The sequence below is a fragment of the Fructobacillus sp. EFB-N1 genome (assembly GCF_001038455.1).
GTDB classification, from domain to species: domain Bacteria; phylum Bacillota; class Bacilli; order Lactobacillales; family Lactobacillaceae; genus Fructobacillus; species Fructobacillus cardui.
On record NZ_LDUY01000022.1, the window covers coordinates 57,672 to 115,342 of the forward strand.

Sequence of the window (57,671 nt, forward strand, 5' to 3'; positions counted from 1 at the left end):
TTTTTAAGAATGAGATTGCTGAAGTAAAGCGAGTCAACAAGGTCACCGACCAGTAGTTTAGCAACGTAAAAATCACGATGAAACCAAAGACAACGAGCAAACCTGGTGTCGTGATTTGACCATTACTTAAGAAATGGTGCGTCCAGTTTGCCCACTTCCAAGGCCAAGTTGACATATATTGAACGGCCGCCACCGCTTCGATTGGAATCAAAGTAATCAGTGATACCCAGTTCGCCCATGAAGCAATAAAGCCTAAGAGTGAACCGTGGGTATACTGAGCAAATTTTGACATTCCACCCGACTGCGGAAACATCGTTCCCAATTCAATATAGGTGTAAGCAATCACGCCAATCACGGCCGCTCCAATCACCCATGAGATAATGGCGGCCGGCCCAGCAACACGAGTTGCCTCCCAAGAACCAAACAGCCAACCAGAACCAATCAATGATCCTAGTCCCAAAAGAACAAGTTGTAATAAACCAATTTTATGAGATTTCATAATATCCTTCCATCACATTTATCGAAGTGACCACTTACATGTGAATCACCAATGGTCACTATTGTACCAGAACGATTACAAATTGCAACTCTATTATACAAAAAAACTGTTGGTTGTTAATACCAACAGTTTTTTTTGCACTGATTTAAACAAAAAGTGCCGTAATAATTAAGATAACAATCAAACCAGTTACGGAAATAACTGTTTCCAAAACCGTCCAGATTTGGAAGGTTTGCTTAACCGTCAAATCGAAGTATTCCTTAAAGATCCAGAATCCAGCATCGTTAACGTGTGAAGCAATCAATGAACCTGCACCAATGGCCAAGGCAACCAAGACGAGTAACAAGTCACCGTGTGGGTTAGCAGCTAAGATACCGTTCACGACACCAACAGCCGTGATACCAGCAACCGTGGCTGAACCAACGGCAATTCGAAGCAATGAGGCCACTGCCCAAGCAAACAAAACAATCGTGATAGGAGACATTGAACCTGATGATTGGAACAAGTGAGCGATTTGGTTTGACATACCTGATGTCACCAAAACACCACGCAAGGCACCACCACCACCAACAATCAACAAGATGCCGGCCACAGAGTTCAAGCCTTCAGTCAATGAAGCTTCAACATCCTTCATTGAACGCTTTTGACCAGGTCCCATCGCGAAGACAGCAAAGATCAAAGAAATCGTCATCGCAACAGCTGGGTTAGCCAAGAAATCAATTACTCGGTAAACCATGTCGGGATTAGCTGGGGCCTTTCCACCTGAAACCACCAGCTTATAAACAGTGGCGATAATCATAAAGATCAATGGGAAGACAGAAGTCAAAACTGACAAAGCAAAGCTTGGTGACTTATCCAAGTCATATTCCTTCACTTCACCAACTGCTTCGATATGTTCCTTGAATTGGAAGGCATCAGGAGCAAACTTCTGTGCCAACTTTGTATAAACAGGACCGGCAACAACGGCCGTGATGATTGAAACAACCAAACCAACAATCAACATCAAACCAACGTTTGCGCCCAATTGTGAGGCAACAGCAGTTGGAGCTGGTTGTGGAGGCAAGAAACCTTGTGCAGATGACAAGGCAGCCGTCATTGAAATCCCCAAGTAAAGCAATGGGACACCCGCTTCAATGGCAACAGCAAAGACGATTGGAATCAACAAAACCATGCCGACTCCGAAAATCATTGAAATTCCAATGATAAAGGAAGCTAACAGAACGGCCCATTGCAAACGCTTCAAACCGAACCAAGCAATCAAGGTCTTAGCAATTCGATAAGAGCCACCAGCATCAGCAACCAAACGACCAATCATCCCACCAAAGATGAAGATAACGGCGTTTGAGCCCAAGATGTTTCCCATTCCTTGAGCGCCCAAAACGGCGTCCGGAATCTTTGACGGATTCATGCCCAACAAAAGGGCCAAAACGAAGGCCGTGATGACCAACGATACAAAGGTGTTCAACTTAAACTTGGTGATTAAAACCAGCAAGAGTAAGATGGACACGAATAACATAACAAATTCCATTTATCCATATGAAAGCCAGTTGGCTTTCTACTCCTATTATCTCTGCGCCTTACTTCATGTGCTTACGCTGGAAGTCGGCAATGTTATCATATTCAGTTTGCAATTGGCGTGACAAGCGAATAAAGATTGGTGCCAATTCCCGGTACGCTTCGAAGTTTTCTGGATCTGGTTGATAAGTGTTTGACTTACCAACATACTTCGAGATTTCATACAAATCATCAATTTGACCCAAGGCCTTTTGAGCAACAACAACAGCTGCCAACGCCCCTGATTCAAAGGCTTGTGGCACTGTTACAGGTTGTTCAAAGATATCAGCAAACATTTGTCGCCACAAAGGTGAGCGAGCAAAACCACCAGTTGCTTGGATGGACTTCAATGAACCAACAACTTCTTCCAAGGCCAAGGAAACCATATAGACGTTAAAGGTAATTCCTTCCAGAACGGCACGAATCATGTTTGCACGAGTATGTGAATGGTTCAAACCGAAAAATGAACCACGAGCGTTTGCATCCCAAATTGGTGCTCGTTCACCACCCAAATATGGATGGAAGAGCAGGCCATCTGAACCAGCAGGAATCTTCGATGCCACTTCAGTCATCAAGTCATAAGCATCTTGCCCAAGCAATGCAGCCGTTGACTTCTCGGCATCAAAGAGGTTGTCGCGGGCCCAACGGAAGACATCGCCACCGTTGTTCACTGGTCCACCAACAACCCAGTGATCCTTATCCAAGGCATAAGTAAATGTCCGGCCCTTTGGATCGATAACAGGCTTGTCAGAAACGACACGGATGGCACCAGAAGTTCCAATCGTAATCGCTGCGACACCAGGTTGAACGGCATCAACACCAAGGTTTGACAATGGGCCGTCACCAGCACCATAAACAAATGGTGTATCAGCAGGCAAACCAAGAACCGTTGCGTAGTCGCTCTTCATCTTGGTTTCATATTCATATGGTGAGACAGGTTCAGGCAACTGGTCCTTTGACAAACCAGTGACTGACAAAGCTTGTTCATCCCAATCCAAGTTAAAGATGTTGAACAAACCAGTTCCTGAGGCAATTGAAATATCCATCTTGTTTGCACCGAACAAACGGAAGAACAAATATTCCTTAATTCCCAAGTAATGAGCAGCGTTGTTGTAAATATCTGGCTGGTCATTCTTCAACCAAAGCAACTTTGACAAAGGTGCCATTGGATGAATTGGCGTTCCGGTCTTTTGGTAGATTTCCATCCCCTGACCAGATTCCTTCAATTCATCAGCATACTTAACCGCACGAGTGTCGGCCCAAGTAATCACACGTGTCAGTGGCTTCCAATCCTTATCAAAAGCAATCAATGAGTGCATTGCTGATGAAAAAGAAACAGCTGCAACCTTGTTTCCTTCGCTCAATTTGGCCTTACGAACGACGGCAGCTAAAGCATTGGTGAAAGCAACAAAGATTTCATCTAAGTCTTCTTCCGCCATATCTGTTTGGTCCCGGTATAAAGGATAACCAACGTTCGATTGGGCCACCACTTGGTTTTGATCATCGAACAAAACGGCCTTGGTCGAGGTCGTTCCTAAGTCGATACCAATCATATAATCCATGATTATTTCTCCATCACAATTCCAGAAAAAAGGCCACACGGCCTTTTTTCTGATAAATTAGCTTAATCTAGAATAGCAAAACGCTTGATAGAATAGGCTTTTCAAAGAAAAAGCCCCCAAGTAACGGGAGCAAGTTTCAAAACAAATCTTAAATTACTTAGCAGCGTCCATTGCGTGTCCACCAAAGCCGTTACGCAATGCTGAAACAACCTTTCCAGTGAACGTGTCTTCTTGCAATGAGCGGTAACGCATTGCAAGTGACAAGTAGATAACTGGGGCTGGAACTTCCAAGTCAAGTGATTCTTCAACTGTCCACTTTCCTTCACCAGATGAGTGCATCCGTCCAGAAATCTTTGACAACTTTGGATCCTTGGCAAATTGTTCTTCGGCTAATTCCATCAACCATGAACGAACAACTGAACCGTGGTTCCACAACTTTGCGACTGCTTCGTAGTCGTAATCGAATTGTGAAGCTTCCAATACTTCGAAACCTTCGGCGATGGCTTGCATCATACCGTATTCGATTCCGTTGTGAACCATCTTCAAGTAGTGACCTGATCCCAAACGACCAGTGTACAAGTAACCATCTTCCAAAGCGATTGAAGCAAACAATGGTTCGATTGTCTTCCATGCTTCGGCGTCATCGCCACCAATCATGAAGTTTCCACCATTACGAGCACCTGACATTCCACCAGAAGTACCAGCATCGAAGAACTTCAAACCAGCTGCAGTGGTGCGCTTGTTTTGTTCCAAGTTGTCCTTGTAGTTTGAGTTTCCACCATCAATGATGATGTCGCCCTTATCCATCTTTTCAATCAAAGTATCGATTGTTGAGTTTGTTGGAACACCAGCTGGTACCATTACCCAAACAACCTTTGGTGATGGCAACTTAGCCAACATGTCATCGATTGTGCTTGCGCCTTCAACCTTGTCTGAGTAGGCATCTGCTTCTGCAACAAAATCCTTGTTCAAGTCGAATGCAACAACTTCGTGACCATTGTCAACGGCGTTCTTAACCAAGTTAAGACCCATCTTACCAAGGCCGATCATGGCAAACTTCATGTGTATTACCTCTTTTTTGAATTCTTCTATTAAACTACAAATTCTATTATATGAAAATTATTTACATGATGCAAGCGATAATTGAAAATGAATTTCAATTTCGGTATAGTATTTATATTCTTAAGTTCTTCAATAATAAAGAGAGACAACTATGTCAAATTCAATTTTTGTTAAACTCGGACAAAATCCGGCCGGTTATAATCAGACCGAAAGTAAACTGATTACTTATATTAAGGCCAAACCCGCCGAAGCCGCAACCGGCACCATCCGTGAAATGGCTGAAGAAACTGGCGTATCGACCGCTTCCATCTCACGCTTTGTTAAAAAAATCGGTTTCGCCTCCTATCGCGACTTTTCGGTGGCCCTCGCCTCTTATAATCAACGAAAGCCGCCCGTTGACTTGTTTGGTGAAATTGAGGATGCTGATGACACCGCCGCCATTACAAAAAAAGTTTTTGCCGGTGCCCAAAACGCCCTTTCAATGACCATCGATAACCTATCCGCCGAAAAATTAGACCAAGCGGTGAAATGGCTGACTTCGGCGAAGCGAGTTGGATTCTTTGGAATTGGTGGTTCTTCGATTGCCGCCTTTGATGCCTACCATAAATTCTTACGTACCCCAATCGATGTCATTTCTCATCCCGATTACGATATCCAATTGATGCAAGCCGTCAAGTTAACGCCACAAGACACCGCCGTCGTGATTTCCCACTCCGGTCGCAACGAAGATACCCTCTTTGTTGCCCAAAAGTTAAAGGACAACCAAGTTCCCTTTATCGCGATTACTTCCTTCGCCGATTCTCCTTTGGCCAAGATGGCTGATTTAGTCTTCTTGTCCTTAGCTGAAGAAATTAACTTCCGGTCAGAATCGATGTCTTCTTTGGTCGCCCAGTTAACCATTATCGACACGCTCTTCACCCTTGCAGGCTCAAAGCTCCCAACACAAACGCAACACGTCGTCGATACCATGCGCGATGTGATTGAGAGCACCCGCCTCCATTAACCACTATTTCGGACCTTTGCTTAAAAATCAGCATTAGTCAACAAAAAAAACGCACTGTTAATCAACAGTGCGTTTTTACGTGCTATTCTTGTTCTTCTTTTTCAACCATGGCAATTGCCTGGTTCATCAACATATCGATGGCCACAAAGTTTTCTCCACCTTCTGGTACGATAATGTCTGCATAACGCTTTGTGGGTTCAACGAATTGATTGTGCATTGGCTTAACGGTTGCCAAATATTGCTCAATCACTCCTTCAACCGTCCGGCCACGCTCATGCGTGTCGCGTTGGAGACGACGGATAAAGCGAATATCATCGTCAGTGTCAACAAACACCTTCAAATCAAGCAAGTGGCGAACACGCGCATCGTTGAAAAGCAAAACCCCATCAACAATAATCACATCAGCCGGCTCAATATGAACCGTTTCGCTTGATCGTGTATGTTGTGCATAATCATAAACCGGAATATCAATTGCCTGGTAGTCAATCAACTTTTCCAAATCAGCGACGAATCGATCAGTTTCAATCGAATCCGGATGATCATAGTTCGTCTTAACCCGCTCAGACATTGGCTTGCCCGACTGGTCCTTATAGTAAACGTCTTGCTGCAACAAAACTGGCTGGTTTGCACTTAAACGAGTGATTAACGCCTTGGAAACGGTGGTCTTACCAGAACCAGACCCACCTGTAATACCAATTAGTAACGGTTTCTTTGCCAAAATTGCCTCCAAGGGGCTAAAAAGCCCACTCAATTATTTTTTCTTATCTAACCTATTTTACGTGATAACGGCCCTAAAAGCTAGTATCATTTTGTTTCAAAAAAGAAAATCGCGACATAAAAAGCCCGAAATTTGTCTGTCAAATTTCGAGCTTCAAATCAAAGCAATTTCCTTTGCTGATTTTTAATCTTGCTTTTGGACGCGAATTCGACTGGCCAATAAGTAACCAGATAACGGAATCAAGATAAACCAAGCAGCCGTGTGATTCAAAGCAGCCCCATAGGAGGTCGACTTGATAAACACACCAATCAAGATACTGGCAACCAAAATCGATGTCGCCCCAATCACCTGGCGCATAGTCGTAATGATGGCTGTACCGTGAGAAACCAAGTGTTTAGGCAAAGCATTGTTGGCAGCCGTAACTGCTGGCATCATGATGAAGGCATTCCCACCTTCCAGAAGCATGGCGCCAATGATGGCCAGCAACAGGTACTTTGTTCCAAAGACAGCTAAGTCTACATAACCCAAAACCATCATGGTTGAACCGAGCAAAACCAATGGGCGCAAGCCAATCTTCTCAAGCAGCCGACCAGCACGTGGGTTCATGGAAGACAAAAAGACGGCCGCCGGAATCATCAACAGACCTGAAATAACCGGTACCAAATGATAAACCTTTTGGAAGTACAATGGCATCAAAACTGTCGCGGTAATTAAGCCAGAATAAGACATTCCCGTTAATAGCATGGCGGGCAAATAACCCTGGTACTTGAAAACCCGCAAATCCAAAAATGGTGTCTCTTCCTTCAACTGGCGAACGACAAAGGTCAACAAGAAAATGACGGAAAACAGCAAAATCAGTCCCAGCGGCCAATTCCAACCAGTAGCGGGTAAGACTGAAATCGTATAAAGAATACCGGCAAAGCCAATCAGAAGAAAAGCAGACATAAAGTCAAAGTTACGTGGCTCTAATTTGTGCGTATTTTCAATCTTGGACTGCATGGTGATAATCAAGACGAGCAAGACGATAAAGAATAGGCCGAACAAAATCCGCCATGATCCCCATTGCAGAACAATCCCGGAAACGATTGGACCAACAGCCAATGCCGAACCCATTACCAGACCAACGGTCCCCATTGCCACACCACGGTCATCCTTTGGTGTATTTTCCAAAATTACCGCCTGGTAAGTTGGAAAGAGTGCCCCAACAGCCACTCCTTCTAACAAGCGGCCAATCACAACACCAAGAAAGTTTGGCGTGACCATCGCATACAACGTTCCAACAAGAAAGACACCGACAATCAAATTCAATAACTTTTTCAATGGAATGTTGTCTAACAGCCAGGGTGACAAAGGCATCACTAAGGTCATAGCGACCATAAAGCCAGAGGTCACCCACTGCACGTTAGCAGCATTAATTCCAAACTGCTTCATTAAAATTGGATAGGCTGTCGTCATCGTGGACTGAGAGATTGACATCGTAAAGGATGTCAATAACAAGACCAACGAAAATAGCGATAAGCGCTTCATATTTTTCAAGGAAATTTCCCCCTTTGTTGATTATCCCTTTATTCTATAGAAAAAATTCAAAAATGACAAGTTATTTATAATGATTCTAAATTAAAAAGAAGCCCTAGAATGAGTTTCCTGGTTTAATTATTTAGTTCGTGTCGATCCTCGAGCAATCAAGGTGTATGGTAACTTAATTTGTGTTTCCGTCAATTTTTCACCGTTCATCAACTTTGTTAACATCCGCATGGCAACGGCCCCAATATCGTACTTAGGCTGGTTAATTGATGAAAGCTCTGGTCGGGAAACAATCGAAAAATTCGTGTTGTTTGATGTCACAATTTCCAAGTCTTCCGGTACCTTGTACCCATGGTCCTGATAATAGTTCAAGATGGAAACGGCAATTTCATCATCGTAAGCAACAACGGCCGTCACATCCTGGGCCATTAAATCAGCAGCCTGTAGTTGGCCAGCCTCATAGGTCCGTGCTTTTGCAAAGACTAGCTGGTCAGCGTAATCGATGCCCGCTTCTTGCAAAGCACGTTGGTAACCAACTAAACGAAAATCCTGATCAATTGCCCGGTCTCTTGAACCAAGAACCAAAGCGATTCGTTGATGACCGCGGGCGAGCAACTTAGTGGTCACCGTTTCAAAGGCAGTCACATAATCGATATTGACGGATGGCAAAGCTTCATTCTCGGCCACCGATCCGGCCAAAACAATCGGAACGCCGGCAGATTGAATCATGGCCATCACTGGCTCCGAGAGCTTAGTCCCCATATAAATAATACCGTCGACCTGCTTCGTCAGCAGGTTTTTGATAGCCGTCACTGCCCGATCCTGTTCATCATCGGTATTGGTTAGCAAAGCATCGTATTGATACATTTGGGCGATGTCATCAACGCCGCGAGTCAATTCAGAATAAAAAATATTCGTCACATCCGGCATGACCACGCCAATGGTGGTAGTCTTCTTGGAGGCTAAGCCCCGGGCTACCGCATTGGGCTGATAGCCTAGCTCGTCAATTGCCTTCAATACTTTGTCTCTGGTTGACTGGCGCACATTATCATTGCCATTAACAACTCGGGAAACAGTGGCCAGTGAAACTCCGACCTTTTCGGCGACATCATAAATTGTTGCGTTTTTCTTTTGCTCTGCCATCGCCATAACTCCTTATATAAAGCCTATTCTAAAGTTCAATCATAGCAAAAAAAGGCCGTTTGTGCAAACGCTTACACGGCCTTTTCATTTTTATTTAAATTACAAGACATTTTCATCCTGGTGCGTGTCAAGCAATTCTTGTTGACGGTAACGCCAGTAAGCAATACCCATGAAACCGAAGCTACCAACAAGCATTAAGAAGAAAGCGGCAACAAGGGTTAACCAGGTTGGCCAGCCATGGTTGGCTGCCCATAAAAATACAATTGGGTAGGCTAGTAAAATTAGAAAACTCCAGCCAACTTTAAATAAGGTCATGATTCCTTTCCTTTAATTCATAAAAATAATTCATAAAAAATAATGGTTTACTTGGCCAAGAAATTTTTCAGGAACTACCGCATTTCCTCAACCAAGGTCAATTGTGTTCGACACTGACCACAGCGATATTTTTTCGTATCCACTCGTCGTTTTCGATAAAAGTCGTGCCCGTTTTGGCAACGATAATGCCATTTCACGCTCTGCTGCTTTCTTGGCTCTAAAGCCGGTGCATAGCGCGATCCACCGATTTGTTGCAAGAGTTTCTTAAAATCGGCATCCTTATGCTGGTAGCCTCGGTGCGCCAAATGGAGGTGATAATGGGTTAGTTCGTGCTTGACAATACCGATAAAATCAGCCCGATGGGCCATCTTCGGATTGAAGTCAATATGATGGTCAGCTAAGTGGTAGCGGCCACCCGTTGTTTGCAAGCGATTATTATAGATCGCTTGGTGCGTAAAAGGCCGGCCAAAGAACTCTAAAGAGACTTTTTCAACGAATGCCTGCAAATCAGCTTGTCTGAGTTCAGCCGATTCAAAGCCACGTCCAATTTCACTATGAGTAGTCGCTGCTGGTTTTTTATGCGTGGATGTCGTCCGTGGCGTTTTCACCTTCGGGCTAACATGCCGACGATCACGCCTGGTGAACATAGACGTAATCAACGACCTTTTGCAGAGTCGTTAAGGAATCCAACTCTTCGTCTGGAATTTCCATATTATACTCATCTTCAACTTCTAAAACCAACTCAACCACATCAATTGAATCGGCCGATGTATCCTTAGCAAAGTTCAGATCGGGGCTAACCTTCTCAGCCTTTAATGAAAACCGTTGTGCGGCTTCCTTTGCTAACCGGTCATAAATCTGTTCTTTTGTAAACGCCATTTGTTACTCCTTCAGCGACTAACGGCTCGTGAGCAATATCATTCACGACCGTCAGGCTGATTTTTATTTTTCAATTTTCTTTGCCTTCAAAGCGTCGGCATTTTCTTTAATAAAGGCCGTTGTCTTTTCGACCAAGTTTTCCTGAACCATCGTTTGAATCTGGCCCATCGTGTTGGCAACAGCATTGGCCTTAGCAGAACCGTGCGTCTTAACGACAGGTGCCTTCACACCCAAGACCACAGCACCACCCTGTTCATTAAAGTCCATCTTATGCTTCAAAGAGCGCAAGGCTGGCTTCATCAAGAGAGCACCCAACATGCCACGGAATCCAGCTGATTTGATCGAATCCTTCAACTGATCCATCATCGTCAAAGCCGTTCCTTCCATAGCCTTCAATGCGGCATTACCAGAAAAACCATCAGCAACGACGACGTCGGCAGTTCCTTCCAAGATTTCACGGGCCTCAACATTGCCTAAGAAATTAAAAGCAGTTGCCTGTTTCATCAATTGGTGGGCTGCCTTGTGAGTCTCATCCCCCTTGTCTTCTTCGCCTCCATTATTTAATAGACGAACACGAGGGTTTTGAATGCCCATAACAGACTGCGCATAGAAGCTACCCAAAATCCCATATTGGTAAAGATGCGCTGGCTTATTTTCGGCATTAGCTCCCAAGTCCATGAAAACAAATGAATCGTGAGGGCCACCAAATGATGGAATAGCAGATGCCAAAGCAGGGCGGTCAACACCCTTAATCCGACCAACGATAAAGATAGCAGAAGACAGGATGGCACCAGTATTACCGGCAGAGAACAACGCATCCGCTGTCCCTTCCTTCACGGCCGTTGCAGCGCGCACCAAAGAAGAGTCTGACTTATTTTTCATTGCCTTAACAGGTTCTTCGCCCATCTCGATTTCCTCTGTCGTTGGAATCAATGTAATTCGGTCATTATTTTGAATCAATGGGCGGACCCTAGCTTCAGTTCCAAACAATTGGAATTCCAAGCCTGCGTAACGGTCACGGGCCAATTCAACTCCCTTGACAATTTCATCTGGGGCAAAGTCCCCACCCATCGCATCAATGGCAATCTTAATCACAATTTTTCTCCTAAAATTATCGTTTTCGTTTTAAATTCATTAATCAAAATGGCGGAACTGCGCCATGGTTTTGGATAAGTAAGTTACTAGGGGCTGATTTTCCACCTGGTTGTCCCAATCTGACTCACGCACAAGACTTAGGGCTTCTTGCTGGGCAATGGTCAGCATCGTCAAATCCTTAACTGGATCACCCACCTGAAATTCAGGCATCCCGGACTGCTTTGTCCCTAAGATATCACCTGCGCCCCGTAATTCCAAGTCACGCTGGGCTAATTCAAAGCCATCGGTTGTATCAACCAATGCCTTGAGCCGTTCCTTACCATAGTCGGTCTTAGGGTCGGCCACCAAAACCGTGTAGGATTGGCGGTCACCTCGGCCAACCCGCCCCCGCAATTGATGAAGCTGAGCCAAGCCGAAACGGTCAGCATCTAATATTAACATAATGGAAGCATTCGGCACATCGACCCCAACTTCAACGACGGTCGTTGCGACCAAGACCTGAACCTGATTGTCCTTGAAGCCCTGCATCAAGGTATCTTTGTCGTCCTTTTTCAACCGGCCATGTAAAAGACCAACCGTATAGTCCGGCAAGGCCGCCTGCAAGGTCTGGTAAACTTCGGTGACATTCCGGACATCCAGCGTCTCGGATTCTTCAATCAAGGGAGTCACAACATACGCCTGCGCCCCCTTGGCCAGCTCTGCCTTCATCAAAGCCAGCGCCTGGTCAAACTGTCTTTGAGAAAGCTGACTCGTAATAATCTGTTTCCGTCCTGCTGGTAACTCGTCAATCACAGAAACTTCCATCTCACCATAGGCTGTGATGGACAAGGTTCTTGGAATTGGTGTCGCCGTCATGGCCAGGATATCAGGGTTCATCCCCCCCTCACGTAACTTTGACCGCTGTTTCACACCAAAACGGTGTTGCTCATCAATGACTGCTAACCCAAGATGATGGAAGTAAACGTCGTCTTGCACCAGAGCATGGGTGCCGACAACAATATCAATTTCACCATTGGTTAAATCAGCTAAGATTTGGCGACGCTGCGCAGCCTTCAGTCCGGAAGTCAACAGTTCCACCCGCAGGTCAATCCCCGCTTGATCAAAGAGCTTTGCCAGGCTCTTGGCGTGTTGCTGGGCCAGAATTTCGGTTGGTGCCATTAAGGCTGCCTGACAGCCGGCAGTCACCGTTGCATACATGGCGATGGCTGCCACCACCGTTTTTCCGGAACCAACATCACCTTGTAGGAGGCGGTTCATGTGCCGTGCATCGTGTTGGTCGGCCAAAATTTCGCCGACCACTCGCTTTTGGGCAGCGGTTAAGTCATAAGGAAGGCGGTCAATCAGTTTGGCAACCGCCGCCTTGTCATAATCCAGTGGTTGACCACCAAAAGACTGGTCTGCCTGTTTGATCAATTGTAGGCGCATTTGAAAGATAAAGAACTCTTCGAAGGCCGCCGACCGCCGACCGGCCTTGGCTTCCGCTGAGTCCTTAGGAAAATGGGCCCACTCGATTTGCTGATTTTTATCGAGGAGGCGGTACTTATCACGCAAGTGTTGTGGCACCAAGTTTGGCATCTGCCCACGCAGTTGTCCCCATGCTTGCTCAACCAAATCAGCAATCGTCTTGGCCTTAACGCCCTTGGAGGCCGGATAAATTGGATCGAGGGCATCGGCCGTGGCTGGAACTAATTTGATAGCGGACAGGGCCGCCTTAGCTGCATTAAAGGTCCCATAAACGGCGACCTCCTGGCCAACCTCGATGTTTTTAGCAACCCAGGGCTGGTTAAAGAAGGTTACCCGGATATTTTCACGATCAATCAACAATCCTAAAACCGTCTGCGACCGCTTGCCAAAGCGCCGCACCACGGTGGGTGTGGAAACAATCCCTTTAAACGTCACCTTTTCCCCATCAAGCGTTTCCGATGGCCGTCTTGCGCCCAAGTCCTCGTAGCGGAAGGGATAATAAGTCAACAAGTCTTCAATTGTAAAAATACCCAAGTCGCGTAGCGCAGCTTGTCTCTTTTCCCCGACACCAGACAGTGCTGAAACCGGGTCTTCTAAAGCCAATGACATGAGTGTATCCCCTCTTTTTGATAAGCAATATTTTACCATTTTCAAGAACGAAATGAAATATCGGCCACGCCAGCAAGCCTGTCAGCACCACCTTTGCAACAATTTTGTCACGTTCGCCACCAAAATCAGAAGTTAACCAGCCAGTATTCTTTTGACATGGATTTTTCATCCATCCCAGTCATTCAAGCACTGATTTCTCATTTTTTAACCATAAAAAAAGACGCCAACGGCGACTTTTGTTCTTTAATGAATAAATACTGTGATGAAAGTAATCGCTCCAAAGAAAATTCCAGGAACGTTGGAAATGATGATTGGCCAATCCTTATAAGTCTTCAACCAACCATAGCCAGTCCATAGCGTAGCGTTGATCATCGCAACGGCTGGTTGGAGCCAGTTAACCGGCTCCCCACTAAAGTTAGAAATAATCTGTGGAAAGTATGAAACGTACATCAAGATATTCATCACGGTTGCGACCTTAGAAAAGATCTTCAGCATCTTAATCCGCTTCTCATCTACCTGTTTTTTTTCTTCTGGTGAAACATAATTATCAACACGCATGCCCATGATTTTGTATCTCCTATTCCATCATTCGCTCGAATGATTGTGTCAATTATAACACAATCAGAAAAAATGCAAGGACAATCGAAGCGAAGTGTTGGATAATCAAAAATAATTTATTTTTGATTAAAAAGCGCCATTATCCGTCAATCCTATCAGAGCCAGTTTTATCACTAAATGGCCGAAAAATCAAAAACAAATCATTGGAATTTAATCAACATTCCAGAACTTTAAACAAACTAAAACTTGCTTCATCAATTTAAACGAAATTTTATTACTTTTTGTTAGTTTTTATCTCATTTTTGATAGAATAAAGTATATCGTTCATCGAAGATGACATTCTATACAATTAATAGCCTTTTATAGAATCGTATAGAAGGCTAATTGCAGATTTTGTATCTTAAAATGTAGAAAAGATTTGTCGATACACCAACACATGCTTAGGTATTTTAGTTGAAGTAAAAACAAATAGGTAGTTCGAACAATTGAATGAAAGCATTACGTGCAGAGCCGGAATCACGATAAAAGCTGATTAACTTAGGTATTAGGAGAAGGCCCATATTATTAGAGTCAAATCATTCAAATAGCGGTAAAGTATCAGTATTTTAAATGAGTATGAAGTCATCGTCAACGTTGGTAAAAAAGATGACATCTACTACGGACAAAAGCTAGGCGTCTATAAGCGGTTGGGCGAGGTCACCGCTCCCTATAATGATGACAAATTCTTAGGCCGCTGTGAATCACTAATTGAAACACTGACACCATTAAAAATCGACGAAAACTACTCGATTTTATACAAACGTCACTTCGCTGTACCATCAACTACACATGTTAACTATCCATTAACTAGCACAGAAGCGCTGATTTTAAATGTTGATGACGACAATATTCTCCCGTTTGAATACGTTAGTCGTCAGACCATTAACCTGGGCGATACTGTGAGAAATTTACCGTTGTACTGATGGCTGTGGTCTGCCCGCCTATTAAACAAAATTTGACTGCAATCCAATCAACGGAAAAAATATATTTTGTGCCTATAAGAGGCAGCAATTTGAAGGCTTAACAGCCTTCTTTTTTGTTTACCAGTACAAGGGAAGTATCGGCCACAACCGCAAGCAAAGACTCACCGTTTTTTGTTTGAACATCAGTGGCGCTTGTCCTCTCAGGCAATTGAATCCAATTGTCTTCAGCAGCGAGCAGATCCCCTTCCAGTACATCCTTGGCCATTTTAGTCGCTTCAATTTTATCCTTTCCAAGGGTATTCACATTTGGAAAATCGTGGAAGTTAACACCAATGCAGTCGCAATCTAGATATAAAGTTGCGTAATACATATATTTCATATTGCTCACCTTTTCGATCTCAACGTGCAAAATCAGCCTAATAGCCCAATGCTTTCAGTATTCGCTGGGCTAGCCTCTTTTTTCAATCAACATTGTAACATGTGCCAATATGGGTGTTAGCACCAACTATCTATTTTAAAATCAGAAAAGTAATTACTTGTGTGCGCCAATCGACCACAAATAATCATACGAAATCAAGATAAAATAACGCAGTTCAAAATAAATAAAAAAAGTCCCCGACAGGATAACCCGTCAGGGACTTTACTTTCAAGGTGGCAACCGGAGTCGAACCGGCGATCAGGGTGTTGCAGACCCATGCCTTACCACTTGGCTATGCCACCAAAAAGCGTTTGAACAACGCTTATAATTATAAAGAAAATTGGTCTAAATTACAATACCTTTATGAAAGTTATTGCACAAGCTGATTTAACCCAATTTATTATCTAAGAGAATCTGCTTCATTTCAGCCTGAATATCATCCGGCTTAACCCACTCGTCAAAGTGGTCAGCTTCCAGTGGTAAAAAGTCATAGTGATGGTTAATAAAGTCCTCTACCTTTTCCACGTGAGAAGACCGCGGAATATTCATCTTCAAAATCCGAACTTCTTTAATCATCCCATGCTCAGCAGCATACTCTGCTCGAGAGTTTTCGGAAATATTGCCCAGCTCGTAGTAAATTGTGCCATCGTTGCGGGTGATTTCTTCAATCAAATTAAACGTCTGATTCATCTAACAAGTTCCGTCCTTCCTTTTGGTAACGGCGCTCGACCATGTAAGTCGACAGCCAAATCGATAGCAAAATACCAATCATGCCCAACAGCATCGTGGCCACTTCCATCACCAAGAGCTTGGCATTGATAAATTCCGCCAACGTGTAGTGCAGGCGCAGGTACCAAATCAAGAGTGGAATATTAGCTCCCAACATCCCGAAGAAGAGTGTGTTAACCGCCGTCCCCAGAATTTGGCTGCCAATGGTTTCCGCATGCTCACTTAACGATTCCTTCGTAATATCGGGCGAACGTTCAATTACTTCAAATAAATCAGCAGTAATCGCCATCGAAGCTTCAGCAATCGCCCCCAAAGCCGAAATGACCATCACAATCACGACTAAATGGCTAAAGTTGATGCCGATATTGAGCGACAAGCCCTCTAATTCATCCGAATTTTCCAGAGTATAGCCTTGGACCTGAGCAAAGTGTTGGGTCAAAAAAGACAAGCAGCCAACAACGGTGGTGACCACCAAAGAGCTCTGCCAAGCAATTGCCATGACCTTAGCTCGACCGGCCGAAAGGTAGATAGCGACCGAAAGAATCATCAAGGAAATGATGGCCATCACGATATAAGGATTAAAGCCCCAATTAACAAGGATAATCAACGTAAAAATCAGGAAAAAGTTCAAGACCAGTCCCAAAAAAGTCTTCAACCCTTGCTGACCACCAACAATCATCAATGAAAGAAGAAGGATAATAATCAGCACACAAATCGAATTCATTTTGCCGCCTCCTCTTCTTGATGACGTAATTTCCAGGCCGTCAGGCCGGCCGTGACTGGTACTGCCCAAACAATTCCAAGAGCAGAAACAACCGTCTGCAAGATACCAAGGTTCATGACTTGGTCCAAAATGTAGGACCAATTATTGCCATTGCGTAGCATCAAAATCACCATTGGAATCGTCTCGGCAATAAAAATCATAAACAAGACGTTGGTCAAGGTACCCAAAATCTCACGGCCAACCGACAATCCCGCCTGCCAATAATCCTTAAAGGGTCGATGCGGTGATTCCCGGTAAAGGCCAAAGAGACCAGCAACAATATCAGCGGACTCATCCATCACCGCTCCCAAAACACCAATAATAGTTTGCGCATAGAAAATTGGGGCTGGAACCTGGGTCACAAAGGACATCGTTTCAAAGTGCACACCAATACCACCCGTCACTAGTAACACAAACCACATAACAAAAACCGCCAAAGCAGTCGTAATGGCCGTCGCCACTAACGTAATATGGGCCTGCCGACTGCGTCCTAAGACAAGGTAGAGCGAAAGAGCTGCTAAAGCCACCGCTACCAAAGAAAACCAGAGAACAACCGGCAAACTCTTAACGTGAACATCAACAACCAGTGCCACCACAAAAACGGCAGCATTCAAGACAACCGATAGCAACAAGAAACTAGTCTTTTTAAAGCGAACATAAATGATTGTCGCCGTTACCAATAAGGCCACCAACGCCAAGAGCGTCGAATCGCGCTTGATGGTGTCGATCTGATAGGAACCAGAATACTCCTTGAGTAGAATTTGGTCACCAACCTCGTAATTAGTCGTCATCGTCTGTGAGGCCATCACCTGATTTTGAATCTTAACCGTTTGGCCAGATCGGTTGAGTAGTTTCACCGACAAGTTCTGGGTATATTGACCGTCCTGGTTACCAAATTCGTCCGTGGTTGATTCTTGACTGGTCTGCTTAACGGCCGTAACCTGGCCAACAGGGGCGGAGTACAAAAAACTATCAAAGCGGGCAAAGAAAAAGGCCAGGATGGTCACAACGGCAATAATGGCCAAGCGGCCAAGCTGTTTTTTCATGATCAACATCCCCTCTTACCCTCCTAAAAAGGGCAAAGTTAAAACTTACAAAAGAAAAGAGCTGTCACAGTCACTGTCCAGCCCCAACAGAATTTTTTTAACGACGTAAACGCAGATTTTCGCCGGCTACAGCCACTGGCTGGGCCAAGAATAAGATTCGCTGCATCAACCGGGCAGCCTTGCCCGGCTCTTTTGCCTCTCTCGTTTGACTCAAATACTCCTCTAATGAGGTTAAATCAAAATTAGAAGTAAAGCAAGTGGTCAACTGATTTTGCATTCGGTATTCCAAGATAACCGACAGGATCGAATCTCTCGCCCAAGCAGTCAAATTATCCGTCCCCATATCGTCTAAAATCAGGACTTCGGCCTGTTTAGCCTGCGCGATAATATCATCCGTTTTTTGTTCAGTACTATTTTTATTGAAACCGGCCTTCAAGTCCTCAATCATCGTTGTCCAGTGGACCATCATGACCGAAATCCCATTAGCAGACAAGGCATTGGCCAAGGCTCCCATTAGGTAGGTCTTCCCGACACCAAAATCGCCGTAAAGATAAAGGCCTTGAACAAAGTCGTCCTGGCGGCCTTCATCTTTTGAAACCAAGGCGTCAAAAAGTCGAACGGCCGCTGAAACAGCAGCCTGGCGACCAGGGTGTTGGCCGACTTCTGCAACTAATTGTTTCAAATCAGCCTGGCGAACGTCCTTTGGCACCGAAAACATCTTCAGCATCTTTTTTTGCATCAAAGATTCCTGGGTTTTCTGGCTGGCCTGGTAGGTCACGTGTGGGTAACCCTTTTCAATCGTTAGAATGGGATGGTAACCGGGAAAAAGGCCACTATCAGGATTTTTACTCTGATGCTTTTGGTTAACATACTCGAACAAGTCCATCATCGACACCGCGAAGGCATCGGGTTTTAACTCTTTTTGATGTGCCTGCCAGAAATCTTGAACGTCTTGATTGTTCTTGATCACTTCCAGGGTTTGCGCCAAACGGGCATTGGAAACTTGGGGATATTTTTTTTGAAAATCTTTTAAGGCTGACCCTAAATCTTTCATTACAAACCTCAATTCTTAGTTTTGCGATCCTTCAACAACGCCATCATGGCAGCTGCATCATCACCCTGACTGGCCCGGCTAGTCAACTGGTCATTTTGAGCCATCTTCGGTTCCACCTTCTGGCCGGATCGATTATACCAACCCTGGTAGCGACTTTGATTCGTGCTCGTGCGGGCCTTCTGCTGGTTTTGGTGGTTCTTAATCGCAGCGACTGCCTTCGGTGCGGTATCGACCTGATTTTTCGCCCAATCATTGACAATCGAATCGACCAAGTTCCGCTTCAAATCAGAATTATCCATATTCACCAAAACCTGGTAAATCAGGATATTGATCACTGGTACCGGCAAAATATTTTGTTGAACCAGATTGGTTAGTAACTGGCTCTCGGACTTTGTCACGTAACCATGATTATTTTCTTTAATTTGCCGTAGAAAGTCAATTGGACTCAATAAATCAGCTGCCTGATAAAGCGATTGCAGGACCCTTGATTGTTTTGACGTGCCTTGTTTAAGCTGACTCTGACTGTTTGACGCCTGAGCCGTTGGTTGACCCTGGCCGCCAGTCAGCTGCTGGCCAACTGAACCAACTGCTTGATAGCTCTGCCCTGGACCAGCTGAAGATGTTTCAACTTGATTTCCCCGGTTGGCTAACTTGGTCTTTTCAGCATTGTTTCCCCACTGATTTTGCAAGTAGGCCATAAAAGCAGGACGGTTTAAGCGGTGATCATCAAGGTTAATGTTGCGCGTAATGGCCGTTGCTAACTCGGCCTCGTTCAGCCCGTAAAGGACCTGCTGGGTCATAATCAATTGCCGGTCGGACGCTAAATTAGCAGCCGTTGTGCCATGGATAAGGGCGACCATCGCATCGTAGTCAAAGCTCTGCGTACTAAAGTCCAAATCGTCCAGCGACCCTGGCCCTGCCAATTCGACACTTGGCTGGCGGCCGGCAACCGGATTATCAAAGAATTCCAAGAAGCTAGCCGAGAGGTTGACAACGTTGGCACCAGTGACTTGACCGGCCGGTTGACCCGCAAAGCGGTCAGCCAAAACCTGAAAGCGGTCCTCACCGGCAAAGTAAAAGAGTAAGCCAGACAGCAAGTCTTCGTTAAAGAAGTCTTGTGCCGTCATTGGAGGCTGAATTTGATATGTATAGCCAGCAAAGCCACCGGCTTCCTGGTAGAAGGTTTTCAACAACCCCACCGCCTCCAGCGCCTTGCGGGCATGGACAAGGTCGGGCAATGACAAGGTTAACGTATCAAGCAGCAAATAGTGATCGGACCATTTTGTCGTACCGGCCTGGCTCTCTTGAACCATGAAATGGTAGAGGGCATAAGCTTTGGCACCCAGAAAAGGCAAGTACAAGCTAAAAACACGGTCCAAATCAGCAAGGCTAATTGGCGCCTGCAAGCTCAAATAGGCCGGCTCTTTCGCCTGAAATTCAATTGTCTGCTTGGAAACAGCCATTATTCTTCCTTCTTTAAATCAACTAGATACTTTTCAACTTGCTGCTTTAGTTCTTCTTCACTGCCATTATTGTCAAAGACGACGTCAGCCATCTCGACCTTCTTTTCGATTGAAATTTGGGCCTTAATTCGGCTTTGAGCCGCATATTCGTCTAAGTGATCTCGGGCCATTAATCGGTCAAGTTCGATCCGCGGGTTCGTAGCGACCACCAAAATTTGGTCGAGCCAGCCAGATTCATCGTACTTTTGTTCAAAAAGGAGTGGAATGGCGATAAAAATCACCTTTTCACCACGGTTTTTAAAAAAGTTGAGCTTGTCCTCAATCGCTGAGTAAATTGCTGGACTCGTAATCGCTGTGAGTTCCTTTAATTTAGCTGGGTCTTGAAAGACCATTTGCCCAAGCTTTTTTCGGTTCAAGACTCCGTTTTCAACAATATCTAAACCAAAAATATCCTTGATTTTTTCAAGAGTAAAGGTCCCCGGTTCCACTACCTCGCGGGCAACCAGGTCGGCATCAATTACCCGATAACCGGCAGCTGCCACAATCTTGGTGACTGCTGATTTTCCAGTAGCAATACTCCCTGTTAAACCGATGATTTTCATGCTGCCCCCTTCTGCAAAGCTTGTGCAAAGACTTGGCTTGAGTAGACAACTCGCGCCGTATTCAAGTATGGCGTCACGTAGATATAGGCTAAGCCAAAGGTCAAAAACCCTAGTAGGTGCCAGCCCAAAAAGGAAAGTTCAAGTTGGAAAAGTTCCATTTTTCGTCCAGACATTACCCGCCGAGAAATCGAAATATAGTCGGTCAAGGATTTCTGCTGGCGACCAAGCAGGCTATCCATCTTAAAGGCATAGTAAGTCTGTGAGTAGGAGAAGGCCTTAACGAAGCCCGGAATCACCAGTACCGACCATAAGAAGAGCAGGATGTTTTGTACGAAAGCCAGCATAAAGGTCGCAAAGAACCGCCCAAAGCGAAAAGCCTGAATGCTTTGGCGCCATGTGACCTTAGCCTTTGGTTCCTGAAACTGATCCACAATGGCCCATTTAGCAGACCAAGAGAAGACCAGAGCAATGGTACTGGCAACCGTTTGGCTAAAGTAAGCACTTCGTTGGTTGAAGTACACCAGCTGACCCGTTTGGTGATAGTTCAATAACACCAGATAGGTTGTTGTCAGTACCAAAGCGGTTTGAAAAAGATTAAATAAAATAACAATCCAGTTAGCCTTGATGGCAGCAACAAAACTTTTTTGTAGATGTTTTCTGGCGGTCAGCTTAACACGATTGCGCGAGATTGGTGTGATTTCTGTCATGAGTTCCTTTCGCGAAAAGGCACAATTACCTTCTGCTGGGTTTTTAAAGATAAATAAAATGAAATAGCGGTTAATAGCACTGATTTTTCATGGTCTAATTACAGCTACCAGACAAGCCGAGGTCTCACTTACTTTTGTACCTGGCAGTTTGGACAGTAGGTGGTTCCGCGTTGGGTGACTTTAATCTTGACAAGTGTCGTACCACAGCGCCGGCAGGGTTCACCAGCACGGCCATAGACATCAAGTTCGTTTTGAAATTGACCAACCTCACCAAAAACATTGGAAAAGGAATGGACGGTCGTCCCATGATGAACGGTCGCCCGGTTAATCTCTTGAATAATATTTTGGCGCAGGTTGGACACCTCTTCCGCCGATAAATGGTCCGTTAAGGTCTCCGGATGGACCTTGGTCTGCCAAAGCACCTCATCCGTATAGATATTACCAAGGCCAGCCACATTAGACTGGTCAAGCAAAAACGGCTTAATCTTTCGGTGGGACTTGGCTAAAATTGATGTTAAATAGGTGATATCTAAATCAGCTTCGGTGGGTTCCGGCCCCATTTTCGCTAAACCGGAAACCTCTTGGTATTCTTTACCGGTCGGTACCAGTTGCATCCGGCCGAAGCGGCGGGTGTCGTTGTACATTAAATCGCGGTCGTCATCTAGGGTAAAGATCACTTCCGTGTGCTTATGTGGGGTCTCTCCCACAGGCTCAACCGAGTACTGGCCCTCCATCCGTAGGTGGGAAACCAGGGTCTTTTGATTTGAGAGCCGGAAAAGCAAAAACTTGCCCCGCCGGTCAATTTTATCGATAGTTGCCCCGGCTAAGTCCGTCTGAAAATTCGTTAAATCAGAAACGATTGCTTTTGGATAAGGAACAGCCACGCTGTTAATTTTTGCCCCCTGTACCAGGGCAGTCAGCCCGCGGCGGACAGTTTCAACTTCAGGCAATTCTGGCATTTGGGTCGATAACCCCCTTCATATCAACGTTTTAAATATTTGTGGCTTAGTTTTTGGTTAACTTTTGGCCTAACCTTGACGATTACTGGTTAAATCAACAAATTTCATTAATATTTTCAAGAAATATTATAACAAAAAATAGCCAGGCACGATTGCCCGACTATCTTTTGGATAATCTGTCAATAAGTTCATATTGTTTTCATTATAGCACAGGGATAATGGCCAATAATTCGGCTTGCTGTCGTCAACCAACTACCAGTTGGCCACACTTGAAAAAATGGCAACTCGATTAAATCACTTCGAATCCTGAGGTCGGCTAGCCCACTTTGGCTTACCTTTATCCTTCTTCTTCCGTGCTTGGTGCTTTTTCTTCGCCTTGGCAGCTTCCTTGGAAGTCAGTTCGCGTTTCTCTTCGGACTGCTTTTGACGGTTCTTCTTATCGGCTTTGCGGTTTTTGCCATCCTGAGGATTGGCAGCCCGCTTCTTTTCAGCACGTGGCTGTTTTTCTTCGGCCAAATCATCGCCATCATCTGTCACTGTCGCCATCGCCTTTTGCAACTTCTTGGCTTCCTGTTGCTTTTCATCGGCTGCGGCCCAGTTGAACTTTTCCAGGTTGATTTCTTCTGGCAAGTACTGCTTCAACTTGCGGATATCGTGGTCGTTACCCAGGTTCAACACTTGACCGGAAAGACCAGCACGCCCTGTTCGACCTGTTCGGTGAAGGTAGGTCGTCAAGTTATGCGGAATTTGCGCATTGACCACTAATGGCAAGCCCTGAATATCAAGACCACGGGCAGCCACATCCGTTGCCAGCAACAAGTCAAGTTTGCCCTTCTTAAACGATTGGAGGGCATCGGCCCGCTTTAAGTGCGACTTTTCGTTGTTCCCAACGGACATGACGGAAGCATGTTCGTGGCGCAAGGCTGCTTGTGCGGCAACCAAGGTCCCAATGGTGTTAAAGAAAACCAAGGCTTGCTGGTGTCGGCGAGCTAATTCAATCAAGACCTTGTGCTTTGCCTTGGCATCAACGTGCAAGTAGGTATGGTCAATGGTTTTTGGTGCCTGATTTTCCACGGAAACCGGCTTCACAGAGTGGCCAAAAAGTTCCTTGACCCAGGCCAAATCGACACCTGAGGTTGCCGAAAAAAGAGCAACCTGGTCAAGTGGTGGAAGCGCATCCGCTAAGGCGTTTAAGTCTTCCTGGTGTTCTTCGTTCAAGGTGGCATCGGCCTCATCGACAATTAACGTCTTCAGGTGCTTGGTTTTCAACGCCCCACCATCAATCATCGTTAAAATCCGGCCAAGAGTCCCGACCACGATAGCCGGCTTCTCCTTCTTCAACTTATCAGCCTGGCGTTTCCCGTTCGCCCCACCAATTAAGGCGGCAACCTTGACACCAACCTCGCTCGCATACGGGCGAATAACCTGAGCCAACTGTGCCCCTAGTTCCTGTGAGGGTGCTAAAATCAGAACCTGACTCTGCTTGGCCGTCAAATCAATCCGTGACAACACCGGCAAAGCAAAGGCTAACGTCTTCCCAGAACCAGTCGGTGCCAGGCCGAAGACTGATTCACCGGCGGTCATTCGGTCAAAAAGGGCATTTTGAATCGGCGTTTCTTCTTGAAATTGTTCATGAAATAAATTGGCAAGTTCCGGTAAAATCATTCTTTATTTTCCTTATTTTTGGCGACTGTCTTTTTGACGGCAATCCGCCCGTTTTTAAAATTCACTTCTATTATAACAAAAGCCCGCCTTACGATTTTTGTAGGTGGGCTTTTTCGACTGAAAGGTAGCCAATGGTTTTTGGCTTATTCAGAATATTCAAAGACAAAGTTTGTATTATTAATTCGAACATCGTCGCCGTCTTCGGCACCAGCTTCGCGCAACTTATCATCAACACCCATATGGCGGAGTTGACGGGCAAAGCGCATAATGGTTGCTTCACGTTGCATGTTCGTCATGGCAGCCAGCTTTTCGACTTCCGGTCCAGAAATCAACCAGCAAGAAAGTTCATCATCCCAATCAACGGAAACGACAGGAGCTTGCTTCTTGTATTGGTAAATCTTCTCTTCCGTTGTTTCTTCTTCCTGTTGGTAAGCCGTTGGTACTGGCGCTTGATCCAACAAGTCGGCCGTCTTGCGCAAAAGCGCACCAACGCCATCATGGGTCACAGCTGAAATTGAAACAATTTCAGGTGTTTTAGCCAAACCAGAATCTGCTTGCACCTGTTCTTGGAACTTCGCAAACAATTCCTCTGAATCTGGCATGTCCATCTTAGTAGCAACCACGATTTGTGGTCGCTCCAAAATCGTTGGATCATATTCCTTCAATTCAGTCAAAATTTTCTTATACTGAACATAGGGGTCCTGTCCTTCAATGCCAGACATATCCACCAAGTGCAAGATAACGCGGGTCCGCTCAACGTGACGCAAGAATTGGAATCCTAATCCAACACCTTGTGAAGCCCCTTCAATCAACCCTGGCAAATCAGCCATGACAAAGTCACGGTTATCGCCCAAGCGGACCATCCCGATGTTCGGGTCAATCGTTGTAAAGTGGTAAGCCGCAATCTTTGGCTTCGCATTTGACACCACCGACAACAAAGTTGATTTTCCAGCAGAGGGGAAACCAACCAAACCAACATCAGCCAAAACTCGCAATTCCAACTTAATTTGTCGTGTTTGACCTGGCTCACCGTTTTCAGATAATTCAGGAGCTGGGTTAGCTGGCGTGGCAAAACGAATGTTACCACGACCACCACGACCACCACGAGCAACCAATAATGTCTGATCAGGGCGCACTAAATCACCCAATACCTCACCGGTATCAGCATCGGTCACGATGGTCCCTTGGGGAACTTTAATCACGCGGTCGTCTGCAGACGCACCGGTCATCCCCTTGGTCCCACCATTACCACCAGACTGGGCCTTAAAGTGACGATTATAACGGAAATCCATCAAAGTTCGTAGTCCTTCATCCACCTTTAAGATGATGGAACCACCATGGCCACCGTCCCCACCGAAGGGACCACCCATGGCCACAAACTTTTCATGACGGAAAGAAACGATTCCATCGCCACCCTTACCTGCTTTTAGCTCAACTTGTGCTTGATCAACAAATGCCATTTGTATTCGCGCGCAATGCGCTACTCCTTTTTTAATCCAATGAATCTAGACAGTTAAGTCTATCACAGAAAGTTCTCTTTGCCTACACTTCTGCCCTGAAGACGCCAAATCAGGACAAAAATGACTTGATTTTTTACCATAGCAAAAATTTTGACATCCCCCATCAATTGTGTGAACACTACCAATATACTGCAAACCAAGGGTAAAACGCCAATGGTTGCCTGCATCATATAAAACCATTCTAATATGAATAGCTAATTAAGCTGCTTTTCCTTAAGACTTTTGCTCCGACAGTGACCAATGGACTAGCTGAGCAACCTTGGACGACAATCCCAAGGCTTCAAGCTCTTCGATGCTGGCTGCCTCAATCTTGGTGATGGAACCAAAGTTCGTCAACAGCTTTTGCCTGGTTTTTGGACCAACACCCGCAATCGCATCCAGACGCGAAGACAAGGATTTCTTCGACCGCGACTGGCGGTGGAAAGTAATAGCAAAGCGGTGAACCTCATCTTGGATTCGTTGAACCAAGAAAAAGCCCTGGGACTGGTGGTCTAAGCGCACAACCTGCTCGGTCTTACCGTTAATCAAATCGGCAGTCTTGTGCTTATCGTTTTTAACCATGGCCGCAATCGGTACATCAAGGCCCAGCTCATCTTCCAAAACTTCCTTGGCCGCATGAAGCTGGATGATGCCCCCATCCATTAAAATCAGGTCCGGCATCTCAGCGCCTTCCTTCAGAAGGCGGGAATAGCGGCGCCGAATGACTTCCTGCGTTTCTAGCCACTCATCGGCATGGTCTGTCGACTTAATCTTGTATTTCCGGTACATATCCTTGTTTGGTCGTCCATCTTCAAAGACCACCATCGCCGACACAATTTCTTCCCCTTGGGTATGGGAATGATCAAAGGCTTCTATGCGATGGCCCATTGAAATTCCAAGAGCATCAGTAACTTCCTTCATGGCTCCAGAAGTCTTTTGCTCATTCAATTCCATCAGGCGGAACTTTTCTTCCAGGGCAATCCTGGCGTTCTTTTCTGCCAAGTCCAGCAAGTCCTTCTTTTCACCGCGGACGGGCGTGCGCACCGGAATATCCAAGGCAGCGGCTAGCAGGTCATGGTCAACGCCCTTTGGCACTAAAATTTCCTTAGGCTTTTGGATGTTCTTTTGTAGGTAGAATTGCTGGATAAAGGTCGTAAATTCATCAATCCCGTCACCAACAACGGCAAAGGTCTGCTTACTTTGCCGAATCAAGCGAGCCTGCCGAACAAACATCACGGAAACCGTAATCCATCCCTTATCTAGGTAAAAATTAAAGATATCACGTGGCGTTGAATCATTCGACAAGATTCGTTGGCTTTCAACCGTTTCATCAATATACTTCAGTTGGTCACGTAAATCAGCTGCCCGCTCAAACTCCAAATTTTCAGCAGCTTGGCCCATTTGTTTTTCGATTTGCCGCTTAACGACCTTGGTATCACCGGACAAAAAGCGCTTAATTCGGTCAACCTGAGCCGTGTATTCCGACTTAGGCACATCCCGAAAACAGGCACCGAGGCACTGCCCCATCGAATAATAGAGGCAAGGACGACCTTGGCGGCCCTTGCACCGTCTTAGTGGGTAATTTTTTTCCAAGAAATGGAGCGTTTCCTGGGCAGCATAAACGTTGGGATAAGGCCCAAAGTAAAAAGCGCCATCCTTCTTAACTTCTGAAACCAAGGCCATTCGCGGATCGGTTTCGCGAGTAATCTTGATGTATGGATAGCCCGTTCCATACTTCAAGCGAATGTTGTAATAAGGCTTATACTTCTTAATTAATTCATTTTCCAACAAGAAAGCTTCTTTATCGGAATTAGTCACGATAAAGTCAAAGTCAACAATGTTGGCAACCAGTTCGGCCGTCTTGCCAGTATGGTCCTGCTTAAAATATGACCGCACCCGGTTCTTCAAGTTTTTGGCTTTACCGACATAAATAATTTTGCCCAAACGGTCCTTCATTTGGTAAGAACCTGGTTCATCTGGTAAGAGGAGCAGTTTTTGTTCAAGGTGTTTTGAGATATTGGCTAACATAACTTTATTATACCCCCACGACTTCTATGTACGAAAAGGCCGCCAAATAATATGGCGACCTTTTTGTCTTCAAAACAAAGCATTCATTAAAAAATCAGCTTGGTGCTTACTTTCCGTTATAGGCCACAGCAGCAGTAATAAAGCTGTTGTACAAACCTTCTGGCTTGTTTGGCCGTGAAATAAATTCTGGGTGGTATTGAGCAGCAATAAAGAAGTCGTTCTTTGGATATTCGATGACTTCCATCAACTTGTTATCAGGTGATGTTGCTGAGAAGACCATACCAGCCTTTTCAAATTCGTCCCGGAACTTAATGTTAAATTCGTAGCGGTGACGGTGACGTTCATCAACTTCGGGCTTGTTACCATAAGCGGCAGCAGTCTTTGTGCCCTCCAACAGGCAAGTTGGGTAGAAGCCAAGACGTTGTGTACCACCCAAGTCAGTCACTTGGTTCTGGTCATCCATCAAGGCGATGATTGGGTGCGTTGTTTCAGGGTTCAACTCAATTGAGTTGGCATCCTCATAACCCAAGACATCACGGGCAAATTCAACAGAGGCCAATTGCATACCCAAGCAGACACCCAAGAATGGAATGTTGTTTTCACGGGCATAACGGATTGCCTGAATCTTACCTTCTGTTCCACGAGGACCGAAGCCACCGGGAACCATGATGCCATCCATATCCTTCAACAAGGAAGCAACGTTTTCTTCCGTCACTGTTTCAGAATTAATGTGAGCAATTTCAACATCAGTGTCTTGTGAGTAACCACCATGCTTCAAGGCTTCATTCACTGAGATATAAGCATCCTGCAAATCAGTATACTTACCAACAACGGCAACATGGATAGTCTTCTTTGGGTGCTCGATGGCATCAACCATGGCCTTCCATTCCGTCATGTCGGCTTCTGGCACGTCCAACTTCAACTTATCAACAACCACTTGGTCCATCTTTTGTGCTTGCAAATTCAAAGGAATTTCGTACAAAGTGTCCACATCACGTGATTCAATCACGGCTTGTGGGTTAACATCCGTAAAGGTTGCCAACTTTTCCTTCATTTCATCTGTCAATGGATGTTGTGTTCGCAAGACCAACATGTCTGGTTGGATACCCAATGAACGCAGCTGTGAAACAGAGTGTTGCGTTGGCTTTGTTTTTGCCTCACCGGCAGCTTGTAAGTAAACAATCAATGATGTGTGCAGGTAGAAGACGTTTTCGTTACCAAAGTCTGATTTCATCTGACGCAAGGCTTCGATAAATGGCAATGATTCGATATCACCAACCGTTCCACCAACTTCGACGATAACAACATCGGCATCAGTTGATTCACCAGCCTTCACAATCTTGTCCTTGATGGCGTTCGTGATATGTGGAATTACCTGGACAGTGGCACCATGGTAATCACCCTTACGTTCCTTGGCCAAAACTTCTGAATAAATTCGACCAGTCGTCACGTTTGAGTACATGTTGGTGTTGATGTCCATGAAACGCTCGTAGTGGCCCATGTCCAAATCAGTTTCAAGACCATCGCCTGTCACATACGTTTCCCCGTGTTGGTATGGAGACATGGTACCTGGGTCAACGTTGATGTAAGGATCCAACTTCTGAATTGCCATCTTCAAGCCGCGGTTTTTCAACAAACGACCCAAAGAAGCTGCTACGATTCCCTTTCCAAGGGATGAAACGACCCCACCGGTAACGAAAATATACTTGGTTTGCTTCTTTGCCATAATGCCTCCTATGTTTTGCCTGACACACTGAATTTTGCTATGGTTTTAGCCAAAATTCATTAAATAAAATAGAAAGGCTCCCAAGCAGTAGCTTGGGAGCCATAAAAGATTTTCACATTAAATGTGAGCCCTAATATATATTACAGACTGCCCCCCTGAATGTCAACACTTACTAAAATAATTATCTAGACCAAACACTTTCAGTCTTAGGGACCAGTGTTAACCAAACATTAGCAAAGATTTCTTCGACAACAATACTGACAATCAAGTAATCGAAGCACCCTTGTCAGCAAAGCTGATTTTTACTTCACTTCTTGCTGGTTACGGTGCGTCCAGAAGTACAAGAGTCCCATGAAGAGCAAGAAGCCAAAGCCAATGGCTAATGGTACCCGAGTCGTTGGGTTAATCACCATGAAGACCAAAGTAATTAATAGGAAGAAAATTGCAAAGTAGTTCGACCATGGTGACAAGGCCAACATGAAGGGGTGGCCCTTCATCAAATCTGGGTTTTCCTTGCGGAACTTAATTTGGGAAATCAAGATCACAAACCATGGCACCATTCCCGGTAAGGTTGAAGCCGAGTAAACCAAGACGAAGATGTTCGCAGACCCCTTCCAGAAAAGCGGTAAGACGGCATTTAAGACGATACCCAACAAAATCCCCAATGACATAGCCATCACAGAAACATCTGGCACGCGGTTCTTTGACAACTTCAAGAAGACTGGCGGCAATTCCTTTTGCTGTGCCAATGTGTACAACATCCGTGATGATGAGAACAGACCGGAATTCAAAGCCGATGCGGCAGCTGTCAACATCACGAAATTGATGATTCCGGCAGCAGCCGTAATGCCAACCTTGGCAAACGTTTCAACGAATGGTGAGCCGACCGTGTCTAATTTATCCCAAGGATAAATCGTCACAATCACAAAGATTGCCCCAACGTAGAAAATCAGGATTCGCGCAACAATCGACTTAATCGACTTCACAATGGCTTCTTGAGGGTGGGCCGCTTCACCGGCCGTAATCCCAATAATTTCGATAGCTTGGTAAGAAGTGACCACGATTGACAAGGCAAACATGAAGCCCTTCAAGCCGTGAGCAAAGAATGGTCCGTGTGACCAAAGATTTGAAAAGCCAATGGCATGACCGTGATTACCAAAGCCAAAGACAATCATCAACAGTCCCAAGATAATCATAAAGACAATCGTCAAAACCTTAATGATTGAGAACCAGGCTTCCAATCGACCATAGGCCTTAACCGTCACCAAGTTCGTTAAGGTCAACAGGATTAAGACAATCACACCCGTTACCCAAGTTGGCACGCCCGGCCACCAGTAGTGCATATAATCACCAACGGCGATTGTTTCCGAAATTCCAACCGTTAGCCACTGGAAGACATTCGCCCACACGGTTAGGTAACCGGCAACCGGATGAATATACTTCGTTGCATAATTAGCAAATGATCCAACAATTGGCTTCACGTAAAGCATTTCACCCAATGCCCGCATGACAATATATAAGACCAAGCCGGCCAATAGGTAGGCCAGCAAGACGGACGTTCCCGTCCACTTGATGGTCGATGATGACCCCAAAAAGAGCCCAACACCAATTGTTCCACCAAGGGCAATCATCTCCATCTGGAATGATGACAATGACCGCTTTAATTCTTTTCCATTTTCCATCTGTCTCTCCTTGACGCGGCTGGTCAAACAAAAAAAGCGCCCCTAGAAATCTCTAGGGACGCTTGTTGCGTGGTACCACCCGTGTTTTGCCTAAGTAAAAAGACCTAGACAACACTCTTTTGCCAAGATAACGGCTGACAACCGGGCTTCATTTCACGCATTACTCAAAGGCCACTACTGAGGGAGTTTTCACCGGCTTCGCCCGTCACTTTCACCAACCATGACGTCTCTAGCAGACTGGTACCGATTACTCGTCCTCATGAATGTGATAATTGTAAGCGCATCTGAAAAAAATTGCAAGTACTTTTATCGAAGACAATCGAGCGGCAGCCATTGGTACGTTGATTTTTTAAAATATTATGATTCGACCTGGTTATATTTTGACAGGTTCATCACCTTCCAAATCAGCAAAGCTACTACCCAGGCAACAACGAAAATCGCTACCAAAATAATGCCCAATTCGTTGAAATCAAGCGCCCCCGCCCACTGGGTTAAGAAGTTATCCCAGTGGAACATCGCTGACATCGATTGGATCAAGTCGACAACACCAATAAAGCCGGCAGCAATAATCGAGATACTCGTTAAAATCAGGTTAAAGTAAACCTTGCGATAAGAAGTTGAAATAATCCAGTTATAGGTCGTTGACATAAAGAAGCCATCCAGAGTATCCATCAAGCACATTCCTGCGGTAAAGAATAGAGGCACAGATAAGATAGCATACCAAGGAACACCGGCAGTCGTTGCCGTTGCCGATGTGGCTAAGACCGCCACCTGCGTTGCCGTATCAAAGCCCAAGCCGAACAAGAAACCAACAACGGCTACCTGCCAGTTATGGTTAACTAAGTTCAGCATTTTCATAAACAGGCGGTAGATTCGGGACTGGGAAGCCAACTGTTCATTATCAGAGTCCAAAGCGACCTTTTTCATTTGCCGGAAATTTTGCCAAATACCACGAAGGATAAAAGTATTGAAGCAGGCCAGCAGTAACAGCATCACAGCTGCAATCATGGTCCCAAACATCCCACCAACAGACTCTAAAATTGGCAAGGAATGGTCAGTCCACTCGACAAAAAGCACCGTCAGTAAGGTGAGCAATACCACGACCACAGAATGCCCGAAGGAGAAAGAAAAGCCAACCCCTCTCGTATTTTTGTGGTCATTCAACATTTTACGGGTCATATTGTCGATTGCGGCAATGTGATCAACATCAAAGGCGTGGCGCAGGCCAAATGTAAACGAAATACCGGCCATCCCAAGCAACTGGGGATATTTTCCAAGTCCCGTGCTCAAAAACACGGTGCCTAAAGCCAGGATACTAAGGATAAAGACCCCATAACGGCTAATGTCGAATTTCCAACTGTGACTGTCTGTCATAAATACTGCTCCTCTTTTCTAGTGCCTAAAACCCACTTCAGTAATAAAAACCATGGCGATAATCAAAATTCGTAAAGATCATCGCCATGTTAGCCATAATTTTGTCAATATCAAGTCCCTTCCGAATGACGGTTGGACATGACTGGATGCCCACTTATCGGTGGCTGCAATTGGCGACAGCGATATTCTTGTTCACCATTCAGCCTAGGCCAACAGTTTCTGCATCTTGGACTAATTCACTATCGGCTTTGACTGCTTGGCAGTTTTTTAAAAAAGCCGTCGGTACACTGACTGAAATCGCATCAATCCTAAAGCTTTTGAGAAAAGCAACCTTGGCCCGATGAAAAAATAAGTCCGAGTTTTATTCACCATCACGGATGCTCTTTCATCAAGTCAAACCTACTTTTTAGGCCCCTTCCGCATTTCGTGAATAAAAACGAACTAATTTCAATGACTAGTCCGCAAAGGAAAAAGATTAATCACCTGACCTTGTTAGGGGACAAATATGCCGGAGTTGTGCCTATCTAAGCTTTGTACTTCATAATTTCATCTATATTATATTTGTTTCAATTTGAAATGGTGTTTTATACCTTTTCTGTCAATTACATTATTGAATTCTAATATCATTTTCTAACTTAGCCCCAACATCGCCTTGGCATATGGTGACATCCTTTCAACCGACCAAGCCGGTTCCCAACAATATTCAATCTTAACCTCCTCGACACCATCAATAATTTTTAAGGCAGTGGCAATCATTTCATCTAATGTCCCCATAATCGGACAGCCAATCACTGTTAAGGTCATGTTAACTATGCATAACCCTTGGTCATTTAAGTCAATTTCATTAATAAAACCCAAATTGACGATATCTACACGAAAGTCCGGATCAACCACCTGGCTTAAGGCCAGCATAATTTCTTCTTTTTTCCCTGCATCCATTTTTATCCTACCGATCCATTCATTTCAAACTTCATTAAACGGTTCAATTCAACCGCATATTCCATCGGCAGTTCTTTGGTAAATGGCTCCACAAAGCCCATGACAATCATTTCGGTCGCTTTTTCAGCCGAAATACCCCGGCTCATCAAATAATAAAGCTGGTCTTCAGAAACTTTGGAAACCTTAGCCTCATGTTCCATCGAAACATTGCCGTTCAAGACAGTGTTATAAGGAATGGTATCTGCTGACGACTGGTCATCAACCAAGATGGTGTCACATTCGACGTGGGCAAAAGAACCCGCCGAATCGCGACCAAACTTCACTGTTCCCCGGTAGTCAGTTGATCCACCATCATGGGCAATTGACTTTGAAACAATCGAAGAGGACGTATTGGGCGCATTATGGATCATCTTGGCACCAGAATCTAAGTTAACGCCCTTACCGGCAACTGCAATTGAGAGCATGGTCCCTCTGGCTCCCTGGCCATTCAAATAAACCGAAGGGTACTTCATCGTTGTCTTTGACCCAAAGTTTCCATCGACCCATTCCATCGTGGCGTTTTCTGCAGCTGCTGATCGCTTCGTTTCAAGTGAGTAGACATTGTTCGACCAGTTTTGAATGGTCGTATAGCGGCAATAGCCATCCTTTTTGACGATGACTTCCACCACAGCTGCATGAAGGGAGTCTTGCGAATACATTGGCGCAGAGCAGCCCTCAACGTAGTCAACATGGGCGCCTTCATCAACAATAATCAGCGTGCGTTCAAATTGCCCTTCCTGTGCCGTATTGATCCGGAAATAAGACTGGATAGGTGTCGTGACGTGAACACCCTTTGGCACATAGATAAAGGTTCCCCCGGACCAGACGGCCGAGTTCAAGGCAGCTAATTTATTATTAGTCGGCTTCACCAATGAACCTAAATATTCTCGAACCAGTTCTGGATATTCCTGAACAGCCGTGTCGGTGTCCGTGAAAACGATTCCCGTCTTCTCGAACTCCTCTTTCATCCGGTGGTAAATCACTTCGGACTCATACTGGGCGGAGGAGCCGGCTAGCCACTTGCGTTCAGCTTCTGGCACTCCCAACCGTTCAAATGTATCCTTCAACTCTTGGGGAACATCGTTCCAATCGCGGTATTTACCGTTGGTTGGCTTGTTATAGTAATAGATTTCATCAAAATTCAGGTCGGATAGGTCTGGACCCCAGTCCTGCATTGGCATCTTCAAATAAGCCTGGTAAGACTGGAGTCGAAAATCAAGCATCCAACCGGGTTCATTCTTCTTAGCCGAAATTTTACGAATAACCTCTTCATTCAATCCCTGCCCTGTCGAATAGACTGCCTGGTAGTCATCATGAAAGCCATGAGCGTACTCCTCGTCAGCCCCGATGGCTGCCCGTGTTCGCTGCAGGTCTTCTTGTCGATCAATTTCCATTCTTACTCCCCCTCAATCTTGGCAATTAAAGCAGTCACTGCATGGCTGGCGAGAGTGGCACACTTGAGTCGTGTTGGAAACTGACGAACGCCGGCCAAAGCCGACAATTCGCCAAGGTCAACATCCCCATCTTGCCAGCCTTTGTCCTCAACTGATTGGCTTTCATCGGTGAACAAGCCATCCTGGTTCTGACCTTGGACCTGATCAGCCATTAATAATTCAGAAAATGCCGCTAATTTTTCCCGAGCCGCTGGCAAACTTTGGCCAATTAACTGTTCAGTCAGCATCGAAGCCGCAGCCATCGAAATGGCACAACCCGCCCCGTCAAAGGACATGTCTTGAATCTGATTTCTCAACACAACCATTCGCACTTGTAAGACATCTCCACAGCTTGGATTAAACTTTTCAACCTGTTGGCCAACCGAGGCTGGCAACGTCCGAAAATGATGAGGATTTTTAGCATGGTCTAAGATGACCTGCCGGTATAAAATTCCTAAGTCTGCTTGATTCATACAAAGTACTCCCGAGCCTGCCGCAGAGCCGAAACAAAGCGGTCAAGGTCTTCTTGGTTATTGTAAAAGGCAAAGGTGGCACGGACGGCCGATTGAATGCCCAAATAATCCATTAACGGCTGGGCGCAATGGTGACCCGCCCGCACCTCAACGCCCGCCATATCCAAAACGGTGGCGACATCATGCGGATGAACACCCGCTAGGTTAAAGGACAAAACACCATGGTGGTTTTTGGCGTCCTTTGGCCCATACACGGTTAAATCAGGGATTTCTGCCAGAGCGGACAGAGCGGCTGCCATCAACTCTTCCTCTTTGTCGGCGATTGTCTCTAAGCCAACCTCGTTCAAGTAATCAACAGCCGCCCCAAGACCGATGGCGCCGGCAATATTGGGCGTTCCAGCTTCAAAGCGCCAGGGCAGCTCTTGAAAGGTCGCTTCCTCTAGTGTCACCCGTTCAATCATTTCCCCACCGTATTGCACTGGTGTCATGGCTTCTAAGAAATCAGTTTTTCCGTATAGCACCCCAATTCCGGTTGGCCCGAGCATTTTGTGACCAGAAAAGGCATAGAAATCAACATTTAAGTCCAAAACATCGATGGGGAAATGGCCGACACCCTGGGCCCCATCAACAATGACCGTGGCCCCAACCTCATGGGCCAGTGTCGTCATTTCCTTGACGGGTGCCAGGCTACCAAGAACGTTGGAAACGTGGGCAAAGGAGACGATTTTCGTTTTCTGACTGAGCTTGTTCTTAAAATCAGCCAAATCAATTTCGCCTTTGTCCGTCAGGGAAACGTACCGCAACCGAGCCCCCGTCGCCTTGCCCAACACCTGCCAAGGAACAATGTTGGAGTGGTGTTCCAGTTGGGTTAACAAGATTTCATCCCCAGCCTCCAGATGGTTCGGTCCATAGCCCTGAGCCAGCCAATTCAGGCTTTCGGTCGTCGACCTGGTAAAGACAATGTTTTTAGCAGCCGCCGCACCAATCATGGCTGCAACCTTCGCCCGTGCCCCTTCATAGCTAGTCGTTGCTTCTTGTGAGAGCGTATAAACGCCGCGATGAACATTGGCATTTTTTTGGTCATAATAGGCCCGAATCTGGTCTAAGACCTGGTCTGGTTTTTGACTCGTCGCCGCCCCATCGAGGTAAGTTAAGGGATGGCCGTTGACCTGCCGATTTAAAATTGTAAAATCATCTCGTACCGTTTTCATTGTTTAACTTTCTTTCAATGGCCGCAACGACCTGATTTTCGACCTTTTGATCATGGATTTTCGCGAGGATTTCACCAACAAAGCCACGAACAACGAGCCTTCTAGCGACTTGTTCCGTCAGTCCGCGACTCATCAAATAGTAGAGTTGCTGGTCATCGACCTGGCCAACCGAGGCCGCATGCCCGGCCGTAACATCACTTTCGTCAATCAAAAGCAACGGATTGGCCTCACCACGAGCACACTTGGACAGCATCAAGACCCGTGATTCCTGCTGGGCATCGGATCCCTTGGCGCCCTTGATAATCCGCCCCATCCCATTAAAAATCAGGCTTGAACTATTCAAAATCACCCCGCGTTGGAAGATATGCCCAACCGTGTGCCGACCAATATTTTGGATTTCGGTGTTAAAACCTTGGACCTGCTTACCCGAAGTAAACGCGGCCACCTCGGTTTCTGATTTGGCACCCTCACCAACCAGCTTAGTCGTCAATTGGCTAATGACGTTGCCATCATTAAAGGCAGCATTGACCCAATTCACTTCCGCCTGGTTGCCAACAACGGCCTGACGGTTAATAAAACCAGTCGTCTCTTGGTCTAAGTGGTCGAAGTTAACCATCGTCAGTTTGGCACCAGCAGCCGCCAAAACCTCAATCACCAAGGAGACATTGCTGATACCAGCTGTTGCCGTCTCTAATTGACTGACGATGCGTGCCTGACTATTCTGATCGGCATAAATTACTAGCCGGCCAACCAAGTCACCGTCTGCACCCAAATGAACCAAAAAGAGGTTCAAATTCTCGGTAACCGTTACCCCAGCTGGTAAGTAGACAAAAAGACCCGTATTAGCACTTTGCAAATTTTCTGCCGTCAAGCGGTCCTTTGTTTCGGCCACCCGGTCATAAACTTGTTCAACCAAATCCGGATAGTCCTGCTTGGCCTGCTTCAGTGGCAATAGCAAGACGCCGGCCTCAACCAAGTCCTCCGGCAAATCATAATACGTTTGATTCAGACCCGCTAACTCGACTCCGGCATCCCCTGGTTGCGCCATCAGCGGCTGTTCTGCCTGTCCTTGACCGGGCACTAAATCCGTCAGACCCCAATGTTGGAAACGGACCTTAGGAAAGTCTGGTAGGGGCAATTCTTCAGTTATTTGTCTTGTTAGCTCTTTCATCTCACACCACCGGTACATCTTCGTCTGTGAGCGTAATTTCAAGACCCAATTCGTCACGCAGGGCCGCATAACCCTCACCCTCCAAGCGCTTAGCCAAATCAGGACCAGCGGTCTTCACGATTTTGCCCCCCATCATCACATGCACATAATCTGGCACAATATAATCGAGCAAGCGTTGGTAATGGGTAATCATCAATGTGCCAAAGTCAGCTGACCGCATGCTATTAACACCCTTGGAAACGACTTTTAGGGCATCAATATCTAAACCTGAGTCGATTTCATCTAGAATGGCAATGGCTGGTTTAATCACCAACATTTGGAGAATTTCATTGCGCTTTTTTTCTCCACCAGAAAATCCTTCATTCAAATAGCGGCTGGCCATCTCAGCGTTCATCGACAAAAAGTTCCGCTTTTCTTCCAGTTCCTTCATAAAAGTCATGACACCAACATGGTCATCATCAGCACGCCTGGCATTCACGGCTGAGCGCATAAACTCAAAGTTCGTAATGCCTTGAATTTCAGCCGGATATTGCATGGCCAAAAATAAACCAGCTCGAGCGCGCTCATCGACGCTCATTTTACTTAAATCCTGACCGTCCAACTTGATTGTTCCCTGTGTAATTTGATAGGCCGGGTGTCCCATAATCGTCTGCGACAAGGTTGATTTCCCAGTCCCATTGGGTCCCATGATGGCGTGAATTTCACCCGTATTAATCGTTAAGTTAACGCCCCTTAAAATTTCTTTACCATCAATTTGAACGTGGAGGTCTTCAATTTTTAACGTCTTCATTTATCATCCTCTCCTTATCAGTACCAATATTTGCCAATAGTCACCAATTTGTTTAAATTAAAATGCAAGTAGAGATGACAAGAGCCACAACTCCCTGGCGGTATTTTTCTCCGGCAGGTCTTTGCGGCCCCTAATTGTCAGTATTTTATTCCAAAAATTAAAAACTTTTTAGCCACACATTTTTTAAAGATGCTAGGTCTGCCAATACCTCCTAGCCAGCGATCGAAAACGGGCCGACCCCTAAATCAGTGTACTAATCTATCCCAGATAACCACTTCTTTCGATTTAAGAGATTTTGGCACATCAATAATCCGCTGGTTGGCACTACCACGGAATTGGAGCGTCAAATCCTTTTCTTCCTCCAAGAACCGACCGTCAACCACGATATCGATTAGTGACAATAATTCCAACTTGTCATCCGTTTCTTTCATCAACTCATCCCAGGTATAACCGGTCCAAGACCAAATATCCTTTTTATGGCCAAATTCCTGGCGGATCCGCTTGGCCAACTGTATGCAAACTTGGGTATTCAAGAAGGGTTCACCACCTAATAACGTCAAGCCCTGAACATAATCCTTTGATAAGTCTTTAATAATTTGGTCTTCAAGTGCCATTGAATAGGGCTGGCCATAGTGGAAATTTTGCGCAACCACGTTATAACAACCCGGGCACATAAACTTGCAGCCAGAAACATACAAAGAACACCGGACCCCCTCACCATCAACAAAGTTGAATGGTTTGTAGTCAGCAATGAACCCCTGACTAAGCTCTTCTGCAGTCCATTCTTTGGGCATCGGATTGTTTGGTTTTCTGATAGCTCGCGACATCTGTAATCATCTCCTGCGTTAAATGCTTGGCTCGTGCTGCAATTTCGACGTGACGGCCATGGACCATCGGGCGTTGTTGTGGATTCCCAAGGTAACCACAAGTTCGCTTAACCACATCACACATCTGCGGATCGTGGTTGCCACACTGTGGACATTCAAAGCCTTTGGCTGTTGCCTTAAAGTCACCAGAGAAACCACACTTAAAACACTTATCAATTGACGTATTGGTTCCCAAGTAGCCAACGTGGTCATAGGCCCAATCCCAAACAGCCTCTAAGGCTTGTGGGTTTTGACGCAAATTTGGATACTCACAGTAGTGAATAAAACCACCGGCAGCATACTTTGGAAAGGCCTCTTCAAAACTAATTTTGTCAAAGGGGGTTGGATGTTTACGGACATCATAGTGAAAACTATTCGTGTAGTATTCCTTTTCAGTAATGTCTTCAACCTTACCGAACTTTTCAATATCAGCCTCGCAGAAGGTATCCGTCAGCGATTCTGCTGGCGTGGAATAAAGGCTGTAATGGTAGCTACTCTCCTTTTCCCACTCAACGCAGTAGTCATGCATCCGTTTAATGATTTCTTCGGCGAAGTCATGGGCCTCTTGGTTCCCTTCCCAGTTTGACCCATAAAAGGCAGCAACCGTTTCGTACAAGCCAATATAACCGAGCGAAACCGTGGCCCGACCATCTTTGAAGACTTCATCAACACTATCAGTCTTCTTCAAGCGCTTACCAAAGGCACCATACATATACAGGAGTGGCGCATTCTCCGGCACGGCCTCCTTGGTCCTTTCAATTCGATAAGCCAAGGCCTGATGGGTTAAGGCAATCTTTTCATCAAAAATTTGCCAGAAAAGTTCCTTGTCTTGCTTAGCAAAGAGCGAAATTCGGGGTAGGTTCACTGTGACAACGCCCAGGTTCATGCGACCGGAATTAACCTCTTGACCATTTTCGTCTTCCCAACCTTGCAAAAAGGACCGGCAACCCATTGGCGTCTTAAAGGAACCAGTAATGTCGATAATCTTGTCATACATCAGCAAATCAGGGTACATCCGCTTTGTTGAGCATTCGAGTGCCAATTGCTTAATATCATAGTTTGGATCTTTTGGGCTGAAGTTCAAGCCACGCTTGACCGTAAAAGTCAGCTTTGGGAAGATGGCTGTCCGCTGTTCCTTACCCAGACCCTTGATGCGAATTTGCAGGATGGCCTTTTGAATTTCTCTTTCAATCCAGTTCGTTCCTAATCCAAAGTTAATCGTTGTAAAAGGTGTTTGCCCTTGAGAGGAATACAAGGTATTGATTTCATATTCCAAAGCTTGCATGGCATCATAGATGTCTTTTTGAGTTTTTTCCTTGGCATATTCAACTTCCTTTTCCTCGGAAACCCAATTCTGAGCATCAACTAAATGCTTGTCATAATTCTTCTTAGCAAAGGGGGCCAATAATTGGTCAATCCGGTTAGCCGAGCAACCACCATATTGAGATGACGCCACATTAGCGATAATTTGTGACATCTGTGCCGTTGCCGTTTGGATTGACTTTGGCGAATCCACCCAAGCGTTACCAATCTTGTAACCGTTGTTCAAGAGGTTATCAAAATCAATCAAGCAACAATTAGTAGCAGGTGTCACCGGTGAATAATCCAAGTCGTGCCAGTGAATGTCGCCACGCATGTGTCCCTTAGCCACCATCTTTGGTAGCATTTGCATCCCGAGTGCGCGGCTAGCAGCCCCAGCCTCCAAATCGCGTTGGGTATTAAAGACCCGACTATCCTTATTAGCATTTTCATGGACGACAGATGCGTCCTTATCGAATAGTTTTTCAATTCGCTTCTGAACATTGGAAGCATCGGCGAACTTTTGTTTGTCTTTTTCCCAATACGTTTGGTATTGGTTGATGGCTTCTTCTTCGCCATGTTTTTCTAAACAAGCATTCAAGAGTGTCCGAATTTCTGAAGTCGTGACCTTCTTGGCTTTCGCCAAAGTTTCGGTCAATTCTGCCATTATGGCTTGAGCGGTTTCTGTCGATAAATTCAGGTGTTCCAGGATAAAGTCGATCTTATAAGCATAAAAGGCTATTGCTTCGCCACTTTGCTTGATCACGGTTAGCTGTTTCAATTGATTATTTTCGATTGCCTGTACCATTCTAAATTACTTCCTCCTGTTTTTTGTTTTTGTGGGGTACCTCAAATACTACAACGATTTTGTTTTTTAGAACAGATGTTCGCTTGTGAAAAAAGCGCCTTCAAGTGCTCTTAGTCTTAAGGGAAAAGGGGATTAGAATGATAATTACCATTTGTTTACAATCAGAAAAAATTAGCAACAAAAAAATAACTATTTGTTATTGAAATTCTTCACAAAACCTTTTTAACAATGAACCAATTCTGCGTATAATAGGAGAAAAAAGGACGGAACTATGTACACAGACGATTCACTGGTATTGCACACTGATGCATACCAAATCAATATGATTTATACCTATTGGAAAGACAAAATTGATCAAAAGCCAGTGGTCTTTGAAGCCTATTTCCGCAAGATGCCCTTTGACAACGGCTACGTTATTTTCACAGGGCTGGAACGACTCGTTAAGGCCCTAACAAATCTTCGCTTTAGCGATGACGACATCGACTACTTACGGTCATTAGACCTCTACGAAGAGGATTTTTTACTCTATCTGAAGAATTGGCGCTTAACGGCAACTATCCGCTCGGCTTTAGAGGGCGAAGTCATGTTCAACCACGAACCATTGATTCAAGTCGATGGTCCCTTGATTGATGCCCAACTGTTAGAGACTCTCTTATTGAACATCATCAACTTCCAGACGCTGATTTCAACAAAGGCAGCTCGGATTGCTTCAGTCACCGATGGCCAGCCGTTGCTTGAATTTGGAACAAGACGAGCCCAGGAACTTGATGCCGCCCTTTGGGGGACCCGAGCCGCCTACATCGGTGGTTTTGATGCCAGTTCAAACGTTCGAGCAGGTAAGCTCTTCCATATTCCAATCTCAGGAACGCATGCCCACGCCTTGATTCAGGCCTACCAAAGCGACTATGAAGGTTTTCGGGCTTATGCCAAAACCCACCATGATGTTGTTTTCTTAGTTGATACCTTTGACACCCTAAAATCAGGTGTCCCCAACGCCATCAAAGTAGCAAAGGAGTTTGGCGATAAAATCAACTTCCAAGGGGTCCGGATTGATTCAGGTGATATGGCTTACCTATCAAAGAAGGTTCGGTCAATGCTCGATGAAGCCGGCTTCCAAGATGCAAAAATTTACGCCTCCAATGACCTGGATGAAAATACCATCTTGAATTTGAAAAGCCAAGGAGCAAAGATTGACGTTTGGGGCATTGGTACTAAGCTGATTACCGCCTACGACCAACCGGCCCTCGGTGCCGTCTACAAAATGGTCAGCATCGATGGACAAAACACCATTAAGCTGTCCAATAACGTCGAAAAAATTTCTACGCCCGGTAAAAAGCAAATTTGGCGGATTACCGATAAGAAGGACGGCAAATCAGAAGGTGACTATTTGACCTTCTTTGGCCTGGATCCAAATCAAGTGGAAACTCTCCACATGTTTGACCCGAACCATCCCCTTCTTTCCAAGGAGGTCACTGATTTTCAGGCAACCCCAATTCTCCATGACATTTTCGTCGATGGAAAATTAGTCTACGACCTGCCTGACATCAAAGAAATTAAGGCCTACGCCAAAAACTCGCTGGATAATCTCTGGGATGAATACAAGCGCATCTTAAATCCAGAAACCTACCCCGTTGATTTGGCACAAGACCTCTACGATGCCAAAAACGACTTAATTCAAACCATCCGTCAACAAATCAAGGAGATGAAAGCATGAGAGCCCTTCAAGCCAAAATTATCGCCGAACTACACGTGCAACCTGTTATTGACCCCCGAGCCGAAATTCGGCGGTCGATTGACTTCTTAAAGCAGTACTTGACCCATAGCGCCTACCAGGGATTGGTCATCGCCGTTTCTGGTGGTCAGGATTCAACGCTGGCCGGTAAATTAGGTCAGATGGCCATTGATGAGCTCAGAGAAGAAACGCAAGAAGACTATCAGTTTATCACCATCCGCCAGCCTTATGGTCAACAGCAAGATGAAGACGATGCCCAGGCAGCGCTTGACTTCATTAACCCTGATCAAACAGTGACAACCAATATCAAATCAGCTACGGACGCCATGGTTAGCTCTTTGCGTGAGGCTGGTTTGGTCGTTGACGACTTAAGCCGGGGCTCGATTAAGCCCAAGATGCGCATGATCGCCCAGTATGCAGTGGCCAGAGAGCACCAGGCAGTTGTGATTGGCACTGACCATGCGGCCGAAGCCGTCGCTGGGTTCTTTACCAAGTACGGTGACGGCGGCACGGATATCAACCCCCTCTGGCGACTAAACAAGCGCCAAGGACGGGCGTTGCTTGAAGCTTTGTCAGCCCCCGCTCACCTGTATGAAAAGACCCCGACAGCTGATTTGGAAGACGACCGACCACAGCTGCCAGATGAAGTAGCCCTAGGAGTCTCTTACAAGACCATAGACGACTATTTAGAAGGCAAGCAGGTTTCTACTAGCGACGCCGAAAAAATTGAATCACTCTACTTAAATAGCCAGCAAAAAAGGAACGAACCAATTACGATTTACGACACTTGGTTTTATTAATCATTCAAAACACAAAAAGGACTCCGGGTTTTACCTTAAGGTAAAACCCGGAGTCCTTTTTAACTGTTTTTTTGGGGGCAAAGAAAAAGCAGAACTTTTTCAAGTTCTGCTTTTTCTTTGGAATCTCCCAAGGTCGCCTGATTAACTCAGTGCTCCCGCTCGGATTCGAACCGAGGACCTTGGGATTAAAAATCCCCTACTCTAACCAACTGAGTTACGGAAGCAATCCTGTGCCTTAGCACATTTATATATATTACCGAAGCAAGAGCAAAAAAGCAATACTTTTTAAAAAATATTTTTACTTTTTTATTGCTCTTCATCCCCATTAGACAAGTCATCCAGGTCATCTGAACCGGCTAATTCCGTGAGGTTATCTTCGATGGCTTCGTCTTTTTCAGCATCGTCATCATCTTCGGCATCATTGCCGTCACCAGTCTCGGCATTGTGACCTTCAAGGTCATCAAAGTCATCGTCTTCTGGATCATCATCGTTATAGTCAATCACGTCGTCATCGGCTGATGCAGAATCGGCAAAGACGTTCACCTTCTTTGAGGCCTTCTTCTTCTTTGGCTTTTCTTCTTCGTCATCAATTTCGTGAATTGATTCGTCGATTGCATCGACTGGATACCATGAACGCAGAGCCCATTCGTTATTTCCCAAGGAAATAAACGAACCGTCGGTGTTCAAGTCCGTATAAAATTGTGACAATCGACTTTGGAAAGCATCCGCATCGATTTCCAAAAAGTTTTGGATGGCCGTCACTAAATCAGTAAAGGCCATGGCCTTCTTTTGTTCTGCTAAGATGGCCGTAGCGATTTCCACCAAGGACATCTCTTCCTTGAGTTGACCGTTTTCTAAATTTAACATGGCTCTCGTCCTTTCGCGCTTCTAACTAGTAGAGTATACTGGATTTTGGCCCAAATTGCAAGGCAACCTGGTATTGGCCAACCACCTGGTCGTTGGCAGACAAGGCATAAGCCAAATCCAACGCCCCCGCCTGCTTGCTTTCATCAAAGGTAAAGTCAAGCTGGTTGGTATTGGTTGAAAGCAACATCATGCCCGCTACCGTTTGATAGGGTTGGTGTTCCACCAATCCAAGTTGAAAGACCATTCGCGTCTTCGTCACATTATGACGACTAAGGCTGATTTGCTTTTCAGTGAGCTTAAAGATGACCTTGGTCTCACCTTCATCATCAATTTTTTCGGTGTAGGCCAAATAAACACTATCACCCTTGATGGTCAATAAACCGGTCGTTTCAACCTCATAATGTTCATCACCGGCATCTTGAAAGACCTGGTGACTGATTTTCACTTGTACTTCTTTTTGGCTCATTTAGTTAAAATTGCTCCTAATATTTTCACAAATAGCTAAAGTCTATTATAATAAGAAAAAGCACGAAGGGAAAGGTCAAATATGTCGGAAAAATTAGCACACGAAAAAGTCCTCCGCGATCCAATTCACAAATTCATTCATATCCAAGATCAATTAGTCTTAGACCTGATTAATACTCCCGAGTTTCAACGACTCCGTCGGGTTGAACAACTTGGCGTAACCGCCTTTGTTTTCCACGGGGCCGTTCATGACCGCTTCGGTCACTCCGTCGGTGCCTACGAATTAGCTCGGCGCATTACCGATTACTTTAACGAATACTATCGCACCAAAACACCTGGCGATGGTCTTTGGGACCCAGAGGAACAGATGTTGACGGTTGTTGCTGCCCTCTTACATGACGTTGGCCATGGTGCCTTTTCACACACTTTTGAGCACCTTTTCCACACCAATCATGAACAAATGACCCAGGATATTATTACTGGCGATACCGAAATCAACCGAGTTTTGCAATCTTACAGTCCTGATTTTCCCAACAAGGTCGCCTCAGTCATTGCCAAGACTTATGAAAACCATCAAGTCGTCCAACTGATTTCTAGTCAATTAGACGTGGATCGGATGGATTACCTTCTCCGCGATGCCTTTTATACCGGCGCCACTTACGGTGAATTCGATATCGACCGAATTATGCGAACGATGAAACCTTGCAAAACCGGGATTGCCTACGATATCGCTGGTATGCATGCGGTTGAAGACTACATTGTTTCCCGCTATCAGATGTACCTTCAGGTCTACTTCCACCCAGTTTCACGTGGAATGGAAGTGATCTTGGAGCACCTCCTGGGTCGCGTTAAGGAACTCCTTTCACAGGGACACAATACTGGTGACTTGGTTGGACCCTTGCTGGCGCCCGTTTTTCAACCCGACCACGATTTGACCATTGATGAGTACCTACGCCTTGATGACAACCTCTTTATGACGGCCATCAACGGTTGGCAGGACTATCCTGACCAAATCTTAGCGGACCTTTCGTCCCGGTTCTTAAACCGGCGCCCATTTAAGTCTATCCAAATTAACGAGCAATCGGCGCCCTACCTGGCTGAGCTCGAGCAAATCGTCAAGGATGCTGGCTTTGACCCAGACTATTACACGGCCCAAAACGACGCCTACGACCTCCCCTACGATGATTATAAACCAAGCGAGAAGAAGCCACGAACCCAAATCGAGCTCGTCTTGAGCGATGACTCCCACCGTGAGTTATCACAGCTATCAGCTCTGGTTGCGTCTATTAAGGGCCGCGCTTCCTTGGACCAACGTTTCTTCTTCCCAAAAGAAATGCTGAACAATGGTCCAGACGACCTCTTCTCGCAGGTTCACCAGAATTTCCGGTCACTGATTAAAAATGATACCTTTATCCCTGGCGAACACTAAAAAGAAACTACTAACGAAGAAATCAGTATCCATTAACTGATTTTTCACCCAATAAAAACCGCTTTGACTACTAGCAGTCAAAGCGGTTTTTGTCTCGTTAAAATTTTGCAGTTGTACTTAAAGGCTTACTTCTGTGCCAACAAAGCCAAAGCGCGGTCAACGTCAGCCGTTTGGTCGGCAATCGTCTTCATCCGGTTTTCAATCACCGCTTGGTCGATCACGATTTCGCGGGCCAAACCTGGTTGGTCCAACTTAGGCGTGAAGAAGGCCTTGAATTCGGCCAAGTTTTCCGCCGTCTTGAAGATGCGCGAAATCACCGTCACGTAAGATGAGAAGGACATGTCGCCACCAAGACGGTCTTCCAACCAGTCCCAGTTGTTCTTTGCCCAGTCCCAGGCCAGAGCTTGACCCTTGTCGTTGCCCAAGACGCCTTGGAACCAACCACGAAGGTCTTGTGGCTTAATCACATCGGCATTCTGGTAGTTAGCAACCAGTGTCTCCAACTGATTTTCATCCTGGCTCGTTACTAAAGCAGCTTCCAAATCAGACTTCAAGGCTGCTTCCGCCGTCTTTTGATAGTCCGTCAAGAATTGGTTGAACTTTTCTTGGGTGTTAAAGTTTTGGATTTCGTTCTTCAACACAACTGCTCGACCGTTGGCAGGCAACTTCGTCACATCCCCACCAGCCTGTTCAAAGACTTCATGGTCGTGGGCAACCAAGTCAGCATTCTTAGCAAAGAGGGCTGCTAACAAAACCTGAGCTCGCACCATTTCATCATCAACGCTTTCGCCTGCGCGTTTGTCAAAGCCAAGACGGTCCAACTGTTGCTTTGAAAGGTCGCCAACAAAGGTCTTCAAGTTCTTTTCCAAATCAGAACCATCTGTCGCAAAGGCCTTAACTTGGCCAATTACTTGATAAATCAATGACTGAACCAATTCAGATGTTGAGTCTGCCAACTTTGGCAAGACCCAAAGCAAGTCAGCAAATGATCCTTGACCAGCTTGGGCCAACAACAAGTTGTTTTGCAAGAATTGAGCTTGTGAAATGGCGTTTGCCTTTTCCAAGTTGGCCACCTGTTCGGCCAACAATGTGTCATCGTATTGCACGATGTAGTGACCAGTATTACCAACATTCAAAGTGAAGGCACCATTGCTTTCACGCTTCAATGTTTCATAATCACCCAAGTCCATGCTTTCAGTCGTCAACAAATCAGGGGCAGAGGCAGCAGAAGCGGCCAATGGCACTTGCCAAATCCGACTGTCGGCATTTGGCACAGCTGATTTGTCACCACCAATTGAGAATGGCTTTTGGCTAACCTTAACGCGGCCGTCCTCCACCTTGACAGAAACAACTGGGTAACCAGGTTGTTCCAACCAAGAATGCATGATTTCGCCAATGTTCTTGCCGGAGGCTTCACCCAAGGCAGACCAGAGGTCATCCCCGGTTGCATTGCTGTACTTCTTCTTGGCAAAGTATTCCTTCAAACCATTGCGCAAGGCATCGTCGCCAATCAAGGCACGAACCATGACCAACAAGTGGCCACCCTTGGCATAAACGATGGCGGGATCAAAGAGTGCATCAATTTCTTCTGGATGCTCGACTTCCACGTGGACGGGTTGAACACCTAAGATAGCGTCTCGCTGCAAAGCCTTTTGAACTTCAACGGCGTTGAAAGATTCCCAAATATGCCAGTCAGGCTCCAAGAAGTCCGTTGCCACGTATTCCATCATGTTGGCAAAGGATTCGTTCAACCACAACTCATCCCACCACTTCATGGTGACTAAGTCACCAAACCATTGGTGAGCCAATTCATGGGCCACGATGGTAGCCACGTATTGCTTGGTTGCCGTTGAAGAGTTCTTTGGATCAACGAGAAGGCAAGCTTCACGGTAGGTTACCACACCCCAGTTTTCCATAGCGCCGGCTGAAAAATCAGGCAAAGCCACTTGCCAAGAATGTGGCAATGGATATGGTGTTTGATAAAAGTCTTCAAAGAATTCGATTGACCGCTTCGCGATATCAAGTGAGAAGTCCAAGTTATCGGCAGGGTGTGCCTTTGTAGCAAAAACCCCAATTTCAACACCAGAGTTCGTCTTAGTCTTCTTGCTTTGCAAGTCACCCAAGGCAAAGCCTAAGAGGTAAGTGGACATCTTGACTGTCTTGTCAAAGTAATGCACACCCTCTTCGACCTTTTGCTCTGGCATGTTTGAGATGACTGATTCCTCTGGCTTTTCATCAAACTTAATGGCCAAAGAGAACGTTGCCTTTGCTTCTGGTTCATCAATACTTGGGAAAGCTTGACGAGCAAAGTAAGTTTCAAATTGCGTGGAAACCAATTGCTTGGCTTGACCATCGACGTTGTAATAAGATGGGTAAATCCCATTCATGTTGTCCGTCAATGGCGCGTGGTAAGTGACCTCGACTTCAATTTCACCAGCCTGATCAGCCTTAAAAGTCACTTGATCTTGGTCATTGTCCATTGTAAAGTCAACCGCTTGGCCGTTAACCTTCAATGTTTCCACCACTAAGTCGTGTTGGTGTAATGCTAGATCAGTCGTCGTCACGTGACCCGTAATCGTCGTTTTTCCAACAATCAACTTATTTTCGCGTGAGATATCCAAAAACAAATCATAATGATCGGGTTGGAATGTTTCATAAAGACGTGGAATTGCAGCCATGAGGCACCTACCTTTTATTAAAAATTTATTAATATAGAATTAACAATAATGCTATTATAACTAAAAAATGAGATAAAAGATAGTAAGGGGATGTGAAAAGGCGAACGCTTGCCTCATAATCTGGAAAGCCCTATAATTATTAGGAAGAAGACCTTTCAATGGTCAATCCATTTATGAGAAAGAGAAGTACATGTCGCTTTTATTGATTATCGCCTTGCTCGTGGGTGCCGTTGTTGCGGCTAACATCGTTCAGCCCTTTGTCAAGCGTATTCCAGAAGCACTGATTTTAATTGTCATTGGTGCCCTGTTTTCCATCCTACCAATCTTTCACGGCTTTCAAATCAACTCCGAGTTCTTTTTATTCTTGATTATTGCGCCCATCATGTTTCAAGAGGGACAAAGCCACCCCTACAATACTATTCGTAAACACGCCAAAACCATTATCCAGCTGTCAGTCGTATTGGCGCTTTTTACCATGGTCTTAGTTGCCTTAGTCAACGCCAACTTCCCTACCAAGTGGCCGCTGGCCTTAACAATCGCCCTGGCAGCCATTGTGGTCCCAACGGATGCCGTGGCCGTTAAATCAATGACAAAGGGCCTAACCATGCCCAAGGGGTTAAATCAGTCATTGGAACTAGAGTCTCTTTTTAATGATGCAACCGGAATTGTGTTACTGGACTTAGCCCTTTCATTTTTTACTAAGGGGTCGCTGTCACCCATGACAGGTATCGGCTATTTCCTCTTCGTTTCCTTAGGTGGCCTTTTAGTCGGTGCCCTCCTTTCTTTACTAGTAATTGGGTTACGGATGTATTTAAACTTCCACGCAACCTCTGCCAAAGCAACAACTATCCCCCTAAACCTCTTAACCCCCTTTGTGATTTATATTGTCGCCGAACACCTCGGCACCTCCGGTATTTTGGCCGTGGTTGCAGCGGGCTTAGTACATAACTGGGAACATTCAAAACTACAACTAATTGCCACCGAGAGTCAAATCGTGACCGCTACCATTTGGCAAACCACCACCACCGTTTTGAACGGGATTGTCTTTGTCATTTTAGGTCTAGCGCTGCCAGCCATTTTTAAAACGATGACTCACTTTGGCTGGGTTGGTTCCCTGATTTTAATCGCACTGGCTGGCGCCATCTACCTGGCAATGTTTTTAGGCCGCTTTCTTTGGGTGACACTCCAAAGCGATCAAAACCTAACCGAATTCTTCGGTAAAAAACATACAAAAAACCGCCGAGTTCGCGCCCGCCTCTTTGGTCTTTCAGGCGTCCACGGAGCCGTCACCTTGGCCTTAGCAATGTCATTGCCAGCCAAAATTAATGGTCGTCCCTTGCCCTTCTTAGATGAAATTCAAATCGTCGCCACCCTCGTAATCCTAATTTCTCTTGCCGTTGCTAGTGTGGCGCTGCCACTCTTGCTGAAAAAAGAAACGGCGGACTTTAGTCCAGAGGACCTTGATCGCGTCCGTAAGCAAATGATTGATACGGCGATTATTGCCGTCGAGCAGTCATCAGCAAAACATGCCGTCAAAAAAGCCCTCAGCCAAACCTTGCAAACGCAAAAGTTTACTAATGGTCGCCGGCTGGCTCAGGCTGATTTTACGACATCCGTCCTGCCACTCATTAACGAGGTCTTCGATGAATTAAACGAGTATATGGATTCCGATCATATCCAACAAAACTTCGATGAAAACACGATTGCCATCTATTCTAAGATTATCCAGCGTGGCCTGATTAATCCGGCTACCAAGCGTCATCCGGTGATGAACCTGCTCCGTAAACTGCGGCGATTGCAAAGCGAAATCAAGTTCCATACCAAGACTCGCACCTTTACCCATAAGCAACGTGCTCGTTACCAGCAAGAATACCTTAAGACACACCCTGAACAGCAGCAAATTATCGCCAACTTCCGCGATAATCGCCACGCTGTTTGGGCCTTAAACGCTGACACTCAAAGTTACGCCGACCAACTGCTGGCCAAGCACCTGGCAAAACAGATGATTGCTGGCCAAGAAACTGCCAATATCGACCAGGTTAGAAGAATCTTAGACCGATTCTTTGATTTAGTATCCCACGATTACCAGCACGTTGACGTAACGGTTCCTCCCGAAGCCTACATTCAGGCATTCGGCCATGAGTATCGTTTTGTTACCACTGAATTAGAGAAAAAGGCCATTTCACCTGCTCTGGGTGACCAACTCTACCATGAAATCAACCAAGCGCAGACCCTCCAATTGATGGACCTGACTGCTACTTCGGACTAAGTATTTCACATAAAAAACCAGGTACTTTGCTACAAAACAAAGTACCTGGTTTTTTCTTAATCTTTTAACAGCCCTAATTAGCCCTTAGCGCAACTTTTCATAAATTGGTAGAAGTGTTTGCAAAGCTTGAATTAACGTCTCTGTTAGCTTCTCCTGGCCCATTAAGGACGATTCAGCCGGTATCTTCAAACCAACCAAAACTTCAGCGGCTTTAACCTTTTCATACCGCTCCACCGCATTGGCATAGTTGGCCAACTCCTGATTTTCATTGACCATATGATTTAATGACAGGCAGTACTCACTTGGTAGCTGAGTAACTTGGCTAGCTACCGCCCGCATCTTGGGTACAATCTCAGCCAAGTCCTTAGGCTTCATATTCTCCTCAACTGCCAAGTAAAAATACAAGTTATCCGCCCACAAACCCAACTCGAAATGGGGCATCATCTTATAACCACGCTTATTGGGGGCAAAGGCCACCCAAGTATTATCCGGCGCATTGGTCTTACGCATCTTATGTTTGGCGACGTGTGCATACCAATCTTGACCATCTTCTTTTAAAATCGGCAATGCCAAATCAGCAAAGGCCACAAACTTCGGATCAATGATCGCTCGAATTTTGTTCATCCGTCCGTCCAAAGTCGGGTCATCAAAAACAAGAAAATCCTGTTGATTAAACATTTTCTTCCTCCTTCTCCTTATCGTCCTTACTAAAGAACGGGAATTCCGTTAGCCATGTCATCAAGACAAAACCCACGACCAAAATCGTTGCCAAAAGATCCAACCAAATCAAGAAAACAGCAATCGACGCCAAGGACTGGTAAACACCGGATCGATGGAACTGAATATCAGCAAACCAAACAAAAACGCGGTTTAGGAGCATTAATAATGATAGGTCAATCAAGGTCCCCACAATGACTGCTAAAAAGGACGGCCGGGCAGCCTTCACCGGCAAGCGATAATTGGCCCAAATCAGAAAAATCCACAAGCCAATAATAACAAGCCAGCGAGTTGGTGAGGCAATCACAATCCCGGTCCAATGGTTAATCAGCAAGGCCGTAATATTTCCAATCAAAATAATGGCTGCAACGGTTACCAACATGACTATTAGCCATAAAAAAGCCCATAACCTTGAGAGAATCGGCAAACCCACCTCTTCCTTATCAGCAATTTTATTAAAGGTACTGCGCAGAACGGCCAAAACCTGTGATAGCGACCAAACAATAAAAATTAGTGAAAAAGAAAGATAAGATTTTGTATTGGTATGGGCAACCGAATTGACAATTGGTGTTAAAAAGTTAGCAATCGAAGAAGGCAGCATCTGTGCCAAAACGGTCACCACATGTTCCGTCTTCAAATTCAACGCCGCAATTGCCAACACGAACATAATCAACAGCGGAATTAGTGTCAGAACCACATAGTAGGCAAAGGTTGGCCCAACTAACGTTAACTGTGCACGGGTAAAATAGGTCACCAGGGCATCGACCCGGAAACGGCGGTCTAGATAGGCCCAGATTTTTTTAAAACGTTTTTTCATAAATCCTATTATGCCATAATTACAAGCAAAAAGACCTCACAGTTTGAGGTCTTTTTAAGTTGAAAAAAACTAATTTTAAAAATTAAACAGATGGAATTTGACCCAAAGCAGTTTGCGCTGCCAAATTCAAGACAGACCATTGACGGTCATAACCAGGTTGGAAGAAGAAGTCGGCCTCGGCCAAGTCTTCCAAGGTCATCTTGCCCTTAATTGCCAAGGCAATCGTATTGGCATGGGCAGTGACGTCGGCCTTTGATAAGACCTGGCCACCCAAAATTGCATGTGTCTTGGGGTTGAAAATCAGTTTCACGCTGATTTCTGGATTACCTTCCTTCACGAATTCAGGTCGGATTGTCGCTTCATACAATGAGGAAGCAATTTCTAAGTTCATCTTAGCTGCATTATTGGCGTTCACACCGGTTGTTGCCAGGTTGTAATCGAAGACTGGCAAAGCAGATGAACCGTTAACACCAGCAAATGAACGCGCAGGCTTGTCCATCGTCATCGTTTCAATCACGTAACGTGCTTCACGACGGGCAGTTGAAGCCAAAGCAATTGGCGCTGGTTGACCAGCTGGCGCAAAGAGTGGCAAGATGGCGTCCCCAATTGCGTAGACATCCTTGGCAGAAGTTCGCAAGTATGGGTCCGTCTTAATCCAACCACGTTGGTCTAAGTCGATCGTTCCCTGCAAGTACTTCGTATTTGGCTTAACACCAGCCGCAACAATGGCCAAATCAGCATCAAATACTTGACCGGCATCGTCCTTAACCTTTGTCAACGTACCATCCCCTTCAAAGGCAGCAACCGTATGACCGAGGTGTAAGTTCACTCCGTTCTTTTCCAATTCAACTCGAACCTTTTCAGCCAATTCAGCGTCAAGGTAGTTTCCCAATGGGCGGTCGATCAAGTCAATGACCGTCACCTTCTTGCCTGCCTTCGCAAAGACTTCAGCAGCTTCGATTCCAATGTAGCCAGTTCCAACGACGACAACGGAAGAAACGGCATCATCATGCAACTTGTCATAAATCTTGGTTGCCCAATCACGACCGCGCATCAGATAGACGTTATCCAAATCAGCACCGGGAACTGGAATTGTCGCTGGCGTAACACCAGAAGACAAAATCAACTTATCGTATGAATCTTCCAAAACTTCGCCGGTCGCCCAATTCTTGACGGTCACCTTCTTGGCGTCCGTGTCAATTCCAGTCACTTCGTGTTGCGTCAAAATCTTGCCGCCAAACTTTTCCAAATCAGCTGGCTTAAAGTTACGAACATCATCGCGGTCCGTCACCTTGTCTTCTAAGAATAATTCTATTCCACAAGACATAAAGGACACAAAGTCACCTGCTTCATAAACAGTAACTTGTGCATCTGGGTATCGAGTTAAAGCTTCATGTGCGGCTTCGTGACCACCATGAGAGGCACCAACAACAACAACTTTCATTTTCATCCTCCGTTAAAATAACTTCGATTTGCAATAACAAAACTTCACATACATTATAAAATTTTTTCAGCATTAAGCCAAGACTTTTTTAAAAAATTTCAGTTAGACCATTTTTAAAACTTTTTGTCTTAAAACAGCTTACCAATGCTAAAGTGAATCACAATGGTTAAGAGCCCAATCCAAATATTTCTGATAACCGCTCGTTTCACCATTCCCTTTGATAAGAAAGCTGAAATGAGACCGGTCAAAGAAACGGCCACCACCGTTGCCAAAATAGCTGCAATATATTGGTATTTCATCGATGATAAAAGGAGTGCCAAAAGCGGCAGGGCACCACCAAGCGCTGCCGAAAACGTTGAAGCAAAAGAGGCCTCAATTGGTGAAACGTAGTGACCAAGGGTCATATCATATTTGACGGACAAAATCGTTTCCAATGGCTTTTGTGCTAACAACTCAACTGCGATGGCCTTGGCTGTTTCAGCGGTCACACCCCTGTCTTCATAATAGGCTTGAACTGTTGCCAGCTGTTCATCAAAGTTTTCCTTTAATGCCACTCGCTCGCGATCGACTGCCACCCGTTCACTATCCGACTGTGAAGAAACCGCTGCAAATTCACCCGATCCCATTGATAAGGCACAGGCCAACAAGTCTGACAACGCCGCAATGACAATCACAAGCCGATTCGTTGTCGCTGCCGCAACTGAGAAAACAACCCCAACAACTGTCAAGATACCATCGTTTGAACCTAGGATTCCTGCTCGAATCGCATTTAGCCGTTCTTCCATTGTCTGACCGCTCTTTTTTTCCTCACGGCGGTCACTAACTGTACTTAAAACATTTTTCATCTTTTTTCTCCCCCATTAGCGAAAGAGTGAACCGATTGCTAGCGTCACAGCCATTGTTAAAATTCCGGCAACAAGGTTCCTTAAAGCACCTCTAACCCGGTTAGCACCATTAATCACGGCGGCTAAATAACCTGTGATTAATAATGCTACTAAGACTGCTAAAAATGTCGCTACAATTCGCCACTCTGGTTTTGCTAAGCCCATCAATGTCATTGGAAAGGCTGCTCCGGTTGGGAAGGCGAAAAAAGAGACGATAGCGGCACCACCAGCAGAAACCTTGGAATTTAGCGAAAAGCCAAAGCGTTCGCGCACCATTGTTTCTAAAGGATCCTTTGCCATCATTTCTTTTGTCGCCTGCAAAGCCATCTGAGCTGAAATGCCATCAGCTTGATACTTATCTTTGACAAAATTAAATTCTTTGTTGTAATCTTGTTCTAACACCTTCGATTCCTCTTTGCGAGCGCGGTCTTGAGCGTCTCTCGATGATTCAACCGAGACATACTCACCCATAGCCATCGAGACCATGCCGGCAAGCGTTCCTGCAAAACCTGACAACATCACCGCCGTCAGGCTTTGGCCCGCACCGGCCACTCCAATAATAATACCGGCAACCGATAGAATCCCATCATTGCCACCCATGACGCCCGCACGAACCAAGTTGTTTTGGGCCATTAATGACTTTTTTTTCATTCTCAATAATCCTCCTCAATTAAGAATGGTTCTAATATAGTTTATCAGCTTCCTTTCCGTTTGTCAAGAAAATGTGTAATTCTGATAAATATCTTTTCTAAGTCATTAATGTCCACTCTATTCTTATTTAGATAATTAATTAAGAATAATCCCAATGTAAAGCCACAAATTCTAAAATATTTGTCAAGAAGTCTTTGAATTGTTCTAATCACATGTTATAATCGTAATGTATTCGATACATTAGGAGGGGAAAATATGCTTGATCAGCTGAAATCCGTTTTACAAGAACACAAACTTAAGGCAACTAATCAACGGTTGACCTTGCTAGAGTACATGATGAGTCATGACACCCACCCTACGGCGGAAATGATTCATAATGATTTGCCAGATATTTCTCTAGCAACTGTTTATAATACTTTGGAAAAATTTGTTAATGCTAAATTAGTCGTCGTGATTGAGGGAATTTCAGATGGTAAGCGTCACTACGATGCCGCCTCTCATCCCCATTATCACGTCATTAATACGCAGACCAACGAGATTATCGATGCAGCTAACTTTGACCCTGCGCCCCTGATCAAGGCTGCCCAGGCTGCAACCGGTTTGCAAATTACCGAGTATCGAATCGATTTGTATGGCATCAAACCAAACGCGAACGACTAATTAACAATTGCAACACAAAAAACCAGTACTGAAAAATTTCAGTACTGGTTTTTTTGATGCTTATTGTCTTTTTAACTAATTTTAACTTGGCTTATTCATCACAGTATCCCAAAAGGCATTAATAATTTCCTTTGAGATACGACCATTTGTTCCATCCAAATAGGAGTTCAATCCTGGAATAGCCAAAGACATGGCAAATGGTTGACCTGGTACATAAGCCACCATTGACTCAGTATAAGTCGAATGACCATTGGTTGTTGTTTCGGCAGTACCAGTCTTGGCATAAACCTGTGGCGACAAGCCGTGCAAACTAGATCCCGTGTTATGTGGGTCTGAACCGTTGGCCACTCGGTACATTCCATTCTTAATGACATTCCATTGATCCGTGGTCAAAGAGACTTGACCTTGAAGTTGTGGTTGTGCCGTCCAAACGGTCTTTTGGTTCTTACCAGAAACATCACTCTGCAAAACCGAACCAACCAAGTGCGGCTGGACTAGGTAACCACCGTTAGCAATTACTGAAACGTAACGAGCCAACTGCATGGTGGTATAAGAATCGTACTGTCC

General features: G+C 45.3%; 51 protein-coding genes, 2 tRNA genes, 1 pseudogene and 1 other annotated feature (2 of these 55 cut by a window edge). Of the genes and pseudogenes, 6 read left to right on the forward strand and 48 right to left on the reverse strand.

Translation table 11 applies throughout. The features are described from left to right. The 4 genes from FEFB_RS05855 to gnd form a co-directional block, all read right to left on the reverse strand. Nucleotides 1-499 carry the beginning of an APC family permease gene (locus FEFB_RS05855; RefSeq protein ID WP_047975306.1) on the reverse strand. Its footprint begins 1,112 nt before the window's first position, so only the first 499 of its 1,611 coding nucleotides appear in the window; it begins with the start codon at nucleotides 497-499; the stop codon falls past the left edge of the window. A 145-nt stretch (nucleotides 500-644) separates the two neighbouring features. Beyond that, entirely contained in the window at nucleotides 645-2,027 is a 1,383-nt protein-coding gene (locus tag FEFB_RS05860) for a gluconate:H+ symporter (RefSeq protein WP_047975307.1), read from the reverse strand. A gap of 49 nt (nucleotides 2,028-2,076) precedes the next feature. Next, on the reverse strand, nucleotides 2,077-3,615 hold the full coding sequence (gene gntK, locus FEFB_RS05865; protein WP_047975308.1) for a gluconokinase: 1,539 nt from the start codon (nucleotides 3,613-3,615) through the stop codon (nucleotides 2,077-2,079). A 153-nt stretch (nucleotides 3,616-3,768) separates the two neighbouring features. Continuing rightward, a complete protein-coding gene (gene gnd / locus FEFB_RS05870) occupies nucleotides 3,769-4,677 on the reverse strand; it encodes a phosphogluconate dehydrogenase (NAD(+)-dependent, decarboxylating) (protein ID WP_047975309.1) in 909 nt (302 codons plus the stop codon). A gap of 151 nt (nucleotides 4,678-4,828) precedes the next feature. On the opposite strand from gnd, the gene FEFB_RS05875 reads away from it, so the two are divergent. Beyond that, on the forward strand, nucleotides 4,829-5,680 hold the full coding sequence (locus tag FEFB_RS05875) for a MurR/RpiR family transcriptional regulator (RefSeq protein ID WP_047975310.1): 852 nt from the start codon (nucleotides 4,829-4,831) through the stop codon (nucleotides 5,678-5,680). An 82-nt stretch (nucleotides 5,681-5,762) separates the two neighbouring features. Here FEFB_RS05875 and udk read toward each other — a convergent pair whose 3' ends face one another. The 34 genes and pseudogenes from udk to nrdD all read right to left on the reverse strand — a co-directional run bounded on the left by udk (nucleotide 5,763) and on the right by nrdD (nucleotide 41,691). Further along, entirely contained in the window at nucleotides 5,763-6,398 is a 636-nt protein-coding gene (gene udk, locus FEFB_RS05880) for a uridine kinase (RefSeq protein WP_047975311.1), read from the reverse strand. A 183-nt stretch (nucleotides 6,399-6,581) separates the two neighbouring features. Then, nucleotides 6,582-7,925, reverse strand: coding sequence for an MFS transporter (locus tag FEFB_RS05885; RefSeq protein WP_047975312.1), 1,344 nt, complete (start codon nucleotides 7,923-7,925; stop codon nucleotides 6,582-6,584). Between the two features lie 126 nt (nucleotides 7,926-8,051). Beyond that, nucleotides 8,052-9,065 carry a substrate-binding domain-containing protein gene (locus FEFB_RS05890; protein WP_047975313.1) on the reverse strand — a complete coding sequence of 338 codons (1,014 nt, stop codon included), beginning with the start codon at nucleotides 9,063-9,065 and terminating at the stop codon, nucleotides 8,052-8,054. Nucleotides 9,066-9,164: 99 nt separating this feature from the next. Continuing rightward, entirely contained in the window at nucleotides 9,165-9,380 is a 216-nt protein-coding gene (locus FEFB_RS05895) for a hypothetical protein (protein WP_047975314.1), read from the reverse strand. A 74-nt stretch (nucleotides 9,381-9,454) separates the two neighbouring features. Next, entirely contained in the window at nucleotides 9,455-9,928 is a 474-nt protein-coding gene (locus tag FEFB_RS05900) for a SprT family protein (RefSeq protein WP_047975384.1), read from the reverse strand. Nucleotides 9,929-10,010: 82 nt separating this feature from the next. Next, the gene (acpP, locus tag FEFB_RS05905; RefSeq protein ID WP_047975315.1) at nucleotides 10,011-10,259 is read right to left on the reverse strand and encodes an acyl carrier protein; all 249 of its coding nucleotides are present in this window, start codon (nucleotides 10,257-10,259) and stop codon (nucleotides 10,011-10,013) included. Between the two features lie 63 nt (nucleotides 10,260-10,322). Then, on the reverse strand, nucleotides 10,323-11,351 hold the full coding sequence (gene plsX / locus FEFB_RS05910) for a phosphate acyltransferase PlsX (protein WP_047975385.1): 1,029 nt from the start codon (nucleotides 11,349-11,351) through the stop codon (nucleotides 10,323-10,325). 42 nt (nucleotides 11,352-11,393) lie between these two features. Next, the gene (gene recG, locus FEFB_RS05915; protein ID WP_047975316.1) at nucleotides 11,394-13,427 is read right to left on the reverse strand and encodes an ATP-dependent DNA helicase RecG; all 2,034 of its coding nucleotides are present in this window, start codon (nucleotides 13,425-13,427) and stop codon (nucleotides 11,394-11,396) included. Nucleotides 13,428-13,670: 243 nt separating this feature from the next. Continuing rightward, nucleotides 13,671-13,985 (reverse strand): SemiSWEET family transporter, encoded by a 315-nt coding sequence (locus FEFB_RS05920; protein WP_047975386.1) that lies wholly within the window; start codon nucleotides 13,983-13,985, stop codon nucleotides 13,671-13,673. Nucleotides 13,986-15,044: 1,059 nt separating this feature from the next. Beyond that, nucleotides 15,045-15,326, reverse strand: a complete 282-nt coding sequence (locus FEFB_RS05925) for a type II toxin-antitoxin system HicB family antitoxin (protein ID WP_047975317.1) — start codon at nucleotides 15,324-15,326, stop codon at nucleotides 15,045-15,047. 270 nt (nucleotides 15,327-15,596) lie between these two features. Then, a tRNA-Cys gene (locus FEFB_RS05930) sits at nucleotides 15,597-15,667 on the reverse strand. Nucleotides 15,668-15,752: 85 nt separating this feature from the next. Continuing rightward, a complete protein-coding gene (locus tag FEFB_RS05935; RefSeq protein WP_047975318.1) occupies nucleotides 15,753-16,055 on the reverse strand; it encodes a hypothetical protein in 303 nt (100 codons plus the stop codon). After that, a complete protein-coding gene (locus FEFB_RS05940) occupies nucleotides 16,039-16,818 on the reverse strand; it encodes a YibE/F family protein (RefSeq protein ID WP_047975319.1) in 780 nt (259 codons plus the stop codon). The genes FEFB_RS05935 and FEFB_RS05940 overlap by 17 nt, the downstream gene beginning before the upstream one ends. After that, nucleotides 16,815-17,912: a YibE/F family protein gene (locus tag FEFB_RS05945; RefSeq protein WP_369795913.1), complete on the reverse strand. Its 1,098-nt coding sequence runs from the start codon at nucleotides 17,910-17,912 to the stop codon at nucleotides 16,815-16,817. The genes FEFB_RS05940 and FEFB_RS05945 overlap by 4 nt, the downstream gene beginning before the upstream one ends. Nucleotides 17,913-18,000: 88 nt before the next feature. Continuing rightward, nucleotides 18,001-18,957 carry a primosomal protein DnaI gene (dnaI, locus tag FEFB_RS05950; protein WP_047975320.1) on the reverse strand — a complete coding sequence of 319 codons (957 nt, stop codon included), beginning with the start codon at nucleotides 18,955-18,957 and terminating at the stop codon, nucleotides 18,001-18,003. Nucleotides 18,958-18,965: 8 nt separating this feature from the next. Then, nucleotides 18,966-20,420, reverse strand: a complete 1,455-nt coding sequence (locus tag FEFB_RS05955; protein WP_047975321.1) for a DnaD domain protein — start codon at nucleotides 20,418-20,420, stop codon at nucleotides 18,966-18,968. Further along, entirely contained in the window at nucleotides 20,420-21,022 is a 603-nt protein-coding gene (gene coaE, locus FEFB_RS05960; RefSeq protein WP_047975322.1) for a dephospho-CoA kinase, read from the reverse strand. Before coaE ends, FEFB_RS05955 begins: the two co-directional genes overlap by 1 nt. Continuing rightward, nucleotides 21,019-21,729 carry a DUF975 family protein gene (locus tag FEFB_RS05965; RefSeq protein ID WP_047975323.1) on the reverse strand — a complete coding sequence of 237 codons (711 nt, stop codon included), beginning with the start codon at nucleotides 21,727-21,729 and terminating at the stop codon, nucleotides 21,019-21,021. Before FEFB_RS05965 ends, coaE begins: the two co-directional genes overlap by 4 nt. Nucleotides 21,730-21,857: 128 nt before the next feature. Beyond that, nucleotides 21,858-22,688, reverse strand: a complete 831-nt coding sequence (gene mutM / locus FEFB_RS05970) for a DNA-formamidopyrimidine glycosylase (RefSeq protein ID WP_047975324.1) — start codon at nucleotides 22,686-22,688, stop codon at nucleotides 21,858-21,860. A 294-nt stretch (nucleotides 22,689-22,982) separates the two neighbouring features. Continuing rightward, nucleotides 22,983-24,353: a DEAD/DEAH box helicase gene (locus tag FEFB_RS05975; protein WP_047975325.1), complete on the reverse strand. Its 1,371-nt coding sequence runs from the start codon at nucleotides 24,351-24,353 to the stop codon at nucleotides 22,983-22,985. Between the two features lie 143 nt (nucleotides 24,354-24,496). Further along, entirely contained in the window at nucleotides 24,497-25,813 is a 1,317-nt protein-coding gene (gene obgE, locus FEFB_RS05980; protein ID WP_047975326.1) for a GTPase ObgE, read from the reverse strand. Between the two features lie 273 nt (nucleotides 25,814-26,086). Continuing rightward, nucleotides 26,087-27,880, reverse strand: coding sequence for an excinuclease ABC subunit UvrC (gene uvrC, locus FEFB_RS05985; RefSeq protein ID WP_047975327.1), 1,794 nt, complete (start codon nucleotides 27,878-27,880; stop codon nucleotides 26,087-26,089). Between the two features lie 106 nt (nucleotides 27,881-27,986). Beyond that, entirely contained in the window at nucleotides 27,987-29,606 is a 1,620-nt protein-coding gene (locus FEFB_RS05990) for a CTP synthase (RefSeq protein ID WP_047975328.1), read from the reverse strand. A gap of 302 nt (nucleotides 29,607-29,908) precedes the next feature. Continuing rightward, nucleotides 29,909-31,288, reverse strand: a complete 1,380-nt coding sequence (locus FEFB_RS05995) for an amino acid permease (RefSeq protein WP_047975329.1) — start codon at nucleotides 31,286-31,288, stop codon at nucleotides 29,909-29,911. Nucleotides 31,289-31,339: 51 nt separating this feature from the next. After that, nucleotides 31,340-31,561 (reverse strand) — a binding site (T-box leader). Nucleotides 31,562-31,645: 84 nt separating this feature from the next. Next, nucleotides 31,646-32,662 (reverse strand): HoxN/HupN/NixA family nickel/cobalt transporter, encoded by a 1,017-nt coding sequence (locus FEFB_RS06000; protein ID WP_047975330.1) that lies wholly within the window; start codon nucleotides 32,660-32,662, stop codon nucleotides 31,646-31,648. Between the two features lie 37 nt (nucleotides 32,663-32,699). After that, nucleotides 32,700-32,810, reverse strand: a pseudogene (locus tag FEFB_RS09040) (translation factor (SUA5)); the annotation flags it as partial. Between the two features lie 482 nt (nucleotides 32,811-33,292). Then, on the reverse strand, nucleotides 33,293-33,601 hold the full coding sequence (locus FEFB_RS06005) for a metal-sulfur cluster assembly factor (RefSeq protein ID WP_047975331.1): 309 nt from the start codon (nucleotides 33,599-33,601) through the stop codon (nucleotides 33,293-33,295). A 2-nt stretch (nucleotides 33,602-33,603) separates the two neighbouring features. Next, nucleotides 33,604-35,034 carry a Fe-S cluster assembly protein SufB gene (sufB, locus tag FEFB_RS06010; RefSeq protein WP_047975332.1) on the reverse strand — a complete coding sequence of 477 codons (1,431 nt, stop codon included), beginning with the start codon at nucleotides 35,032-35,034 and terminating at the stop codon, nucleotides 33,604-33,606. Between the two features lie 2 nt (nucleotides 35,035-35,036). Further along, nucleotides 35,037-35,546 (reverse strand): Fe-S cluster assembly sulfur transfer protein SufU, encoded by a 510-nt coding sequence (gene sufU, locus FEFB_RS06015; RefSeq protein ID WP_047975333.1) that lies wholly within the window; start codon nucleotides 35,544-35,546, stop codon nucleotides 35,037-35,039. After that, nucleotides 35,543-36,757 (reverse strand): cysteine desulfurase, encoded by a 1,215-nt coding sequence (locus FEFB_RS06020; RefSeq protein WP_047975334.1) that lies wholly within the window; start codon nucleotides 36,755-36,757, stop codon nucleotides 35,543-35,545. Before FEFB_RS06020 ends, sufU begins: the two co-directional genes overlap by 4 nt. Continuing rightward, a complete protein-coding gene (gene sufD, locus FEFB_RS06025; protein ID WP_047975335.1) occupies nucleotides 36,738-37,928 on the reverse strand; it encodes a Fe-S cluster assembly protein SufD in 1,191 nt (396 codons plus the stop codon). Before sufD ends, FEFB_RS06020 begins: the two co-directional genes overlap by 20 nt. Nucleotide 37,929: 1 nt before the next feature. Beyond that, nucleotides 37,930-38,718 carry a Fe-S cluster assembly ATPase SufC gene (gene sufC / locus FEFB_RS06030; protein WP_047975336.1) on the reverse strand — a complete coding sequence of 263 codons (789 nt, stop codon included), beginning with the start codon at nucleotides 38,716-38,718 and terminating at the stop codon, nucleotides 37,930-37,932. Nucleotides 38,719-38,963: 245 nt separating this feature from the next. After that, nucleotides 38,964-39,545: an anaerobic ribonucleoside-triphosphate reductase activating protein gene (gene nrdG, locus FEFB_RS06035; RefSeq protein WP_047975337.1), complete on the reverse strand. Its 582-nt coding sequence runs from the start codon at nucleotides 39,543-39,545 to the stop codon at nucleotides 38,964-38,966. Further along, entirely contained in the window at nucleotides 39,481-41,691 is a 2,211-nt protein-coding gene (gene nrdD / locus FEFB_RS06040; RefSeq protein ID WP_047975338.1) for an anaerobic ribonucleoside-triphosphate reductase, read from the reverse strand. Before nrdD ends, nrdG begins: the two co-directional genes overlap by 65 nt. 271 nt (nucleotides 41,692-41,962) lie before the next feature. Between nrdD and FEFB_RS06045 the strand changes: the two genes are divergently transcribed. Both FEFB_RS06045 and nadE read left to right on the forward strand, forming a co-directional pair. Next, nucleotides 41,963-43,405 (forward strand): nicotinate phosphoribosyltransferase, encoded by a 1,443-nt coding sequence (locus tag FEFB_RS06045; RefSeq protein WP_047975339.1) that lies wholly within the window; start codon nucleotides 41,963-41,965, stop codon nucleotides 43,403-43,405. After that, nucleotides 43,402-44,223 carry an ammonia-dependent NAD(+) synthetase gene (gene nadE, locus FEFB_RS06050; protein WP_047975340.1) on the forward strand — a complete coding sequence of 274 codons (822 nt, stop codon included), beginning with the start codon at nucleotides 43,402-43,404 and terminating at the stop codon, nucleotides 44,221-44,223. The genes FEFB_RS06045 and nadE overlap by 4 nt, the downstream gene beginning before the upstream one ends. A 150-nt stretch (nucleotides 44,224-44,373) precedes the next feature. On the opposite strand, the gene FEFB_RS06055 is transcribed toward nadE, so the two are convergent. From FEFB_RS06055 to FEFB_RS06065, 3 genes are all read right to left on the reverse strand, one after another. Further along, nucleotides 44,374-44,447 (reverse strand) — tRNA-Lys (locus tag FEFB_RS06055). Between the two features lie 82 nt (nucleotides 44,448-44,529). Continuing rightward, nucleotides 44,530-45,090, reverse strand: coding sequence for a DNA-directed RNA polymerase subunit delta (gene rpoE / locus FEFB_RS06060; RefSeq protein ID WP_047975341.1), 561 nt, complete (start codon nucleotides 45,088-45,090; stop codon nucleotides 44,530-44,532). Nucleotides 45,091-45,115: 25 nt separating this feature from the next. Next, the gene (locus FEFB_RS06065) at nucleotides 45,116-45,556 is read right to left on the reverse strand and encodes a DUF1934 domain-containing protein (RefSeq protein WP_047975342.1); all 441 of its coding nucleotides are present in this window, start codon (nucleotides 45,554-45,556) and stop codon (nucleotides 45,116-45,118) included. Between the two features lie 81 nt (nucleotides 45,557-45,637). Here FEFB_RS06065 and FEFB_RS06070 point away from each other — a divergent pair, with 81 nt between their 5' ends. After that, nucleotides 45,638-46,984, forward strand: a complete 1,347-nt coding sequence (locus tag FEFB_RS06070) for an HD domain-containing protein (RefSeq protein ID WP_047975343.1) — start codon at nucleotides 45,638-45,640, stop codon at nucleotides 46,982-46,984. A 125-nt stretch (nucleotides 46,985-47,109) separates the two neighbouring features. Here the strand turns inward: FEFB_RS06070 and FEFB_RS06075 are convergent, their stop codons facing one another. After that, nucleotides 47,110-49,662, reverse strand: a complete 2,553-nt coding sequence (locus FEFB_RS06075) for a M1 family metallopeptidase (protein ID WP_047975344.1) — start codon at nucleotides 49,660-49,662, stop codon at nucleotides 47,110-47,112. Between the two features lie 190 nt (nucleotides 49,663-49,852). Between FEFB_RS06075 and FEFB_RS06080 the strand changes: the two genes are divergently transcribed. Further along, on the forward strand, nucleotides 49,853-51,931 hold the full coding sequence (locus FEFB_RS06080) for a sodium:proton antiporter (RefSeq protein WP_047975345.1): 2,079 nt from the start codon (nucleotides 49,853-49,855) through the stop codon (nucleotides 51,929-51,931). Nucleotides 51,932-52,015: 84 nt separating this feature from the next. Here FEFB_RS06080 and FEFB_RS06085 read toward each other — a convergent pair whose 3' ends face one another. From FEFB_RS06085 to FEFB_RS06105, 5 genes are all read right to left on the reverse strand, one after another. Further along, nucleotides 52,016-52,609, reverse strand: coding sequence for a DUF1054 family protein (locus FEFB_RS06085; RefSeq protein WP_047975346.1), 594 nt, complete (start codon nucleotides 52,607-52,609; stop codon nucleotides 52,016-52,018). Then, the gene (locus FEFB_RS06090; protein ID WP_047975347.1) at nucleotides 52,602-53,465 is read right to left on the reverse strand and encodes a YihY/virulence factor BrkB family protein; all 864 of its coding nucleotides are present in this window, start codon (nucleotides 53,463-53,465) and stop codon (nucleotides 52,602-52,604) included. Before FEFB_RS06090 ends, FEFB_RS06085 begins: the two co-directional genes overlap by 8 nt. 82 nt (nucleotides 53,466-53,547) lie before the next feature. Next, nucleotides 53,548-54,915 (reverse strand): FAD-dependent oxidoreductase, encoded by a 1,368-nt coding sequence (locus FEFB_RS06095; RefSeq protein WP_369795914.1) that lies wholly within the window; start codon nucleotides 54,913-54,915, stop codon nucleotides 53,548-53,550. Nucleotides 54,916-55,037: 122 nt separating this feature from the next. Continuing rightward, entirely contained in the window at nucleotides 55,038-55,754 is a 717-nt protein-coding gene (locus FEFB_RS06100) for a VIT family protein (RefSeq protein ID WP_047975349.1), read from the reverse strand. Nucleotides 55,755-55,769: 15 nt separating this feature from the next. Beyond that, complete coding sequence (locus FEFB_RS06105; protein WP_047975350.1) at nucleotides 55,770-56,444, reverse strand: VIT family protein; 675 nt, start codon at nucleotides 56,442-56,444, stop codon at nucleotides 55,770-55,772. A 255-nt stretch (nucleotides 56,445-56,699) separates the two neighbouring features. Here FEFB_RS06105 and FEFB_RS06110 point away from each other — a divergent pair, with 255 nt between their 5' ends. Next, nucleotides 56,700-57,104 (forward strand): Fur family transcriptional regulator, encoded by a 405-nt coding sequence (locus tag FEFB_RS06110; protein WP_047975351.1) that lies wholly within the window; start codon nucleotides 56,700-56,702, stop codon nucleotides 57,102-57,104. Nucleotides 57,105-57,185: 81 nt separating this feature from the next. Here FEFB_RS06110 and FEFB_RS06115 read toward each other — a convergent pair whose 3' ends face one another. Then, nucleotides 57,186-57,671, reverse strand: partial view of a penicillin-binding protein 2 gene (locus FEFB_RS06115; protein ID WP_047975352.1) — the 3' portion only. It continues 1,554 nt past the right edge of the window; 486 of the gene's 2,040 nt are visible here — the last part of the coding sequence; its start codon lies beyond the right edge, outside the window — the gene reads right to left on this strand; it ends in the stop codon at nucleotides 57,186-57,188.

Coding starts and splice junctions, on each gene's coding strand:
- sufU (WP_047975333.1), bottom strand. CDS start 35,546: ATGAATCAAGCAGACTTAGGAATTTTATACCGGCAGGTCATCTTAGAC.
- FEFB_RS06095 (WP_369795914.1), bottom strand. CDS start 54,915: ATGAAAATGAAAGTTGTTGTTGTTGGTGCCTCTCATGGTGGTCACGAA.
- FEFB_RS06100 (WP_047975349.1), bottom strand. CDS start 55,754: ATGAAAAATGTTTTAAGTACAGTTAGTGACCGCCGTGAGGAAAAAAAG.
- FEFB_RS06020 (WP_047975334.1), bottom strand. CDS start 36,757: ATGAAAACGGTACGAGATGATTTTACAATTTTAAATCGGCAGGTCAAC.
- FEFB_RS05990 (WP_047975328.1), bottom strand. CDS start 29,606: ATGGCAAAGAAGCAAACCAAGTATATTTTCGTTACCGGTGGGGTCGTT.
- recG (WP_047975316.1), bottom strand. CDS start 13,427: ATGTCATTGGCTTTAGAAGACCCGGTTTCAGCACTGTCTGGTGTCGGG.
- FEFB_RS06070 (WP_047975343.1), top strand. CDS start 45,638: ATGTCGGAAAAATTAGCACACGAAAAAGTCCTCCGCGATCCAATTCAC.
- FEFB_RS05940 (WP_047975319.1), bottom strand. CDS start 16,818: ATGAATTCGATTTGTGTGCTGATTATTATCCTTCTTCTTTCATTGATG.
- FEFB_RS05885 (WP_047975312.1), bottom strand. CDS start 7,925: ATGAAGCGCTTATCGCTATTTTCGTTGGTCTTGTTATTGACATCCTTT.
- FEFB_RS06090 (WP_047975347.1), bottom strand. CDS start 53,465: ATGAAAAAACGTTTTAAAAAAATCTGGGCCTATCTAGACCGCCGTTTC.
- obgE (WP_047975326.1), bottom strand. CDS start 25,813: ATGGCATTTGTTGATCAAGCACAAGTTGAGCTAAAAGCAGGTAAGGGT.
- gnd (WP_047975309.1), bottom strand. CDS start 4,677: ATGAAGTTTGCCATGATCGGCCTTGGTAAGATGGGTCTTAACTTGGTT.
- nrdG (WP_047975337.1), bottom strand. CDS start 39,545: ATGTCGCGAGCTATCAGAAAACCAAACAATCCGATGCCCAAAGAATGG.
- FEFB_RS05925 (WP_047975317.1), bottom strand. CDS start 15,326: ATGAAATATATGTATTACGCAACTTTATATCTAGATTGCGACTGCATT.
- dnaI (WP_047975320.1), bottom strand. CDS start 18,957: ATGAAAGATTTAGGGTCAGCCTTAAAAGATTTTCAAAAAAAATATCCC.
- FEFB_RS05975 (WP_047975325.1), bottom strand. CDS start 24,353: ATGATTTTACCGGAACTTGCCAATTTATTTCATGAACAATTTCAAGAA.
- FEFB_RS06110 (WP_047975351.1), top strand. CDS start 56,700: ATGCTTGATCAGCTGAAATCCGTTTTACAAGAACACAAACTTAAGGCA.
- FEFB_RS06005 (WP_047975331.1), bottom strand. CDS start 33,601: ATGGATGCAGGGAAAAAAGAAGAAATTATGCTGGCCTTAAGCCAGGTG.
- FEFB_RS06080 (WP_047975345.1), top strand. CDS start 49,853: ATGTCGCTTTTATTGATTATCGCCTTGCTCGTGGGTGCCGTTGTTGCG.
- coaE (WP_047975322.1), bottom strand. CDS start 21,022: ATGAAAATCATCGGTTTAACAGGGAGTATTGCTACTGGAAAATCAGCA.
- rpoE (WP_047975341.1), bottom strand. CDS start 45,090: ATGTTAAATTTAGAAAACGGTCAACTCAAGGAAGAGATGTCCTTGGTG.
- FEFB_RS06085 (WP_047975346.1), bottom strand. CDS start 52,609: ATGTTTAATCAACAGGATTTTCTTGTTTTTGATGACCCGACTTTGGAC.
- FEFB_RS05965 (WP_047975323.1), bottom strand. CDS start 21,729: ATGACAGAAATCACACCAATCTCGCGCAATCGTGTTAAGCTGACCGCC.
- FEFB_RS05935 (WP_047975318.1), bottom strand. CDS start 16,055: ATGAATCAGACGTTTAATTTGATTGAAGAAATCACCCGCAACGATGGC.
- FEFB_RS06075 (WP_047975344.1), bottom strand. CDS start 49,662: ATGGCTGCAATTCCACGTCTTTATGAAACATTCCAACCCGATCATTAT.
- sufD (WP_047975335.1), bottom strand. CDS start 37,928: ATGAAAGAGCTAACAAGACAAATAACTGAAGAATTGCCCCTACCAGAC.
- FEFB_RS05945 (WP_369795913.1), bottom strand. CDS start 17,912: ATGTTGATCATGAAAAAACAGCTTGGCCGCTTGGCCATTATTGCCGTT.
- uvrC (WP_047975327.1), bottom strand. CDS start 27,880: ATGTTAGCCAATATCTCAAAACACCTTGAACAAAAACTGCTCCTCTTA.
- FEFB_RS06065 (WP_047975342.1), bottom strand. CDS start 45,556: ATGAGCCAAAAAGAAGTACAAGTGAAAATCAGTCACCAGGTCTTTCAA.
- FEFB_RS05955 (WP_047975321.1), bottom strand. CDS start 20,420: ATGGCTGTTTCCAAGCAGACAATTGAATTTCAGGCGAAAGAGCCGGCC.
- FEFB_RS05920 (WP_047975386.1), bottom strand. CDS start 13,985: ATGCGTGTTGATAATTATGTTTCACCAGAAGAAAAAAAACAGGTAGAT.
- FEFB_RS06000 (WP_047975330.1), bottom strand. CDS start 32,662: ATGACAGACAGTCACAGTTGGAAATTCGACATTAGCCGTTATGGGGTC.
- nadE (WP_047975340.1), top strand. CDS start 43,402: ATGAGAGCCCTTCAAGCCAAAATTATCGCCGAACTACACGTGCAACCT.
- FEFB_RS05995 (WP_047975329.1), bottom strand. CDS start 31,288: ATGGAAAATGGAAAAGAATTAAAGCGGTCATTGTCATCATTCCAGATG.
- sufB (WP_047975332.1), bottom strand. CDS start 35,034: ATGGAAATTGATCGACAAGAAGACCTGCAGCGAACACGGGCAGCCATC.
- gntK (WP_047975308.1), bottom strand. CDS start 3,615: ATGGATTATATGATTGGTATCGACTTAGGAACGACCTCGACCAAGGCC.
- mutM (WP_047975324.1), bottom strand. CDS start 22,688: ATGCCAGAATTGCCTGAAGTTGAAACTGTCCGCCGCGGGCTGACTGCC.
- acpP (WP_047975315.1), bottom strand. CDS start 10,259: ATGGCGTTTACAAAAGAACAGATTTATGACCGGTTAGCAAAGGAAGCC.
- sufC (WP_047975336.1), bottom strand. CDS start 38,718: ATGAAGACGTTAAAAATTGAAGACCTCCACGTTCAAATTGATGGTAAA.
- FEFB_RS05875 (WP_047975310.1), top strand. CDS start 4,829: ATGTCAAATTCAATTTTTGTTAAACTCGGACAAAATCCGGCCGGTTAT.
- nrdD (WP_047975338.1), bottom strand. CDS start 41,691: ATGGTACAGGCAATCGAAAATAATCAATTGAAACAGCTAACCGTGATC.
- FEFB_RS06105 (WP_047975350.1), bottom strand. CDS start 56,444: ATGAAAAAAAAGTCATTAATGGCCCAAAACAACTTGGTTCGTGCGGGC.
- FEFB_RS05890 (WP_047975313.1), bottom strand. CDS start 9,065: ATGGCAGAGCAAAAGAAAAACGCAACAATTTATGATGTCGCCGAAAAG.
- FEFB_RS06045 (WP_047975339.1), top strand. CDS start 41,963: ATGTACACAGACGATTCACTGGTATTGCACACTGATGCATACCAAATC.
- FEFB_RS05895 (WP_047975314.1), bottom strand. CDS start 9,380: ATGACCTTATTTAAAGTTGGCTGGAGTTTTCTAATTTTACTAGCCTAC.
- FEFB_RS05860 (WP_047975307.1), bottom strand. CDS start 2,027: ATGGAATTTGTTATGTTATTCGTGTCCATCTTACTCTTGCTGGTTTTA.